This is a genomic window from Stenotrophomonas sp. ESTM1D_MKCIP4_1, assembly GCF_003086895.1.
Lineage (GTDB): Bacteria > Pseudomonadota > Gammaproteobacteria > Xanthomonadales > Xanthomonadaceae > Stenotrophomonas.
The window spans coordinates 837,630-893,361 of record NZ_CP026004.1 but is presented as its reverse complement, the minus strand read 5'-3'; the positions used below and the strand labels follow the sequence as shown (position 1 = coordinate 893,361).

At 64.3% G+C, this 55,732-nt stretch carries 58 protein-coding genes and 5 tRNA genes (2 of these 63 only partly in view); 6 read left to right on the top strand and 57 right to left on the bottom strand.

The window, feature by feature from the left end; translation table 11 throughout:
• Positions 1–1,396, top strand: partial view of a TonB-dependent receptor gene (locus C1924_RS04095; RefSeq protein WP_108764165.1) — the 3' portion only. It extends 737 nt beyond the left edge of the window; only the last 1,396 of its 2,133 coding nucleotides appear in the window; the start codon falls outside the window, past its left edge; its stop codon occupies positions 1,394–1,396.
• A gap of 87 nt (positions 1,397–1,483) precedes the next feature.
• On the opposite strand, the gene C1924_RS04090 is transcribed toward C1924_RS04095, so the two are convergent.
• The 47 genes from C1924_RS04090 to C1924_RS03855 form a co-directional block, all read right to left on the bottom strand.
• On the bottom strand, positions 1,484–1,990 hold the full coding sequence (locus C1924_RS04090; protein WP_108764164.1) for a disulfide bond formation protein B: 507 nt from the start codon (positions 1,988–1,990) through the stop codon (positions 1,484–1,486).
• Positions 1,991–2,197: 207 nt separating this feature from the next.
• A complete protein-coding gene (rplQ, locus tag C1924_RS04085) occupies positions 2,198–2,581 on the bottom strand; it encodes a 50S ribosomal protein L17 (RefSeq protein WP_053519752.1) in 384 nt (127 codons plus the stop codon).
• 195 nt (positions 2,582–2,776) lie between these two features.
• Positions 2,777–3,775, bottom strand: coding sequence for a DNA-directed RNA polymerase subunit alpha (gene rpoA, locus C1924_RS04080; RefSeq protein ID WP_079220762.1), 999 nt, complete (start codon positions 3,773–3,775; stop codon positions 2,777–2,779).
• Between the two features lie 56 nt (positions 3,776–3,831).
• Positions 3,832–4,461, bottom strand: coding sequence for a 30S ribosomal protein S4 (rpsD, locus tag C1924_RS04075; RefSeq protein WP_004145446.1), 630 nt, complete (start codon positions 4,459–4,461; stop codon positions 3,832–3,834).
• A gap of 15 nt (positions 4,462–4,476) precedes the next feature.
• Positions 4,477–4,866 (bottom strand): 30S ribosomal protein S11, encoded by a 390-nt coding sequence (rpsK, locus tag C1924_RS04070; RefSeq protein WP_004145443.1) that lies wholly within the window; start codon positions 4,864–4,866, stop codon positions 4,477–4,479.
• 11 nt (positions 4,867–4,877) lie between these two features.
• On the bottom strand, positions 4,878–5,234 hold the full coding sequence (gene rpsM / locus C1924_RS04065) for a 30S ribosomal protein S13 (RefSeq protein ID WP_004145437.1): 357 nt from the start codon (positions 5,232–5,234) through the stop codon (positions 4,878–4,880).
• 345 nt (positions 5,235–5,579) lie between these two features.
• Entirely contained in the window at positions 5,580–6,947 is a 1,368-nt protein-coding gene (gene secY / locus C1924_RS04060; protein WP_079220761.1) for a preprotein translocase subunit SecY, read from the bottom strand.
• A 7-nt stretch (positions 6,948–6,954) separates the two neighbouring features.
• Positions 6,955–7,398: a 50S ribosomal protein L15 gene (gene rplO, locus C1924_RS04055; RefSeq protein ID WP_004154498.1), complete on the bottom strand. Its 444-nt coding sequence runs from the start codon at positions 7,396–7,398 to the stop codon at positions 6,955–6,957.
• A 6-nt stretch (positions 7,399–7,404) separates the two neighbouring features.
• Entirely contained in the window at positions 7,405–7,596 is a 192-nt protein-coding gene (gene rpmD / locus C1924_RS04050) for a 50S ribosomal protein L30 (protein WP_004154497.1), read from the bottom strand.
• Positions 7,589–8,131, bottom strand: coding sequence for a 30S ribosomal protein S5 (rpsE, locus tag C1924_RS04045; RefSeq protein ID WP_004145411.1), 543 nt, complete (start codon positions 8,129–8,131; stop codon positions 7,589–7,591). Before rpsE ends, rpmD begins: the two co-directional genes overlap by 8 nt.
• A 161-nt stretch (positions 8,132–8,292) precedes the next feature.
• Complete coding sequence (rplR, locus tag C1924_RS04040) at positions 8,293–8,652, bottom strand: 50S ribosomal protein L18 (RefSeq protein WP_174208984.1); 360 nt, start codon at positions 8,650–8,652, stop codon at positions 8,293–8,295.
• Positions 8,653–8,732: 80 nt separating this feature from the next.
• On the bottom strand, positions 8,733–9,257 hold the full coding sequence (rplF, locus tag C1924_RS04035) for a 50S ribosomal protein L6 (RefSeq protein ID WP_108764163.1): 525 nt from the start codon (positions 9,255–9,257) through the stop codon (positions 8,733–8,735).
• Positions 9,258–9,275: 18 nt separating this feature from the next.
• Positions 9,276–9,674, bottom strand: coding sequence for a 30S ribosomal protein S8 (rpsH, locus tag C1924_RS04030; protein WP_005408210.1), 399 nt, complete (start codon positions 9,672–9,674; stop codon positions 9,276–9,278).
• A gap of 257 nt (positions 9,675–9,931) precedes the next feature.
• A complete protein-coding gene (rpsN, locus tag C1924_RS04025; RefSeq protein ID WP_005408209.1) occupies positions 9,932–10,237 on the bottom strand; it encodes a 30S ribosomal protein S14 in 306 nt (101 codons plus the stop codon).
• Between the two features lie 18 nt (positions 10,238–10,255).
• Positions 10,256–10,798, bottom strand: coding sequence for a 50S ribosomal protein L5 (gene rplE, locus C1924_RS04020; protein ID WP_079220757.1), 543 nt, complete (start codon positions 10,796–10,798; stop codon positions 10,256–10,258).
• Positions 10,799–10,809: 11 nt separating this feature from the next.
• On the bottom strand, positions 10,810–11,127 hold the full coding sequence (gene rplX, locus C1924_RS04015; RefSeq protein ID WP_079220756.1) for a 50S ribosomal protein L24: 318 nt from the start codon (positions 11,125–11,127) through the stop codon (positions 10,810–10,812).
• A gap of 16 nt (positions 11,128–11,143) precedes the next feature.
• Positions 11,144–11,512 (bottom strand): 50S ribosomal protein L14, encoded by a 369-nt coding sequence (rplN, locus tag C1924_RS04010; RefSeq protein WP_010483978.1) that lies wholly within the window; start codon positions 11,510–11,512, stop codon positions 11,144–11,146.
• Between the two features lie 12 nt (positions 11,513–11,524).
• Positions 11,525–11,794: a 30S ribosomal protein S17 gene (gene rpsQ, locus C1924_RS04005; RefSeq protein ID WP_053519744.1), complete on the bottom strand. Its 270-nt coding sequence runs from the start codon at positions 11,792–11,794 to the stop codon at positions 11,525–11,527.
• An 11-nt stretch (positions 11,795–11,805) separates the two neighbouring features.
• Complete coding sequence (gene rpmC / locus C1924_RS04000) at positions 11,806–11,991, bottom strand: 50S ribosomal protein L29 (protein ID WP_004145353.1); 186 nt, start codon at positions 11,989–11,991, stop codon at positions 11,806–11,808.
• The gene (gene rplP / locus C1924_RS03995; RefSeq protein ID WP_004154486.1) at positions 11,991–12,404 is read right to left on the bottom strand and encodes a 50S ribosomal protein L16; all 414 of its coding nucleotides are present in this window, start codon (positions 12,402–12,404) and stop codon (positions 11,991–11,993) included. Before rplP ends, rpmC begins: the two co-directional genes overlap by 1 nt.
• A 5-nt stretch (positions 12,405–12,409) precedes the next feature.
• Positions 12,410–13,144, bottom strand: coding sequence for a 30S ribosomal protein S3 (gene rpsC, locus C1924_RS03990; protein WP_004145350.1), 735 nt, complete (start codon positions 13,142–13,144; stop codon positions 12,410–12,412).
• A gap of 18 nt (positions 13,145–13,162) precedes the next feature.
• A complete protein-coding gene (gene rplV / locus C1924_RS03985) occupies positions 13,163–13,498 on the bottom strand; it encodes a 50S ribosomal protein L22 (protein WP_004145348.1) in 336 nt (111 codons plus the stop codon).
• A 12-nt stretch (positions 13,499–13,510) separates the two neighbouring features.
• Complete coding sequence (rpsS, locus tag C1924_RS03980) at positions 13,511–13,780, bottom strand: 30S ribosomal protein S19 (protein WP_004154485.1); 270 nt, start codon at positions 13,778–13,780, stop codon at positions 13,511–13,513.
• 6 nt (positions 13,781–13,786) lie between these two features.
• The gene (gene rplB, locus C1924_RS03975) at positions 13,787–14,614 is read right to left on the bottom strand and encodes a 50S ribosomal protein L2 (RefSeq protein ID WP_004145339.1); all 828 of its coding nucleotides are present in this window, start codon (positions 14,612–14,614) and stop codon (positions 13,787–13,789) included.
• A gap of 10 nt (positions 14,615–14,624) precedes the next feature.
• On the bottom strand, positions 14,625–14,924 hold the full coding sequence (gene rplW / locus C1924_RS03970) for a 50S ribosomal protein L23 (RefSeq protein WP_049470489.1): 300 nt from the start codon (positions 14,922–14,924) through the stop codon (positions 14,625–14,627).
• Positions 14,921–15,526 carry a 50S ribosomal protein L4 gene (gene rplD, locus C1924_RS03965; protein ID WP_102944279.1) on the bottom strand — a complete coding sequence of 202 codons (606 nt, stop codon included), beginning with the start codon at positions 15,524–15,526 and terminating at the stop codon, positions 14,921–14,923. Before rplD ends, rplW begins: the two co-directional genes overlap by 4 nt.
• Positions 15,527–15,538: 12 nt before the next feature.
• On the bottom strand, positions 15,539–16,189 hold the full coding sequence (gene rplC / locus C1924_RS03960) for a 50S ribosomal protein L3 (RefSeq protein ID WP_004145336.1): 651 nt from the start codon (positions 16,187–16,189) through the stop codon (positions 15,539–15,541).
• Positions 16,190–16,200: 11 nt separating this feature from the next.
• Positions 16,201–16,512, bottom strand: coding sequence for a 30S ribosomal protein S10 (gene rpsJ / locus C1924_RS03955; protein ID WP_005408208.1), 312 nt, complete (start codon positions 16,510–16,512; stop codon positions 16,201–16,203).
• Between the two features lie 332 nt (positions 16,513–16,844).
• Positions 16,845–18,035, bottom strand: coding sequence for an elongation factor Tu (tuf, locus tag C1924_RS03950; RefSeq protein ID WP_079220745.1), 1,191 nt, complete (start codon positions 18,033–18,035; stop codon positions 16,845–16,847).
• 51 nt (positions 18,036–18,086) lie between these two features.
• The gene (fusA, locus tag C1924_RS03945; protein ID WP_108764162.1) at positions 18,087–20,228 is read right to left on the bottom strand and encodes an elongation factor G; all 2,142 of its coding nucleotides are present in this window, start codon (positions 20,226–20,228) and stop codon (positions 18,087–18,089) included.
• A gap of 138 nt (positions 20,229–20,366) precedes the next feature.
• The gene (gene rpsG, locus C1924_RS03940; protein ID WP_108764161.1) at positions 20,367–20,834 is read right to left on the bottom strand and encodes a 30S ribosomal protein S7; all 468 of its coding nucleotides are present in this window, start codon (positions 20,832–20,834) and stop codon (positions 20,367–20,369) included.
• Positions 20,835–20,846: 12 nt separating this feature from the next.
• A complete protein-coding gene (rpsL, locus tag C1924_RS03935; protein WP_004145320.1) occupies positions 20,847–21,221 on the bottom strand; it encodes a 30S ribosomal protein S12 in 375 nt (124 codons plus the stop codon).
• Between the two features lie 304 nt (positions 21,222–21,525).
• Complete coding sequence (rpoC, locus tag C1924_RS03930) at positions 21,526–25,749, bottom strand: DNA-directed RNA polymerase subunit beta' (protein ID WP_108764160.1); 4,224 nt, start codon at positions 25,747–25,749, stop codon at positions 21,526–21,528.
• Between the two features lie 87 nt (positions 25,750–25,836).
• Entirely contained in the window at positions 25,837–29,991 is a 4,155-nt protein-coding gene (gene rpoB, locus C1924_RS03925) for a DNA-directed RNA polymerase subunit beta (RefSeq protein ID WP_108764159.1), read from the bottom strand.
• A 356-nt stretch (positions 29,992–30,347) separates the two neighbouring features.
• Positions 30,348–30,716 (bottom strand): 50S ribosomal protein L7/L12, encoded by a 369-nt coding sequence (gene rplL, locus C1924_RS03920; protein WP_108764158.1) that lies wholly within the window; start codon positions 30,714–30,716, stop codon positions 30,348–30,350.
• A gap of 64 nt (positions 30,717–30,780) precedes the next feature.
• On the bottom strand, positions 30,781–31,314 hold the full coding sequence (rplJ, locus tag C1924_RS03915) for a 50S ribosomal protein L10 (RefSeq protein ID WP_108764157.1): 534 nt from the start codon (positions 31,312–31,314) through the stop codon (positions 30,781–30,783).
• A 386-nt stretch (positions 31,315–31,700) separates the two neighbouring features.
• Positions 31,701–32,399, bottom strand: coding sequence for a 50S ribosomal protein L1 (gene rplA / locus C1924_RS03905; RefSeq protein WP_108748650.1), 699 nt, complete (start codon positions 32,397–32,399; stop codon positions 31,701–31,703).
• Between the two features lie 4 nt (positions 32,400–32,403).
• The gene (rplK, locus tag C1924_RS03900) at positions 32,404–32,832 is read right to left on the bottom strand and encodes a 50S ribosomal protein L11 (RefSeq protein WP_004145248.1); all 429 of its coding nucleotides are present in this window, start codon (positions 32,830–32,832) and stop codon (positions 32,404–32,406) included.
• Between the two features lie 284 nt (positions 32,833–33,116).
• Positions 33,117–33,677: a transcription termination/antitermination protein NusG gene (gene nusG / locus C1924_RS03895; protein ID WP_004154362.1), complete on the bottom strand. Its 561-nt coding sequence runs from the start codon at positions 33,675–33,677 to the stop codon at positions 33,117–33,119.
• 10 nt (positions 33,678–33,687) lie between these two features.
• Entirely contained in the window at positions 33,688–34,101 is a 414-nt protein-coding gene (gene secE, locus C1924_RS03890) for a preprotein translocase subunit SecE (protein WP_108764156.1), read from the bottom strand.
• A gap of 48 nt (positions 34,102–34,149) precedes the next feature.
• Positions 34,150–34,225: transfer RNA gene (locus tag C1924_RS03885), tRNA-Trp, on the bottom strand.
• Positions 34,226–34,328: 103 nt separating this feature from the next.
• A complete protein-coding gene (tuf, locus tag C1924_RS03880) occupies positions 34,329–35,519 on the bottom strand; it encodes an elongation factor Tu (protein WP_079220745.1) in 1,191 nt (396 codons plus the stop codon).
• A gap of 39 nt (positions 35,520–35,558) precedes the next feature.
• Positions 35,559–35,634: transfer RNA gene (locus C1924_RS03875), tRNA-Thr, on the bottom strand.
• A 48-nt stretch (positions 35,635–35,682) separates the two neighbouring features.
• Positions 35,683–35,756: transfer RNA gene (locus C1924_RS03870), tRNA-Gly, on the bottom strand.
• 26 nt (positions 35,757–35,782) lie between these two features.
• Positions 35,783–35,868 (bottom strand) — tRNA-Tyr (locus C1924_RS03865).
• 137 nt (positions 35,869–36,005) lie between these two features.
• Positions 36,006–37,022, bottom strand: a complete 1,017-nt coding sequence (locus C1924_RS03860) for an isoaspartyl peptidase/L-asparaginase (protein WP_108766961.1) — start codon at positions 37,020–37,022, stop codon at positions 36,006–36,008.
• 112 nt (positions 37,023–37,134) lie between these two features.
• Positions 37,135–38,160 (bottom strand): cyanophycinase, encoded by a 1,026-nt coding sequence (locus C1924_RS03855; protein ID WP_108764155.1) that lies wholly within the window; start codon positions 38,158–38,160, stop codon positions 37,135–37,137.
• Between the two features lie 171 nt (positions 38,161–38,331).
• Here C1924_RS03855 and C1924_RS03850 point away from each other — a divergent pair, with 171 nt between their 5' ends.
• The gene (locus C1924_RS03850) at positions 38,332–41,070 is read left to right on the top strand and encodes a TonB-dependent receptor (RefSeq protein WP_108764154.1); all 2,739 of its coding nucleotides are present in this window, start codon (positions 38,332–38,334) and stop codon (positions 41,068–41,070) included.
• A gap of 1,083 nt (positions 41,071–42,153) precedes the next feature.
• Here the strand turns inward: C1924_RS03850 and ychF are convergent.
• The 8 genes from ychF to C1924_RS03810 form a co-directional block, all read right to left on the bottom strand.
• Positions 42,154–43,245, bottom strand: coding sequence for a redox-regulated ATPase YchF (gene ychF, locus C1924_RS03845; RefSeq protein ID WP_079220741.1), 1,092 nt, complete (start codon positions 43,243–43,245; stop codon positions 42,154–42,156).
• A gap of 471 nt (positions 43,246–43,716) precedes the next feature.
• Positions 43,717–44,295: an aminoacyl-tRNA hydrolase gene (gene pth / locus C1924_RS03840; protein WP_079220740.1), complete on the bottom strand. Its 579-nt coding sequence runs from the start codon at positions 44,293–44,295 to the stop codon at positions 43,717–43,719.
• Between the two features lie 48 nt (positions 44,296–44,343).
• Positions 44,344–44,961, bottom strand: coding sequence for a 50S ribosomal protein L25/general stress protein Ctc (locus tag C1924_RS03835; protein WP_108746017.1), 618 nt, complete (start codon positions 44,959–44,961; stop codon positions 44,344–44,346).
• Positions 44,962–45,069: 108 nt separating this feature from the next.
• On the bottom strand, positions 45,070–46,029 hold the full coding sequence (locus C1924_RS03830) for a ribose-phosphate diphosphokinase (RefSeq protein ID WP_025879147.1): 960 nt from the start codon (positions 46,027–46,029) through the stop codon (positions 45,070–45,072).
• Positions 46,030–46,166: 137 nt separating this feature from the next.
• Positions 46,167–46,243, bottom strand: a tRNA-Gln gene (locus C1924_RS03825).
• Positions 46,244–46,254: 11 nt separating this feature from the next.
• Positions 46,255–47,124 (bottom strand): 4-(cytidine 5'-diphospho)-2-C-methyl-D-erythritol kinase, encoded by an 870-nt coding sequence (ispE, locus tag C1924_RS03820; protein ID WP_108764153.1) that lies wholly within the window; start codon positions 47,122–47,124, stop codon positions 46,255–46,257.
• Complete coding sequence (gene lolB, locus C1924_RS03815; protein ID WP_108764152.1) at positions 47,121–47,777, bottom strand: lipoprotein insertase outer membrane protein LolB; 657 nt, start codon at positions 47,775–47,777, stop codon at positions 47,121–47,123. The genes ispE and lolB overlap by 4 nt, the downstream gene beginning before the upstream one ends.
• A complete protein-coding gene (locus tag C1924_RS03810; protein WP_174208936.1) occupies positions 47,774–49,459 on the bottom strand; it encodes a tetratricopeptide repeat protein in 1,686 nt (561 codons plus the stop codon). Before C1924_RS03810 ends, lolB begins: the two co-directional genes overlap by 4 nt.
• 63 nt (positions 49,460–49,522) lie before the next feature.
• Between C1924_RS03810 and hemA the strand changes: the two genes are divergently transcribed.
• The 4 genes from hemA (at position 49,523) to ppk2 (ending at position 54,608) form a co-directional block, all read left to right on the top strand.
• Positions 49,523–50,806, top strand: a complete 1,284-nt coding sequence (hemA, locus tag C1924_RS03805) for a glutamyl-tRNA reductase (protein WP_108764150.1) — start codon at positions 49,523–49,525, stop codon at positions 50,804–50,806.
• The gene (gene prfA / locus C1924_RS03800) at positions 50,784–51,866 is read left to right on the top strand and encodes a peptide chain release factor 1 (RefSeq protein WP_108764149.1); all 1,083 of its coding nucleotides are present in this window, start codon (positions 50,784–50,786) and stop codon (positions 51,864–51,866) included. The genes hemA and prfA overlap by 23 nt, the downstream gene beginning before the upstream one ends.
• A gap of 4 nt (positions 51,867–51,870) precedes the next feature.
• Positions 51,871–53,574, top strand: coding sequence for a tetratricopeptide repeat protein (locus C1924_RS03795; RefSeq protein ID WP_108764148.1), 1,704 nt, complete (start codon positions 51,871–51,873; stop codon positions 53,572–53,574).
• Positions 53,575–53,828: 254 nt separating this feature from the next.
• Entirely contained in the window at positions 53,829–54,608 is a 780-nt protein-coding gene (ppk2, locus tag C1924_RS03790) for a polyphosphate kinase 2 (protein WP_108764147.1), read from the top strand.
• Between the two features lie 53 nt (positions 54,609–54,661).
• Here the strand turns inward: ppk2 and C1924_RS03785 are convergent, their stop codons facing one another.
• Together C1924_RS03785 and C1924_RS03780 are read right to left on the bottom strand one after the other, a co-directional pair.
• Positions 54,662–55,243, bottom strand: a complete 582-nt coding sequence (locus C1924_RS03785) for a TlpA disulfide reductase family protein (RefSeq protein WP_108764146.1) — start codon at positions 55,241–55,243, stop codon at positions 54,662–54,664.
• Positions 55,240–55,732: the final stretch of a YihY family inner membrane protein gene (locus C1924_RS03780; RefSeq protein WP_108764145.1), read on the bottom strand. It continues 782 nt past the right edge of the window; only the last 493 of its 1,275 coding nucleotides appear in the window; its start codon lies off the right edge, out of view — the gene reads right to left on this strand; it ends in the stop codon at positions 55,240–55,242. Before C1924_RS03780 ends, C1924_RS03785 begins: the two co-directional genes overlap by 4 nt.

The following is a 55,732-nucleotide window of genomic DNA, read 5'->3' as shown; positions in this document are numbered from 1 at the left end:
CGGTTTCGCCAACAACCGCTTCCAGATTCCGGTGAACCCCGGTCAGACCCCGCAGTTCGGCTATCTGGACAGCACCACCTTCGATTCCAGCCAGTTGGATGAAACCCAGCGCGAGACCACGCGCTTCGGCATGCTGGTGCTGCAGGGCACCCTCGGCGACACCGCCTACCAGCTCTCGGCCGGGCAGCGCTACAGCGACGTTGGCTTCAATCCCGACGTGGCCGGCGACCTGGTGTTCAACGGCGTTGCCTCGCAGGTCCAGCGCAGCAACCGCGCCAACACCCTGCAGGCGGACTTCTCCACCCCGCTGGGCGACAACCACACCCTGCGCTATGGCCTGTATGGCAACCAGGAGCGCGCCCGCGCCAGCAACAACAGCTGGGTGTTCCCGGTTGACGCCGATGGCGCACAAGCCAGCACGACGCCGCTGCAGATTGCCGACAACAGCGCGTTCAAGGCGACCACCATGGCGGTCTATGTACAGGACGAATGGAGGATCGGCGACGACTGGACCGTCAACTATGGCCTGCGCGGCGATCGCTACAAGGCGTTCGGCCAGACTGAAGGCCAGCTCAGCCCGCGCCTGGGCGTGGTCTGGAACGCCAGTGACAGCACCACCGTGCATGCCGGCTACTCACGCTACTTCACCCCGCCCGCCAGCGAGCTGATTGCGACCAGCGACATCAGCCTGTACGACGGCACCACGAATGCGCAGCCCTCCGGTGGCAACAACATCCCGCTGGCAGAGCGCAGCGACTACTACGACATCGGCGTATCCCAGCAGCTGGGCGACCACTTGACCCTGGGCCTGGATGCGTACGACCGCCGCGTTTCGCGCCTGCAGGACGAAGGCCAGTTCGGTGCCGCCTATATCTATTCGACGTTCAACTATCGCCGCGGCCACATCCGCGGGCTGGAGTTCAGCGCCGACTACAACAACGGGGATTTCAGCGCCTACTTCAATGCAGCCCTGAACAAGGCGATCGGCACCGACGTCATCACCAGCCAGTACAACCTCGACCCCGATGCCCTGGCCTACGCAGCAGACCACTGGATCCACCTCGACCACGACCAGAAGCTGACCTCGTCGGGTGGCGTGAGCTATGCGTTCGCCGGCCACAACCGCATCGGCGCGAACTATGTGTTCGGCAGCGGCCTGCGCTCGGATACCGAGACCGTGCCCAACGGTGGGGAACTGCCGTCCTACCTGCAGGTGAACCTCAGTGCCGGCCACGACTTCAACGCCGACAGCGGCCACCCGCTGCACGTGCAGGTGGCGCTGATCAATGCGCTGGACCGCAGCTACCAGCTGCGCGATGGCGGTGGCGTGGGCGTGTTCGCCCCGCAGTGGGGCCCGCGTCGCGGTGCCTACCTCAGCCTGCAGCAGGACTTCTGAGGCAGCGCCGGCCGCTGGCCGGCATTGCCAGGGTTTGCCGGCCAGCGGCCGGAACTACCAGAGCGGCCACGCCATGCGTGGCTGTTTTCAGCGCCGAACCTTGCGCAGCGAAACCAGCAGCGCCCACAGCGCCAGCAGCACGAACCACACACCCGACCACATCGGCATGGTCAGGCCCAGGAAGGTCCAGTCGATGTTGCCGCAGTTGCCGGTACCGGTCAGCACGGTGCGGAACACTTCCAGCGGACCCATCGTCTCGCTGAGGAAGCTCAGCGGGGGACCGCAGGTGGCGCCCATTTCCGGCGGCAGCATCTGCACGTACACGTGGCGGGCGGCAATGCCGAACCCGACTGCTGCGGCGATGAACGCCAGGATGCCGTAGGTGGCACGGCCCGGCCGGTTGGACGGCCCATGCAGCGCACCGATCAGGAACAACAGGCCCAGCGCCGCAAACGCCAGGCGCTGGAAGATGCACAACGGACAGGGCTCCAGGCCCATCTTCAACTGCAGGAAGATGGCGAAGCCCAGCAGGCCCGCGCAGATCAGGAAACCCAGCAGGAACTGGGTGCGGTAGGGCCAGCGCAATGGATTCATCGGGAACGCTCGAACGGATCAGGCGCCAAGCGTAACCGAGAGCGCGCCCCGTCTGAACCGCCACACGGCGCGCCTGTCGGAACGATGTGGGTCGGATTCCTTCGGGAACGGGGTCAGAGCCCTTTCCTGCGGAAAGGGATCCGCCCCCGGAAATGCAAAAGCCCGGCAGATGCCGGGCTTTCGCTGTGCTGCGTTGAAGCGGTCCGATTACTCGGCCACTTCCTCGGCCACGGCCGGACGGTCGACCAGCTCGACGTACGCCATCGGAGCATTGTCGCCGGCGCGGAAGCCGCACTTCAGCAGACGCAGGTAGCCACCCGGACGGTTCGCGTAGCGCGGGCCCAGGATGGTGAACAGGTTGCCCACAGCTTCGTTGTCGCGCAGGCGAGCGAAGGCCAGACGGCGGTTGGCGACGGAGTCGACCTTGGCCAGGGTGATCAGCGGCTCGGCGACGCGGCGCAGTTCCTTGGCCTTCGGCAGGGTGGTCTTGATCAGCTCGTGCTTGAACAGCGACGCGGCCATGTTCTTGAACATGGCTTCGCGGTGGGCGCTGGTGCGGCTGAACTTACGGCCAGACTTCTGGTGACGCATGGTGATATTCCTTGGTTAATGATGAGGCTGTGCGGATCGTTGTCGCCATCCTGGCGTTGCTGCGCGGACTGCGGTTGGTCCTGGCCGCCCGTCCTGGACGACCTGCCCGCGAACCTGGGGTTCGTCGTGGCATGTTTTACGGGTTGAAGGCTCCACCGCGAACGGTGGAGCCTTCAGGTACAGCAGGAGGCTTTATCAGCCCAGCATGCCGTGGCTGGCGACGCCGGCCGGCGGCCAGTTCTCCAGCTTCATGCCAAGCGACAGGCCACGCTGGGCCAGCACTTCCTTGATTTCGGTGAGCGACTTCTTGCCCAGGTTCGGGGTCTTCAGCAGCTCCACTTCGGTCTTCTGGATCAGATCGCCGATGTAGTAGATGCTTTCAGCCTTCAGGCAGTTGGCCGAACGCACGGTCAGCTCCAGATCGTCGATCGGGCGCAGAAGCACCGGATCCACGCCGTTGTTGGCCGGCTTGGCCGCACCGCGGTCGCGGTGGGTGAAGTCACCGAACACCGACAGCTGGTCGCTGAGGATGTCGGCGGCGGTGCGCACGGCTTCCTCGGCGTCGATGGTGCCGTTGGTCTCGATATCGATGACCAGCTTGTCCAGGTCGGTACGCTGTTCGACGCGGGCCGCTTCCACGGCATAGGCGACGCGGCGGACCGGCGAGAACGAGGCATCCAGGACCAGACGGCCGATGGCACGGGTTTCTTCGTCCGGACGACGACGCGCGGCAGCCGGCTGGTAGCCGAAACCACGTTCGATCTTCAGACGCATGTTGATCGCCGTATCCTTGGTCAGGTGGCAGATCACATGATCGCTGTTCAGGATCTCCACATTGTGGTCGACCTTGATGTCAGCAGCCGTGACAACGCCCGGACCCTGCTTGGACAGGGACAGGGTGGCGCTGTCGCCGGAGTGCATACGGATGGCCACGTCCTTCAGGTTCAGCAGGACTTCGAGCACGTCCTCCTGCAGACCTTCGACCGTGGTGTACTCATGCAACACGCCGTCGATTTCGACTTCCGTGATGGCGAAGCCCGGGATGGACGACAGCAGCACGCGACGCAGGGCGTTGCCCAGCGTATGCCCGTACCCCCGCTCCAAAGGTTCGATAACGACCTTTGCACGGGTGTCGGTAAGGCGTTCGATCTGCGGACCGCGAGGACGCAGAACCTGGTTGGCGGTAACCGTCATGTTGCGGGTTCTCCTAGTGAACCCCCGGCCGTCGCCGGGGGCTCTCCAATGATGAATTACTTCGAATACAGCTCGACGATCAGCGCTTCGTTGATGTCCGCAGGCAGGTCCGAACGATCCGGAACAGCCTTGAAGATGCCGGTGAACTTGCCGGAATCCACTTCAACCCACGACGGGCTCAGGTCATGCTGGGCGGCGACGGTCAGGGCTTCCTGGACGCGCAGCTGCTTGGCAGCCTTTTCAGACAGAGCGATGGCGTCGCCAGCCTTGACCTGGTACGAAGCCAGGTTGACCGACTTGCCATTCACGGTGACGCCGCGGTGCGACACCAGCTGACGGGCAGCCGGACGGGTCACGGCGAAGCCCATGCGGTAGACGACGTTGTCCAGGCGGGTTTCCAGCAGCTGCAGCAGGTTCTCGCCGGTGTTGCCCTTCTTGGTCGAGGCCTTCTTGTAGTAGTTGCGGAACTGACGCTCCAGCAGGCCGTAGATACGCTTGACCTTCTGCTTTTCGCGCAGCTGGGTGGCGTAGTCGGACAGCTTGCCCTTGCGGGCAGTGGCGCCGTGCTGGCCGGGCTTCTGCTCCAGCTTGCACTTGGAGTCCAGCGCACGCGCCGGGCTCTTCAGGGACAGGTCGGCGCCTTCGCGACGGGCGAGCTTACAGGTAGGACCGATATAACGAGCCATTTCTTATCGCTCCCTTTAGACGCGACGCTTCTTCGGCGGACGGCACCCGTTGTGCGGGATAGGCGTCACGTCGATGATGTTGGTGATCTTGTAGCCGACGTTGTTCAACGAACGCACGGCCGACTCACGGCCCGGACCCGGGCCCTTGATGCGGACTTCCAGCGACTTCACGCCGTAGTCCAGCGCAGCGCGACCGGCCTTTTCGGCAGCCACCTGGGCAGCGAACGGGGTCGACTTGCGCGAACCGCGGAAGCCAGCGCCACCGGAGGTCGCCCACGACAGAGCGTTGCCCTGGCGGTCGGTGATGGTCACGATGGTGTTGTTGAACGAAGCGTGGACGTGGGCAACGCCGTCGGTGACGACGCGCTTGATCTTCTTCTTGGTCTTAGCAGCGGGCTTAGCCATTTATAGGTCCCTTACTTCCTGATCGCCTTGCGCGGGCCCTTGCGGGTGCGGGCGTTGGTACGGGTGCGCTGGCCACGCAGCGGCAGACCGCGACGGTGACGCAGGCCGCGGTAGCAGCCCAGGTCCATCAGGCGCTTGATCGCAATGCCGATTTCACGGCGCAGATCGCCTTCCACGATGTACTTGCCGACTTCGGCGCGCAGGCGCTCGATTTCCGGCTCCGACAGATCGCGGATCTTGGTGGTCGAAGCAACGCCTGCGACTTCGCAGACCTTCTTCGAACGGGTACGGCCGATGCCGTAAATGCTTTGCAACCCGACCCAGACATGCTTCTGGGCTGGCAGGTTGACGCCTGCAATACGCGCCATGACGCGGTTCTCCAGCTGAGTGATGGCCGACAGCGCGCCTCGGGCACGCCAATCCGGCAGGATGGATCAAAAAAGTGAACTAGTGATACTAACAAGGTTCCGGTTTACATGGAAGCCCGTGAAACACTGAAGTTTCATGGACCCGGCCTGGGGAGTGTGCCCAGGCTCCGGCGCCGGACAAGGTTGGACCTGGGTTTCCCCGGGGCCGCCCGCGCTACTCCAGCGCAGGACCACCTCGTCACACCCCCACCCGGAACCGCTGCGGGGGCCGCCCTTCGTTTGTGTGGCCAGAGTCCGCGAAGCGGAGGACCATCACGTCAGGAAGACGAAAGTATAACAGGCTTATCAGCCGCGGGCAAAACCGCCGCGGTTGCCGCCCTTCAGGTTGGCCTTCTTCAGCAGGCTCTCGTACTGGTGGGACATCAGATGCGCCTGCACCTGGGCGATGAAGTCCATCACCACCACCACGACGATCAGCAGCGAAGTACCACCGAAGTAGAACGAGGCGTTCAGCTGCGTGCGCATCAGTTCCGGCAGCAGGCAGACGATCACCAGGTAGGCCGAACCGGCAGCGGTCAGGCGGGTCAGCACGCCGTCGATGTAATCGGCGGTGGCCTTGCCCGGACGGATGCCCGGAATCAGCGCGCCCGACTTCTTCAGGTTGTCGGCGGTTTCCTGCGAGTTGAACACCAGCGCGGTATAGAAGAACGCGAAGCCGGTGATCAGCGCAGCGAAGACGATCATGTGCAGCGGCTCGCCCGGACCCAGGGCGTTGGCAACCTTCTGCAGGGTCTGGCCGACGGCGCTCTGGTTGGCGGCCTGGCCGGACCACATGGCCAGGGTGGCCGGGAAGGCCAGCAGGCTCGAGGCGAAGATCGCCGGAATGACGCCGGCCATGTTCAGCTTCAGCGGCAGGAACGAGGTCTGGTTCATGTACGCATTGCGACCGCCCTGGCGGCGCGCGTAGTTGACCGTGATCCGGCGCTGGCCACGCTCGACGAACACCACGAAGAAGGTGAAGGCGAGAACGACGATGGCGATCAGCAGCAGCTGGATGAACTGGATGTTGCCGTCGCGATAGGCGTCGAAGGTGTGGATGACCGCACCCGGCAGGCCCGCCACGATACCGGCGAAGATGATCAGCGACACGCCGTTGCCGATGCCGCGCTCGGTGACCTGCTCACCGACCCACATCAGGAACATGGTGCCGGCGGTCAGGGCGACCACGGCGGTGAGCACGAAGCCCATGCCCGGCGCGTACACGACCGGAGCGCCCGACGGTGCCACCTGGTTCTGCAGCGCCAGGGCGATCGAACCGCCCTGCACCACCGCCAGCAGCACGGCGCCGATGCGCGAATACTGGGTGATCTTGCGGCGGCCGGACTCACCTTCCTTCTGCATCGCCTTCAGGGCGGGGAAGATGTGGGTGGCCAGCTGCATCACGATCGATGCCGAGATGTACGGCATCACGTTGAGCGCGAAGATGCTCAAACGGTGCAGGGCGCCGCCCGAGAACATGTTGAACATGTCCACGATGCCGCCGCCCTGCTGTTGCATCATGGCAAGCATGGCATCGGGATTGACGCCCGGCACCGGCACATAACAGCCGATGCGATAGACGATCAAAGCCCCGACGACGAACAGCAAACGTTGGCGAAGTTCAGTGAACTTGCCCATTCCGCCCGCGAGGTTACCGATGCCAGCTTGCGCCATGATTTTCTTACTCCGTCACGCTGCCGCCGGCAGCTTCGATTGCAGCCTTGGCACCCGCCGTGGCAGCAATACCCTTCAGGGTGAACGCCTTGGTCACTTCGCCCTTGACGACGACCTTGGCCTTCTTTGCAGTGCTCGGGACCAGCTTGGCAGCACGCAGGGCGGCGAAGTCGATCTCACCGGCCGGCAGCTTGTCCAGCGCGTACAGCAGCACTTCAGCAGTGTCCTTGGCGATCGGCGAACGGAAGCCGATCTTCGGCAGACGACGCTGCATGGGGGTCTGGCCGCCTTCGAAGCCAGCCTTGATCTTGCCGCCACCCTTACGGGCGAACGAACCCTTGTGGCCGCGGCCGGCAGTCTTGCCCAGGCCCGAGCCGATACCGCGACCGACGCGGGTGCGCTCGGTGCGGGCGCCCGGTGCCGGGCTCAGTTCATTGAGACGCAGAGTCATGATCGATTACTCCTCAACCTTGACGAGGTAGTGAACGGTGTTGATCAGACCGCGAACCTGCGGGCTGTCCTTCAGTTCACGGACATCGTTGAGCTTGTTCAGGCCCAGGGCACGCACCGACAGGCGGTGACGCGACTGGGTACCACGCAGGCCGCGCACCAGGCGCACCTTCACAGTCTTGTTGGACTCATTAGCCATGGTTGAGTTCCTCCACCTTCTTGCCGCGCTTGGCCGCGATGCGAGCCGGCGACTGCGCAGCAGACAGGCCCTTCACGGTGGCACGCACCAGGTTGATCGGGTTGCGCGAACCGGTGGCCTTGGCCAGCACGTTCTTCACGCCAACCGCTTCCAGCACGGCGCGCATGGCACCGCCGGCAATGACGCCGGTACCTTCGGAAGCCGGCTGCATGAACACGCGGGCTGCGCCGTGACCATCCTTGATGGTGTGCCACAGGGTGCCGTTGTTCAGGTCAACGCTGACCAGGTTCTTGCGGGCCTGTTCCATCGACTTCTGGATGGCGACCGGCACTTCGCGGGCCTTGCCATAGCCGAAACCGACCTTGCCTTCGCCGTCGCCGACCACGGTCAGGGCGGTGAAGGTGAACTGGCGGCCACCCTTGACGGTCTTGCTGACGCGGTTGACCGCGACCAGCTTTTCGATCATGCCGTCGTCGACTTTCTCTTCGCGGTTACGGTCGCGGTCGCGACCCCGCTGCTGACGTTCTTCTGCCATCTTGATTCCTTGGTAGTTTGGGTATGTACGGCTCGAGGCCGCTTATGGTTGTGGAGTACCGCGATGGTGCGGTGGGCCGCTGCAGAAGAGCGGCGCCGCCCCGCCTCACTCAGGCGGGCGAGCAGGCGGGCAAGGAACCAGAGGTTCCCTGCCCTTATCCCTTAGAACTGCAGGCCGGCTTCGCGGGCGGCTTCTGCCAGGGCCTTGATGCGGCCGTGGTAGCGGTAGCCCGAACGATCGAAGGCAACCTTCTCGATGCCGGCGGCCTTGGCGCGCTCAGCAACGATACGGCCGACCTTGGCGGCGGCATCGGCGTTCTTGCCGTTCTTCAGGCCTTCCATGACGTCGGTCTGGGTGGTGTTGGCAGCAGCCAGCACCTTGGAACCGTCGGCGGTGAAGACCTGGGCGTACAGGTGCTGGCCGGTGCGCAGCACCGACAGGCGGGCGACGCCGAGCTCACGGATGTGGGCGCGGGTCGACTTGGCGCGACGCAGGCGGGCGATGTTCTTGTTCATTTTGATTATTCCTTGAAAGCTGAAGGATGGGCTTTTCCCTGAGGAGTCCGCACAGGGATGTGCGGGCTCTTGCGAGGGACTCGCACTTACGCCTTCTTGGCTTCCTTACGGATGATGACTTCGTCGGAGTACTTCACGCCCTTGCCCTTGTACGGTTCCGGCTTGCGGAACGCACGGATCTTGGCGGCGACTTCACCGACGACCTGCTTGTCAGCGCCCTGCACCAGAATTTCGGTCTGGGTCGGGGTGGTGATGGTGATGCCTTCCGGCGCCACGAACACGATCGGGTGCGAGTAACCGAGCGACAGGCTCAGGTCCTTGCCCTGCATGGCAGCACGATAACCCACGCCGACCAGCTCCAGCTTGCGCTCGAAGCCTTCGGAAACACCCTTGACCATGTTGGACAGGATGGCGCGGACGGTGCCGGTCAGCGGGACCAGGTCAGCGTTCTCGGTGCTCAGGGTGGCAACGCCGTTGTCGACGTTGATGGCAATGCCAGCCGGCTTCGGCAGCGACAGGGTGCCCTTCGGGCCCTTGACGGTGACCGATTCGGCCTGGACGTTCAGTTCAACCTTACCCAGGGTGACGGGCTTCTTGGCTACGCGGGACATAGTATTACTCCTTTCGCCTTAGGCCACGAAGCACAGGACTTCGCCGCCGACGCCCAGCTGGCGCGCCTGCGCATCAGTCATGATGCCCTTGGAGGTGGAAATGATGGAGATGCCCAGGCCGTTCATGACCTTCGGCAGCTCGCTCTTGCCGCGGTACTGGCGCAGGCCCGAACGCGAGAAGCGCTTCAGGGTCGCGATGACCGGCTTGCCTTCGAAATACTTCAGCACGATTTCCAGCTCGGACTTGTTGTTTTCCAGCTGGGTCACGCGCAGGTCGGTGATGTAACCCTCGTCCTTCAGGACCTGGGCGATCGCAACCTTGATCTTGGACGACGGGGCTTTCACCGTCTGCTTGCCAACCGCGGCCGCATTCTTGATGCGGACCAGCAGGTCGGCGATGGGATCAGTCATGCTCATATGAGTACCTTTGAGTGCACCGATATCCGCTTTCGCGAAAATCTGTTGTCTCCTGGAAACGGGCCAGGCCCCTTGTTGCAGCAGGCCGATGGCCTGCCCTGCTACCCCGTTTGCACAGAGCAAGACGCGGGAGTATACGCCAAAAGAGCCCGGCTTGCGCCGGGCTCTTCGGTTTTTTTGCACAGGGAAGGCTGAACGCCTCCCCTGCCCGGTTCAGGAACCCCCGGAGGGCCCCCTGATCGCAGGGCTGGCTGGGATTACCAGCTGGCCTTGCGCAGACCCGGGACGTCGCCGCGCATGGTGGCTTCACGCAGCTTGTTACGGCCCAGGCCGAACTTGCTGTAGACGCCACGCGGACGACCCGACAGTTCGCAACGGTTGCGCTGACGGCTCGGCGACGAATCGCGCGGCAGCTTGGCCAGCTTGGTTGCGGCGTCGATCTTCTCTTCGTAGGTCGCGTCCACGGAGGACACGATCTTCTTCAGAGCCGCACGCTTTTCAGCGTACTTCTTTGCCAGCTTTTCCCGCTTGATGTCGCGGTTGACCATGGAGGTCTTTGCCATTTCGGATTCCTCGACGGATCAGTTACGGAACGGGAACTTGAACGCTGCCAGCAGCGCCTTCGCTTCCGCATCGGTCTTCGCAGTGGTGGTGATGGCGATATCCATGCCGCGGATCGCGTCGACAGCGTCGAAGTCGATTTCCGGGAAGATGATCTGTTCCTTCACACCCATGTTGAAGTTGCCGCGACCGTCGAAGGAACGACCGGAAACACCACGGAAGTCGCGCACGCGCGGCAGCGAGATGTTGATCAGTCGGTCCAGGAACTCGTACATCTTGTGGCGACGCAGCGTGGTCTTGCAGCCGATCGGCCAACCATCACGGATCTTGAACGACGCAACCGACACACGCGACTTGGTGACAACCGGCTTCTGGCCGGAAATCTTGGTCATGTCGCCGACGGCGTTTTCCAGGATCTTCTTGTTGGTGGCCGCTTCGCCGACACCCATGTTCAGGGTGACCTTGACAAGCTTCGGCACTTCCATCGGATTGGTGTAACCGAACTGCTTCATCAGCGCCGGTACCACTTCTTCCTTGTAGAACTTTTCGAGACGGGAACTCATCTTCTCATTCCTCAGGCGTCGAGCGCCTCACCGCTGGAGCGGAACACACGCAGTTTGCGTCCATCCTCCAGCACCTTGAAGCCAACGCGTTCGCCCTTGCCCGAAGCCGGGTTCAGCACATTCACGTTGGAGATATGGATCGAAGCTTCGCGCTCGACCACGCCGCCGGCAACACCTGCCTGCGGGTTCGGCTTGGTGTGGCGCTTGACGATGTTCACGTTGCCGACGACCACACGGTCGCCGTCGACGCGGACGACTTCGCCCTGCTTGCCCTTGTCCTTGCCAGCGTTGACGACAACCTGGTCGCCCTTCTTGATACGGTTAGCCATGATTATCTCCTGTCGCTCACAGCACTTCGGGAGCGAGCGAGACGATCTTCATGAACTTCTCCGAACGAAGTTCACGAGTCACCGGCCCGAAGATACGGGTGCCGATCGGCTCCTGCTTGTTGTTGAGCAGGACGGCAGCGTTGCCGTCGAAGCGGATCAGCGAACCGTCGGCGCGACGCACACCCTTGCGGGTACGCACCACGACGGCGTCATACACTTCACCCTTCTTGACCTTGCCGCGCGGAATCGCATCCTTCACGGTGACCTTGATGATGTCGCCGATGCCGGCGTAACGGCGCTTGGAACCACCCAGCACCTTGAAGCACATCACCTGCTTGGCACCCGAATTGTCCGCGACGTCAAGGTAGCTCTGCATCTGGATCATGATTCAGACTCCTTATTCAGCCGCACGCGTGATGACTTCCACCACGCGCCAGTTCTTGGTCTTGGACATCGGAGCAATCTCGGTCACGCGGACGACATCGCCTTCCTTGCAGGCGTTGTCGGCATCGTGGGCGTGCAGCTTGGTCGAGCGCTTGATGTACTTGCCGTACAGCGCGTGCTTGACCTGACGCTCAACCAGGACGGTAACCGTCTTGTCCATCTTGTTGCTGACGACACGGCCTTCGACCGTGCGCAGCGTCTTGTTTTCAGTATTGTCGCTCATAGCGGCCATCCTTACTTCGTGCTGCCGAGCAGGGTCTTGACGCGAGCAATCTCGCGACGGACCCGGCGGATGTCGTGGGTCTTCGGCAGCTGGCCGGTGACCTGCTGCATACGGACAGAGAACTGTTCCTTACGCAGGTCGATCAGGTGGGCCTTGAGTTCGTCAGCCGACTTTTCACGGAGAGTTTTGAGTTCCATCAGCGCACCGTCCGGGTCACGAAAGTGGTGGTGACCGAGAGCTTAGCGGCGGCCAGGCGGAACGCCTCGCGTGCCACTTCCTCCGAAACACCCTCGATTTCATAGATCATGCGGCCGGGCTGGATCTGGGCCACCCAGTATTCCACGTTGCCCTTACCCGAACCCATTCGGACTTCGATGGGCTTCTTGGTGATGGGCTTGTCGGGGAACACACGGATCCACATCTTGCCACCGCGCTTGACGTAGCGGCTGATCGAGCGGCGGGCCGCTTCGATCTGACGCGCGGTCAGCTGACCGTGGGCGGTTGCCTTGAGGCCGTACTCGCCGAAGCTGACAGCGTTGGCGCTCCAGCTCAGGCCATCGTTACGGCCCTTGTGCACCTTGCGGTACTTGGTTCGCTTGGGTTGCAACATTGTCGTTACCTCGCTTCACGAGCCGGGCGCTGACGGTCACCGCGGTCACCGCGATCGTGACGATCGTTGCGCGACGGGGTGTCGTCCTGCTTTTCCTGGCCAACCTGGGAGAAATCGAAGACCTCGCCCTTGTAGATCCAGACCTTGATGCCGATGATGCCGTAGGTCGTCTTGGCTTCAGCGAAGCCATAGTCGATGTCGGCACGCAGGGTGTGCAGCGGCACGCGGCCTTCGCGGTACCACTCCGAACGGGCGATTTCTGCACCGTTGAGGCGGCCACCCACGTTGACCTTGATGCCCAGGGCACCCAGGCGCATCGCGTTGCCGACCGAGCGCTTCATGGCGCGGCGGAACATGATGCGACGCTCCAGCTGCTGGGCGATCGACTCGGCAACGAGCTGAGCGTCCAGTTCCGGCTTGCGCACTTCGGTGACGTTGATGTGCGCCGGGACGCCCATCATTTCGCTCACTTCCTTGCGCAGCTTCTCGATGTCCTCACCGCGCTTGCCGATCACCACGCCCGGACGGGCGGTGTGGATCGTCACGCGAGCGGTCTTGGCTGGACGCTCGATCAGGATCTTGCTGATGCCGGCCTGAGCCAGCTTCTTGCGCAGCATTTCGCGCACTTTCAGGTCGGCTGCCAGGTAACCAGCGAACTCGGCCTTGTTGGCGTACCACTTGGAGTTCCAGTCCTTGGAAATGCCGAGGCGGATACCAATCGGATGAACTTTATGACCCATGGTCTTTTCCTTATCCGCTTACTTGGCGGCGCCCACAACCACAGTGATGTGGCTGGTGCGCTTGAGGATGCGGGTACCGCGGCCTTTCGCCCGCGCCATGAAACGCTTCAGGGTCGGACCTTCATCAACCATGATGGTCTGAACCTTCAGCTCGTCGACGTCGGCGCCCTGGTTGTTTTCGGCATTTGCAATAGCCGACTCCACCACCTTCTTGATCAGGTGGGCAGCCTTCTTGTCCGAGAACTTCAGCAGGTTGACCGCACGTTCGGCCGGCAGACCGCGCACCTGGTCAGCGACCAGACGAGCCTTCTGCGGGGAGATGCGCGCAGTGCGCAGGATGGCTTTCGCTTCCATTGTCATCTCTCCTTACTTGCCCGACTTCTTGTCACCACCGTGACCCTTGAAGGTCCGGGTGATGGCAAATTCGCCGAGCTTGTGGCCGACCATGTTCTCGTTGACGAGAACCGGGATGTGGTTCTTGCCGTTATGCACGGCAATGGTGACGCCTACCATGTCAGGCAGGATCATCGAACGGCGCGACCAGGTCTTGATCGGCTTCTTGCTGCCCGCAGCGGCCTCCACCTTCTTGACGAGGTGGTGATCGACGAACGGGCCCTTCTTGAGTGAACGTGCCATGGTCGATTAGCCCCTACGATCGCGGACGATGAACTGCTGAGTGCGCTTGTTATGGCGCGTCTTGTAACCCTTGGTCGGGACACCCCACGGGGTGACCGGATGCGGATTACCCTGGCCGGCCTTGGCCTCACCACCGCCGTGCGGATGGTCAACCGGGTTCATGGCAGCACCACGAACGGTCGGGCGGACACCGCGCCAACGCTTGGCACCGGCCTTGCCCAGCTTTTCCAGGCTGTGCTCGTCGTTGCCGACTTCGCCGATGGTGGCGCAGCACTCGACCGGAACCTTGCGCATTTCACCCGAGCGCAGGCGCAGGGTGGCGTAGATGCCTTCACGGGCCACCAGCTGCACAGCCGCACCAGCGGCGCGGGCGATCTGAGCGCCCTTGCCGGGCTTCAGTTCGATGCAGTGGATGGTGGTACCGACCGGGATGTTACGCAGCGGCAGGGTGTTGCCGGCCTTGATCGGGGCGTCCGAACCAGCGATCACCTGATCACCGGCCTTCAGGCCCTTCGGGGCGATGATGTAGCGACGCTCGCCGTCGACGTAGCACAGCAGGGCGATGTGGGCGGTGCGGTTCGGATCGTATTCGATGCGTTCCACGCGCGCCGGGATGCCCAGCTTGTTGCGCTTGAAGTCGATGATGCGGTAGTGCTGCTTGGCACCACCACCGACGTGACGCACGGTGATGCGGCCATGGTGGTTACGACCACCCGAGCGGCTCTGCGACTCGACCAGCGCGGCGTGCGGAGCACCCTTGTGCAGGTCGGGGGTAACCACGCGCACGGCCGAACGGCGGCCGGGGGAAGTGGGCTTGAATTTCATCAATGGCATGGGATGTACCTCAGGCCTTGGCCGTTACATCGATCGACTGGCCATCGGCCAGGCGAACGTACGCCTTGCGCCAATCGCCGCGGCGGCCAGCACGGTTACGGAAGGACTTGTTCTTGCCCTTGACGTTGACCACGTTGACGGCTTCGACCTTGACGTCGAACAGCTGCTCAACCGCGGCCTTTACATCGGCCTTGGTGGCTTCGTTCGAGATTTCGAAGACATACTGATTGGAGAGTTCCTGCAGGCGCGCGGTCTTTTCGGAGACACGCGGGGCACGCAGCACGCTGAAGATTTTTTCGTTGCTGTTCATGCCAGCCACTCCTCGACCTTCTTGACCGCGTCAGCGGTGATGACGACCGTGTCGGCACCAACCAGGGACACCGGATCCAGGCCCTGCACGTCACGCACTTCCACGTAGGGAACGTTGCGAGCCGACAGGTACAGGTGTTCGGAGGCTTCCTCGGTGACGATCAGCGGGCGCTTGCCCACTTCCAGGCCGGCCAGCTTGGCGATCAGACCCTTCGTGCTGGTCGCTTCGACGTCGAAGGACTCCACGATGGTCAGACGGCCCTGACGGTTCAGCTCGGACAGGATCGCGCACATGGCGGCACGGTACTGCTTACGATTGACCTTCTGCTCGAAGCTGCGCGGCTTGGCCGCGAAGGTGACACCGCCGCCGACGAAGATCGGAGCCGTCAGTGCGCCATGACGCGCGCCGCCGCCCTTCTGCTTCTTCGACTTCTTGGTGGTACCAGCCACTTCGGAGCGAGTCTTCTGTGCCTTGGTGCCGGCGCGACCGGCGTTGCGGTAAGCAACGACGACCTGGTGGACCAGATCTTCGCTGAAATCGCGACCGAACACGGCGTCGGAGACCGAGACCTTGTTGTTGCTACCCGTGATAACGAGTTCCATCGTCATCTCTCCTTATGCCTTGCTCGCCGGACGGACGATCACGTCGCCACCCGCCGCGCCCGGAACGGCGCCGCGAACTGCAATGAGACCGCGCTCGACGTCGACCTTGACCACTTCCAGGTTCTGGGTGCTCTGCTGCACCGCGCCCATATGGCCCGACATCTTCTTGCCCGGGAAAACGCGACCCGGGGTCTGGCGCTGACCCAGCGAACCCGGCGCGCGATGCGACAGCGAGTTACCGTGGGTTGCATCGCCCATACGGAAGTTGTGGCGCTTGATGGTGCCCTGGAAACCCTTACCCTTGGTGACACCCTGGACGTCGACGATCTGGCCGACTTCAAAGATGTCCGCCTTGACTTCGCCGCCAACGGCGAAATCGCCGAGCTGCGCGTCTTCAACGCGGAATTCCCACAGGCCACGACCCGCTTCCACCTTCGCCTTGGCGAAGTGGCCGGCTTCCGGCTTGTTGACCAGGGCAGCGCGACGCGCGCCGACGGTCACCTGCACGGCGCTGTAGCCGTCGGTTTCGACGGTCTTGATCTGCGCGATGCGGTTCGGGGTTGCTTCGATCAGGGTCACCGGGATGGAGCGGCCATCTTCAGTGAACACGCGGCTCATGCCAGCCTTGCGGCCCACGAAGCCCAACGAATACTTCTTCGTCATGGTCGTAGTCCTCAGGTCAGCTTGATCTGAACGTCGACGCCGGCAGCCAGTTCGAGCTTCATCAGCGCGTCCACGGTCTTGTCATTCGGGTCAACGATATCGAGCACGCGCTTGTGCGTGCGGGTCTCGTACTGGTCACGCGCGTCCTTGTCGACGTGCGGGGAAACGAGAACGGTATAACGCTCGATCTTGGTCGGCAGCGGGATCGGGCCACGCACTTGCGCGCCGGTCCGCTTGGCCGTCTCAACGATCTCGCTGGCCGAACGGTCGATCAGACGATGATCGAACGCTTTCAGCCGGATCCGGATCTTTTGGTCCGCCATGGCGGTAGGTTCCTTCGTTAAAAGAGCGACAGACAAAGCCTCTGGGTTGCTTTGCCCCGTGAAATCCCTGAATACGGACGGCCCGCACTCCTGCAGGCCGACAAGGTCAATCCGTGGACCTCAAAAACGTAGGCAGACCCAAGAACCGGTCTGCCCAGACGACGAAGCATAATGGCACGCAAGGCAGCTGTCAACAGTTTCCTGTTGACGCCGCCTGAATGGCATTGACCCTTCCTGGTCCGGGGAACACAAGGCACATCCTGTGCCTGCTTTCCCATTTGATACGCCCCGATGCCCTACCCAGGCAACATCGGGGCGCAGAGTCTAGCAGATTACTCGATGATGGTGGAGACCACACCGGCGCCGACGGTACGGCCACCTTCGCGGATTGCGAAGCGCAGGCCGGCGTCCATTGCGACCGGGTTGATCAGGGTGACAACCATCTTGATGTTGTCGCCCGGCATCACCATCTCGACGCCTTCCGGCAGCTCAACCGCACCGGTGATGTCGGTGGTACGGAAGTAGAACTGCGGACGGTAGCCCTTGAAGAACGGGGTGTGGCGGCCGCCCTCATCCTTCGACAGCACGTACACTTCGGCGTCGAACTTGGTGTGCGGCTTGATCGAACCCGGCTTGGCCAGAACCTGGCCGCGCTCGACGTCGTCACGCTTGGTGCCGCGCAGCAGCAGACCGGCGTTGTCGCCTGCCTGGCCCTGGTCCAGCAGCTTGCGGAACATTTCCACGCCGGTCACGGTGGTCTTCTGCACCGGACGGATGCCGACGATTTCGATTTCTTCGCCGACCTTGATCACGCCGCGCTCGATACGACCGGTCACCACGGTGCCGCGGCCCGAGATCGAGAACACGTCTTCCACCGGCATCAGGAACGGCTTGTCGACGTCACGCTCCGGGGTCGGGATCCAGCTGTCGAGAGCATCGACCAGCTTGATCACGGCCGGCACGCCGATGTCGCTCTGGTCGCCTTCCAGCGCCAGGCGGGCCGAACCCGAGATGATCGGGGTGTCGTCGCCCGGGAAGTCGTACTTGCTCAGCAGCTCGCGGACTTCCATTTCGACCAGTTCCAGCAGCTCGGCATCGTCAACCATGTCGGCCTTGTTCAGGAACACGACGATGTACGGCACGCCGACCTGACGCGACAGCAGGATGTGCTCGCGGGTCTGCGGCATCGGGCCGTCAGCGGCCGAGCACACCAGGATCGCGCCGTCCATCTGGGCGGCACCGGTGATCATGTTCTTCACGTAGTCAGCGTGGCCCGGGCAATCGACGTGGGCGTAGTGACGGGTGGTGGATTCGTATTCGACGTGCGCGGTCGAGATCGTGATACCACGAGCCTTCTCTTCCGGAGCGGCGTCGATTGCCGAGTAGTCCTTGAACTCGCCACCGAAGCGCTCGGCGCCGATCTTGGTCAGTGCGGCGGTCAGCGTGGTCTTGCCATGGTCGACGTGACCGATGGTGCCGACGTTGACGTGCGGCTTGGTGCGCTCGAACTTACCCTTTGCCATTGTTGTATCCCTTGATTGTCGTAAGTGGTTTCAGGAGAGGCTGAGCGAGGCTCAGCCCTTCTTCATGACGGCTTCGGCGATGTTGTTCGGCGCCGGCTCGTAATGGTCGAATTCCATGGTGAAGGTGGCGCGGCCCTGGGTCTGCGAACGCAGCGCAGTGGCGTAACCGAACATTTCACCCAGCGGGATCATCGCGTTGATGATCGAAGCGGAGCCGTCACCGGTGGTGTCGGAACCCTGCAGCACGCCGCGACGACGGCTCACGTCGCCCATCACGTCACCCTGGTAATCCTCCGGGGTCACGATCTCGACCTTCATGATCGGCTCCAGCAGCACCGGCTTGGCCTTGGCGAAGCCCTGCTTGAAGGCCATCGACGAAGCCAGCTTGAACGCCATTTCCGAGGAGTCGACGTCGTGGTACGAACCGAAGACCAGCTTGACCTTCACGTCCACCACCGGGAAGCCGGCCAGCGGGCCGCTGGTGATGGTTTCGCGCAGGCCCTTTTCGACCGACGGGATGAATTCCTTCGGAATGACACCACCGGTGATGTCATTGATGAACAGGAAGTCGTCCTTGATCAGCGGAGCGATCTTGGCGTCGGCACGGTCTTCAGCGGTGATCGGCGACAGCTCGATCACGACGTGACCGTACTGACCCTTACCACCGGACTGCTTGGCGTGCTTGTAGTCCGACTTGACGTCGGCCAGGGTGATGGTTTCGCGGTACGCAACCTGCGGCGCGCCGACGTTGGCTTCAACGTTGAACTCGCGCTTCAGGCGGTCGACGATGATGTCCAGGTGCAGCTCGCCCATGCCCGAGATGATGGTCTGGCCGGATTCTTCGTCGGTCTTGACGCGGAACGACGGATCTTCCTGCGCCAGACGGCCCAGGGCCAGACCCATCTTTTCCTGGTCCGACTTGGTCTTCGGTTCGACGGCCATCGAGATCACCGGCTCCGGGAACGTCATGCGCTCCAGGATGATCGGCTGGTCGATCGAGCACAGGGTGTCACCCGTGGTGGTGTCCTTCAGGCCCACGGCAGCGGCGATGTCACCGGCCAGGACTTCCTTGATTTCCTCGCGGTTGTTCGAGTGCATCTGCAGGATGCGGCCGATGCGCTCCTTCTTGCCCTTCACCGAGTTCAGGACGGTGTCGCCACCGTTCAGGGTGCCCGAGTAGACACGGAAGAAGGTCAGCGCGCCGACGAACGGGTCGGTGATGATCTTGAAGGCCAGCGACGAGAACGGAGCCTTGTCGTCGGACTTGCGGGTCATGGCGACGTTTTCGTCATCCACGTCGGTACCGGTCACGTCCGGCACGTCGACCGGCGACGGCAGCAGCTGGATCACGCCGTCGAGCATGGCCTGCACGCCCTTGTTCTTGAACGCCGAACCGCAGTACATCGGAACGATTTCGGTGGCCAGGGTACGGGTACGCAGCGCGTTGATGATTTCGGACTCGGCCAGCTCTTCGCCGCCCAGGTACTTTTCCATCAGCTCTTCGCTGGCTTCAGCCGCGGCTTCGATCATGAAGGTACGGGCTTCTTCAGCCTTTTCCTGCAGATCAGCCGGGATGTCGCCGTACTCGAACTTCATGCCCTGCGAGGCTTCATCCCAGTGGATGGCCTTCATCTTCAGCAGGTCGACGACGCCCTTGAAGCCGTCCTCGGCACCGATCGGCAGCTGCATCGGCACGGCGACAGCGCCGAGCTTGGCCTTCAGCTGGTCACGGACCTTGTAGAAGTTGGCGCCGGTGCGGTCCATCTTGTTGACGAACGCAATGCGCGGCACCTTGTAACGGTTGGCCTGGCGCCACACGGTTTCCGACTGCGGCTGCACGCCACCGACGGCACACAGCACGAACACCGCACCGTCGAGCACGCGCAGCGAACGCTCGACTTCGATGGTGAAGTCAACGTGCCCGGGGGTATCGATGATGTTGAAGCGGTGCTCCGGCAGGGACTTGTCCATGCCCTTCCAGAACGCGGTGGTGGCAGCGGACTGGATCGTGATGCCACGCTCCTGCTCCTGCTCCATCCAGTCCATGGTGGCGGCGCCGTCGTGCACTTCACCGATCTTGTGGCTCTTGCCGGTGTAGAACAGGATGCGCTCGGACGTGGTGGTCTTGCCGGCATCGATGTGAGCCATGATGCCGAAGTTACGGTAACGCTCGATGGGAGTGGAACGGGCCACGGGGAGCCTCTCAGATTTCTTGGATTTCGGATGGCCGAACGCCGCCTTGCGGCGGCCTTCGGATTGGCGCAGCCCTTCTGGGGCCGCGAGGCAGCACCGATGTGGTGCTGCCCTGCCTGTTTTACAAGGCCGTCAAACTCACCAGCGGTAGTGGGCGAAGGCCTTGTTGGCTTCGGCCATGCGGTGGGTTTCTTCGCGCTTCTTGATGGCGCCGCCACGGTTTTCCGAGGCGTCGATCAGTTCAGCAGCCAGCTTCTTCGGCATGGTGTTCTCACCACGCTTGCGCGCGGAGTCGATCAGCCAGCGCATGGCCAGAGCCATCTTGCGCGATGCACGCACTTCGACCGGCACCTGGTAGGTGGCACCACCGACACGGCGCGACTTCACTTCGACCGACGGAGCGACGTTGTCCAGAGCCTTCTGCACCAGCTCGATCGAGTTGGCGTTCTTCTCGGAGATGACGTCCATGGCGCCGTACACGATCTTTTCAGCGACGGACTTCTTGCCGCTCTGCATGACCATGTTGATGAAACGGGCGATGGTTTCGCTTCCGTGCTTCGGATCCGGCAGGACGGAACGCTGCGGAGTATTACCCTTACGCGACATAGTGGTCTCTCCTTATGCCTTCGGACGCTTGGCGCCGTACTTGGAACGGGCCTGGCGACGCTTGGCAACGCCGGCGGCGTCGAGCGAGCCACGAACGGTGTGGTAACGCACACCCGGCAGATCCTTGACGCGACCGCCACGGATCAGGACCACGGAGTGTTCCTGCAGGTTGTGACCTTCACCGCCGATGTAGGAAATGACTTCTTCCTGGTTGGTCAGGCGGACCTTGGCAACCTTGCGCAGAGCCGAGTTCGGCTTCTTCGGGGTGGTGGTGTAGACGCGGGTGCAGACGCCACGGCGCTGCGGGCACTTGTCGAGCGCCGGCGAGGCACTCTTGTACGTAGTAGCTTGCCGCGGCTTGCGGACCAGCTGGTTGATCGTCGCCATCAGTAGGTTCTTCTGATTGGTGGCCGGAAATCCGGCCAGAGATGCGGAAATGTTAAAGCAGGCCAAAATTCTGGCCTGCTGAGACAGACGATTGTAGCAACCTGCCAGAGAAGCAGTCAAACGCCTCCTGTCAAGCCCGTTCCTGATCCTGGAACGTTACTGGGGGGCCTCCATGTACCCCGTTCAGGTTGGCGGGGTGGATCGAGGATGATCCGCCCTGCCCTTTCCTTTTCCCGCCTGGCGGAGTCGACCAACGGTCGACTCTACCGCCGGGTGGTCCGGCCTTGCGGCCGGACCGGGTGACTCATTCTTCGCCAGACGCCTGTTCAGCTTCGGCTTCAACGGCCGGCGCCTCAGCCGCAACCGGGGTACCGGTCAGGGCCTGCATCTCCGAGTCGGTGAGACCCGAAGCGCCGCGGCGGCGGCTGCTGTGGTACGACAGACCCGTACCGGCCGGGATCAGGCGACCCACGATGACGTTTTCCTTCAGGCCGCGCAGGTTGTCCTTGGTGCCGCGGACGGCAGCTTCGGTCAGCACGCGGGTGGTTTCCTGGAACGAAGCCGCCGAGATGAACGATTCGGTCGCCAGCGATGCCTTGGTGATACCCAGCAGGACCGGATCGAAGTGCGCCGGCAGCTCGTTGCGGGTCGACAGGCGCGCATTCTCCTCGATCACGCGCTGGCGCTCCACCTGTTCGCCGTTCAGGAACTTGCTGCTGCCCTGATCGGTGATCTCGACCTTGCGCAGCATCTGGCGGGTGATGACCTCGATGTGCTTGTCGTTGATCTTCACGCCCTGCAGGCGGTACACGTCCTGGATTTCCTTCACCAGGTAAGCCGCCAGCGGTTCGACACCCAGCAGACGCAGGATGTCCTGCGGGCTCGGCTCGCCGTCCACGATGGTTTCGCCCTTGGTGACGTGCTCGCCTTCAAAGACGATGACCTGGCGGTACTTCGGAATCAGCTCTTCGTGCTCCGAACCGTCGGTGTCCTTGATGATCAGGCGCTGCTTGCCCTTGGTGTCCTTGCCGAAGCTGATGATGCCCGAACGCTCGGCCAGCACCGCCGGATCCTTCGGCTTGCGGGCCTCGAACAGATCGGCCACGCGCGGCAGACCACCGGTGATGTCGCGGGTCTTCGATGCTTCCTGCGGGATCTTGGCGACGACGTCGCCCACGCCGACGGCGGCGCCGTCCTGCAGGTTGACGATCGAACGCGGCGGCAGCAGGTACTGCGCCGGCAGGTCGGTGCCCGGGATCGACAGGTCGTTGCCCTTGGCGTCGACGATGCGCACGATCGGGCGCAGGTCCTTGGCCTGGGTACCACGACGCTTCGGATCGGTGATTTCACGCGAAGCGAGGCCGGTCAGCTCGTCGGTCTTCTCGATGACGGTGATGCCGTCGACGAAGTCGATGAAGCGGATGAAGCCGGCAACTTCCGACACGATCGGGTGGTTATGCGGATCCCAGTTGGCCACGGTCTGGCCAGCCTTGATCGCATCACCGTCCTTGGAGGTGATGGTTGCACCGTACGGCAGCTTGTAACGCTCACGCTCACGGCCGTGGGCATCGAGCACCGAGATTTCGCCCGAGCGCGACACTGCCACCAGCGAGCCGTTGGCGTGCTCGACGGACTTGAGGTTGCTGAACTTGACCGAGCCGGTGGTCTTGACGGTGATGTTGTCGACCGCAGCAGCTCGCGACGCCGCACCACCGATGTGGAACGTACGCATGGTCAGCTGGGTACCCGGCTCACCGATGGACTGGGCGGCGATGACGCCGACCGCTTCACCGATGTTGACCAGGTGGCCACGGGCCAGATCGCGGCCGTAGCAGCGACCGCAGACGCCGAAGGCCGATTCGCACGAGATCGTCGAACGGACCTTGATGCTCTGCACGCCGGCATCTTCCAGCTTGGCAACCCAGGCTTCGTCCAGCAGGGTGTTGCGGGTGACGATCGGATCTTCGTCGTTGCCCGGCAGGAACACGTCCTCGGCAACCACACGACCCAGCACGCGATCCTTCAGCGGCTCGACCACGTCGCCGCCTTCCACGATCGGGGTCATGATCAGGCCTTCGGTGGTACCGCAATCCACCTCGGTGATGACCACGTCCTGCGCGACGTCGACCAGACGACGGGTCAGGTAACCCGAGTTCGCGGTCTTCAGCGCGGTATCGGCCAGACCCTTACGGGCACCGTGGGTGGAGTTGAAGTACTCCTGCACGTTCAGGCCTTCGCGGAAGTTCGCCTTGATGGGCGTCTCGATGATCGAGCCGTCCGGACGCGCCATCAGGCCACGCATACCGGCCAGCTGACGGATCTGCGCCTGCGAACCACGCGCACCGGAGTCGGCCATGATGTACAGCGAGTTCATCGACTTCTGGTCGATGGTCTCACCCTTGGCATTGACGACCTTCTCGGTACCGATGGTGTCCATCATCGCCTTGGCGATGCGCTCATTGGTGCGCGACCAGATGTCGACCACCTTGTTGTAGCGCTCGCCGGCGGTGACCAGACCCGACTGGTACTGCTCCTGGATTTCCAGCACTTCGGCTTCGGCCTCGGTGAGGATGCCCTTCTTCTCGTCCGGGATCAGCATGTCGTCGATGCCGATGGAGACGCCGGCGCGGGTCGCGTAGGCGAAGCCGGTGTACATCAGCTTGTCGGCGAAGACGACCGTGTCCTTCAGGCCCAGCTGGCGGTAGCTGGAGTTGATCAGGCGGCTGATGTTCTTCTTGGTCAGCTCGGTGTTGGCCAGCGCGAACGGCAGGCCTTCCGGCAGGATTTCAGCCAGCAGGGCGCGACCGATCGTGGTGTCCACGATCGAGGTCTTCGGCTGCTTGTTGCCTTCTTCGTCGGTCACCACTTCAGTGATGCGGACCTTGACGCGCGCGTGCAGTTCCACCACGCGGTTGTCGTAGGCGCGCTTGACTTCAGCGATGTTGGCGAAGGCCATGCCCTCGCCCTTCTTGTTTTCCAGCGAGCGGGTCATGTAGTACAGACCCAGCACGACGTCCTGCGACGGCACGATGATCGGCTCGCCGTTGGCCGGCGACAGGATGTTGTTGGTCGACATCATCAGCGCACGCGCTTCCAGCTGGGCTTCCAGCGAGAGCGGCACGTGGACGGCCATCTGGTCACCGTCGAAGTCGGCGTTGAACGCGGTGCAGACCAGCGGGTGCAGCTGGATGGCCTTGCCTTCGATCAGCACCGGCTCGAACGCCTGGATGCCCAGACGGTGCAGGGTCGGCGCACGGTTCAGCATCACCGGGTGTTCGCGGATGACCTCTTCCAGGATGTCCCAGACTTCGGCTTCTTCGCGTTCGACCAGCTTCTTGGCGGCCTTGATGGTGGTGGCCAGGCCACGGCGCTGCAGCTTGGCGAAGACGAACGGCTTGAACAGTTCAAGCGCCATCTTCTTCGGCAGGCCGCACTGGTGCAGGCGCAGGTACGGACCGACCACGATGACCGAACGGCCCGAGTAGTCGACGCGCTTGCCCAGCAGGTTCTGGCGGAAGCGACCCTGCTTGCCCTTGATCATGTCGGCCAGCGACTTCAGCGGGCGCTTGTTGGTGCCGGTGATGGCACGGCCGCGACGGCCGTTGTCCAGCAGCGCATCGACCGATTCCTGCAGCATGCGCTTTTCATTGCGCACGATGATGTCCGGCGCGCTCAGTTCGAGCAGGCGGCGCAGGCGGTTGTTACGGTTGATGACGCGGCGGTACAGGTCGTTCAGGTCGGAGGTCGCGAAGCGGCCACCATCCAGCGGAACCAGCGGACGCAGGTCCGGCGGCAGCACCGGCAGCACGGTCATGACCATCCACTCCGGACGGTTGCCCGATTCCAGGAAGGCTTCGATCAGCTTGATGCGCTTGGTGAGGCGCTTGAGCTTGGTTTCCGAACCGGTAGCGGCGATTTCCTCGCGCAGGCGGGTCATTTCCGACTGCAGGTCGATGGTGCGCAGCAGTTCGTAGACGGCCTCGGCGCCCATGGCGGCGTCGAAGTCATCGCCGTGCTCCTGGCGTGCCTGCAGGTACTGCTCTTCGGTCAGCAGCTGGCGGCGCTCCAGGGCGGTCAGGCCCGGCTCGGTCACCACGTACGCTTCAAAGTACAGCACGCGCTCGATGTCACGCAGGGTCATGTCCAGCATCAGGCCGATGCGCGACGGCAGCGACTTGAGGAACCAGATGTGCGCGACCGGCGAGGCCAGGTCGATGTGGCCCATGCGCTCGCGGCGCACCTTGGCCAGGGTCACTTCAGTGCCGCACTTTTCGCAGACCACGCCGCGGTGCTTCATGCGCTTGTACTTGCCGCACAGGCACTCGTAGTCCTTGACCGGCCCGAAGATGGCGGCGCAGAACAGGCCGTCACGTTCCGGCTTGAAGGTACGGTAGTTGATGGTTTCCGGCTTCTTCACTTCGCCGAAGGACCACGAGCGGATCAGGTCCGGCGAGGCCAGCGCGATCTTGATCGCGTCGAAGTCCAGCGTCTGGCGCTGCTGGTTGAAGAGGTTGAGCAGGTCTTTCATGGTGTTCTCCAGAAGGAGGAATGCTGTGTCGATGGGCTTTCAGGTCACTGCCAGCGGCGCGGCGGCGGACCGCCGCGCCGGCATGGATCAGTTGTCTTCCAGTTCCATGTTGATGGCCAGCGAGCGGATTTCCTTCACAAGGACGTTGAAGGATTCCGGCATGCCCGCGACCATCTCGTGCTCACCGTCGACGATGTTCTTGTACATCTGGTTGCGGCCCTGCACGTCATCGGACTTCACCGTCAGCATTTCCTGCAGGGTGTAGGCCGCGCCGTAGGCTTCCAGCGCCCAGACTTCCATTTCACCGAAGCGCTGGCCGCCGAACTGCGCCTTGCCGCCCAGCGGCTGCTGGGTGACGAGCGAGTACGGACCAGTCGAACGGGCGTGCATCTTGTCGTCGACCAGGTGGTTCAGCTTCAGGTAGTGCATGTAACCGACGGTGGTGTGGCGGTCGAAGGCTTCACCGGTGCGGCCGTCATACAGCTGGGTCTGGCCACTGCTCGGCAGGTCGGCCAGTTCCAGCATGCGCTTGATTTCCGCTTCGGTGGCGCCGTCGAACACCGGGGTGGCCATCGGCACGCCGTCGGTGAGGTTACGGGCCAGGCGCAGCAGTTCCTCGTCGCTGAACTGCGACAGGTCGACACGGTTGGCCACGTTGGTGTCGTCGTGGTTGTAGATGTCGTCCAGGAACTTGCGCAGGTCGGCAACCGCAGCCTGGGCTTCCATCATTGCCTGGATCTTGCGACCCAGACCCTTGGCTGCCCAGCCCAGGTGCACTTCCAGGATCTGGCCGATGTTCATACGCGACGGCACGCCCAGCGGGTTCAGCACGATGTCCACGGTTTCACCCGAGGCCATGTACGGCATGTCCTCGACCGGCACCACGTTGGACACCACACCCTTGTTGCCGTGGCGGCCTGCCATCTTGTCGCCCGGCTGGATGCGGCGCTTCACGGCCAGGAACACCTTGACCATCTTCAGCACGCCCGGGGCGAGGTCGTCGCCAGCGGTGATCTTGCCGCGCTTGTCGGCGAAGCGACGCTCGAATTCCTTCTCGTGCGCCTGGATCTGCTTCTGGGCGCGCTCGATGGCTTCCGAAGCGTCCTCGTCCTTCATGCGCAGCGCGAACCAGTCAGCCTTCTTCAGGCCGTCCAGGTAGGCGTCGGAGATGACGTCGCCCTTCTTCAGACCGGCACCGCCGTTGACCACCTTGCCCACGATCTGCGAACGCAGACGCATGTAGATGGCCGCTTCCAGGATGCGGAACTGGTCGTCGAAGTCCTTCTTGACGCGCTTGATTTCAGACTCTTCGATCTGGCGGGCGCGCTTGTCCTTCTCGATGCCGTCGCGGGTGAAGACCTGCACGTCGATGACGGTGCCGTCCATGCCCGGCGGAACGCGCAGCGAGCTGTCCTTAACGTCCGAAGCCTTCTCGCCGAAGATCGCGCGCAGCAGCTTCTCTTCCGGGGTCAGCTGGCTTTCGCCCTTCGGGGTGACCTTGCCGACCATGATGTCGCCGGCGCGGACTTCCGCACCGATGTACACCACGCCGCTTTCGTCCAGGCGGTTCAGCGCCTGCTCGGAAACGTTCGGGATGTCGGCGGAGATTTCTTCCGGCCCCAGCTTGGTGTCACGCGCGACGCAGGTCAGCTCTTCGATGTGGATCGTGGTGTAGCGATCCTCTTCCACCACGCGCTCGGAGAGCAGGATGGAGTCTTCGAAGTTGTAGCCGTTCCACGGCATGAACGCGATCAGCATGTTCTGGCCCAGGGCCAGTTCGCCGATATCGGTGGACGGACCGTCGGCCAGCACATCGCCGCGGGCGATGATGTCACCCACCTGGACCAGCGGACGCTGGTTGATGCAGGTGTTCTGGTTGGAACGGGTGTACTTGACCAGGTTGTAGATGTCGACGCCGGCGTCGGTGGCACCGACGATCTCTTCCTCGACCACCTTGACCACGATGCGCGCGGCGTCGATCTGCACGATCTCGCCACCACGGCGGGCGTTGACGGTCACACCGGAGTCACGCGCCACGGCGCGCTCGATGCCGGTACCCACCAGCGGCTTCTGCGCACGCAGGGTCGGCACGGCCTGACGCTGCATGTTCGCGCCCATCAGTGCGCGGTTTGCGTCATCGTGCTCCAGGAACGGAACCAGCGCAGCGGCAATGGACACGGTCTGCATCGGCGAGACGTCCATGAAGTGGACTTCCGCCGGCGGCTTCAGCAGCGATTCGCCCTGGAAACGGCAGGGAACGAACTGTTCGGTCAGCACGCTGTTGGCATCGGTCAGGGCGTTGGCCTGGGCGATGACGTACTCGTTTTCTTCGATGGCCGACAGGAACTCGACTTCATCGTGGACCTTGCCGTCCACCACCTTGCGGTACGGGGTCTCGAGGAAACCGTACTTGTTGGTGCGGGCGTACACGGCCAGCGAGTTGATCAGGCCGATGTTCGGGCCTTCCGGGGTTTCGATGGTGCAGACGCGGCCGTAATGGGTCGGGTGCACGTCGCGCACTTCAAAGCCGGCGCGCTCACGGGTCAGACCGCCCGGGCCCAGGGCCGAGACGCGACGCTTGTGGGTCACTTCCGACAGCGGGTTGTTCTGGTCCATGAACTGCGACAGCTGCGAGGAGCCGAAGAACTCCTTGATGGCAGCGGCAACCGGCTTGGCGTTGATCAGCTCCTGCGGGGTCAGGCCTTCCGACTCGGCCATCGACAGGCGTTCCTTGACCGCGCGCTCGACGCGGACCAGGCCGACGCGGAACACGTTCTCGGCCATTTCACCGACCGAACGCACGCGACGGTTGCCCAGGTGATCGATGTCGTCGACCACGCCGCGACCGTTGCGGATCTCGGTCAGGACCTTGATCACGTCCAGGATGTCGGAGCTGTCGCCATGGGCGCCAACCAGACGCTTGGACTCTTCGTCGTTGCGCTCGCCGAAGTACTTGCTGTCGTACAGCACGGCTTCGCCGGTGGTTTCCTTGCGGCCCACGCGACGGTTGAACTTCATGCGGCCGACCGCGGACAGGTCGTAGCGCTCGAAGGTGAAGAACAGGTTGTGGAACAGGTTCTGCGCGGCATCCTTGGTCGGCGGCTCGCCCGGACGCATCATGCGGTAGATTTCGACCAGGGCTTCCAGCTGGGTCTTGGTCGGATCGATGCGCAGGGTGTTGGACAGGTAAGGGCCCCGATCCAGGTCGTTCACCCACAGGGTGCCCACCGCATCGACGCCGGCCTTGCGGAAGTTCTGCAGCTGCTCGTCGCTGATTTCGTCGTTGGCCTGGGCCAGCAGTTCGCCGGTCGAGGCATCAACCACGTCGTGCGACAGGATGCGGCCGACGATGTAGTCGTCCGGCACGGCCAGGGCGGCAATGCCCGAGGCTTCCAGCTGCTTGATGTGGCGCGCGGTGATGCGCTTGCCGGCTTCCACGATGACCTTGTCGCCGTCGGCGAGGTCGAAGCCCAGGGTTTCGCCACGCAGGCGTTCCGGCACCAGCTCCAGCTGGACGCCTTCATCCGGGTTGATGTGGAAGGTGTTGATCTCGAAGAACTCGGCCAGCATCTCTTCGTTGCTGTAGCCGAGCGCGCGCAGCAGGATCGACACCGGCAGCTTGCGGCGACGGTCGATACGGGTGAACAGCGCATCCTTCGGGTCGAACTCGAAGTCCAGCCAGGAACCGCGGTAAGGAATGATGCGGGCGCTGTACAGCAGCTTGCCCGAGCTGTGGGTCTTGCCACGGTCGTGGTCGAAGAACACGCCCGGCGAGCGGTGCAGCTGGGAGACGATGACGCGCTCGGTGCCGTTGACGATGAAGGTGCCGTTTTCGGTCATCAGCGGGATTTCGCCCAGATAGACCTCCTGCTCCTTCACGTACTTGATGGCCTTGGTCGACGACTCGCGGTCGTAGATGACCAGGCGCACGGTGACGCGCAGCGGCGCACCGTAGCTCATGCCACGCTGACGGCACTCACGCTCGTCGAAGACCGGCTCGCCCAGCTTGTAGCCGACGTATTCCAGGGCGGCGTTGCCGCTGTAGCTGGCGATCGGGAAGACCGACTTCAGCGCAGCGTGCAGGCCGTAATCGGCGCGCTTGGCCGGATCGATGTTTTCCTGCAGGAAATCACGGTAGGAATCCACCTGGATGGCCAGCAGGAACGGCACTTCGAGGATCGAGCGCTGCTTGCCGAAATCCTTGCGGATACGCTTTTTTTCGGTGAACGAATAGGACGTCATGAGGTCTTCCACCTTGTTGTGCGGGCCGTGCGCCCACGACCCGAAGGGAACTTGAAATTGTCAGTTGGAAGTCGCTGGTATTGCCGGCACCAGCACGCCTTCTCCCGCTACTTCCAACTGCCAACTCGTCTGCATCTACTGCCCTGCCGCCGCGCTGGGCGCTGGCTGGCGAGGGTATGACCGCAGCCCGTGTTGGGCTTTCTGCTGCTTATTGCATCCACGCATGGCGTGGATCTACCGATTACATCCACGCATGGCGTGGATCTACCACACCGCAACAACGACCAAAGGCCGGGGGCTTACGCCCCCAGCCTTGGCTGCATCGCCGTGAATCGATGACGATGCAAGGGAAGTGCTTACTTGACTTCGACAGTCGCGCCAGCAGCTTCCAGGTCCTTCTTCATCTTCTCGGCTTCTTCCTTCGAAGCGTTGTCCTTCAGGACGCCGCCGGCTTCGGCCAGGTCCTTCGCTTCCTTCAGGCCCAGGCCGGTGATGGCGCGGACGGCCTTGATGACTTCGACCTTCTTGTCGCCAGCGGTCTTCAGGGTGACGACGAATTCGGTCTGCTCTTCAACAGCAGCGGCCGGGCCAGCGGCAGCGGCCACGGCAACCGGAGCAGCGGCGGAGACGCCGAACTTCTCTTCGATGGCCTTGACCAGCTCCATCACTTCCATCAGGGACTTCTCGGCGATGGCGTCGACGATCTGTTCGTTGGTAAGGGACATGATAATTACCTTTGGATGATTTTCTGGATTGAGGTTCCGTCAGGAACCACTAATGAGTCGAAACTCAGGCGGTCTCGGCGGCCGGTTCAGCAGCTTCAGCGGCTTCGCCACCGTTCTGCTTGTCACCGATTGCCTTGATGGCGCGGGCGAACATCGTGACCGGCTCGGTCAGGACGCGTGCCAGCATTGCCAGGGCCTGGTCGCGGGTCGGCAGCGATGCCAGCACGTCGACGTGGCTCGCCGGGAACACTTCACCACCGATGGCGACGACCTTAGCCTTCAGCTTGTCGTTGCCCTTGGCGGCTTCCTTGATCAGGCGACCGGCTGCGCCGGGCTCCTCGAGCGAGAACGCGTACAGCAGCGGACCAACCATCTGGTCCTGTGCGACTGCGAACTCGGTGCCTTCAACAGCACGCGAAGCCAGGGTGTTCTTGACAACCTTCAAGAAAACACCGGTTTCACGAGCCTGCTTGCGCATCGCGGTCATCTGGGCGACCGTGGTGCCAGCGTATTCGGCTGCGATCAAGGAGTGGGCCTTGGCGGCGACGTCTGCCAGCTCGGCGACTACTTCTTGCTTCTGGGACAGATTGAGAGCCATTGCACTCCTCCAATTGAACTCCGCTTACGGCTCCTGCCGTGTGCGGTCCTGTGCGGCATCCGTCCTGGACGCCGGGAACATCGGAATGATGTTCCGGGGGTGGGCCGTTCCAGACCTGGAGTGCAATCGGGGAAGATCCCAGACGTGCGTGAACCAGAAAAACTCCAGAAGGGCACCATCTACGCAGGTTGATTCCGGGGAATCGATTAAGCGGTCATTGCTGCTCCGGCGGCGACTCCCTGCCATTTCGAGCTTCCGTGCCCGTCGCCGGTATTGCCACGACCGCGCCTGCGGTCTTTGACGGCTACCGCCAGCGATGGACTGCCGGCGATGCCTTCAAATGTCACGGTCACGGTGCCCGAGGGTACCGTGACCGCTTGAAACAATTACTTCAGGGTCAGCGACGACTGGTCGACGGTGACGCCCGGGCCCATCGTCGAGCTGACCGAAACCTTCTGCAGGTAGGTGCCCTTCGAGGTGGCCGGCTTGGCCTTGATCAGGTCCAGCAGCAGCGCGGTCAGGTTCGACTTCAGCGCGTCTTCGGCGAAGTCGGCCTTGCCGATGGTGCAGTGGATGATACCGGCCTTGTCGGTGCGGTAACGGACCTGGCCGGACTTGGCGTTCTTCACGGCTTCACCCGGGTTCGGGGAGACGGTGCCGACCTTCGGGTTCGGCATCAGGCCGCGCGGGCCCAGCACGGTGCCCAGCTTACCGACGACGCGCATGGCGTCCGGGGTCGCGATGACGACGTCGTAGTTCAGATCGCCGGCCTGCATCTTCTCGGCCAGATCGTCCATACCGACGGCTTCGGCGCCAGCGGCCAGGGCTTCGTCAGCCTTGGCACCAGCCGGAGCGAAGACAGCGACGCGGACCGACTTGCCGGTACCAGCCGGCAGCACGGTGGAGCCACGGACCTGCTGGTCGGACTTCTTCGCATCGACGCCCAGGCGCACGGCAACGTCGATCGACTCGACGAACTTGGCCTTGGTGGCGGACTTCAGGATGTTGATCGCGTCCTCGAAGGCGTACGACTTGCCCGGGACAACGGCGGCCTTGATGGCCTTCTCACGCTTGGTCTGTGCCATCTTATTAACCCTCCACCACGAGGCCCATGGAACGGGCAGAGCCAGCGATGGTACGCACGGCGGCGTCCAGATCGGCGGCAGTCAGATCCGGTTCCTTCGCCTTGGCGATCTCTTCCAGCTGCTTACGGGTGACCTTGCCGACCTTCTCGGTGTTCGGGCGCTTGGAGCCCGACGAGATGCCAGCGGCCTTCTTCAGCAGGGTGGTGGCCGGGGTGCTCTTGGTGATGAAGGTGAACGTACGGTCCGAGTAGGCCGTGATGATCACCGGAACCGGCAGACCCGGCTCGAGCTTCTGCGTGGCAGCGTTGAACGCCTTGCAGAATTCCATGATGTTCAGGCCGCGCTGACCCAGCGCAGGACCGACCGGCGGCGAGGGGTTGGCCTGACCGGCCTTCACCTGCAGCTTGATGTAACCGACAACTTTCTTTGCCATTTGAGTGCTCTCCGGGTGCTAGCGCCTTTCGACAACAGGCTCCCCATCGGACCGGGAATCACGCGTCCCGGCATCGCGTTTTGAAATCATGCTGAAGGCCACCTTGCGGCGGCCTCATCCTGCTGGCTTCCCAGCGGGGAGCCGCGCACTATATCAGGTTTTTTCTTCACATTCCTGAAGCGGCATATAAACGAAGGAAACCGGGCCAGGCCCGGTTCCTTTTGTAGAGTCGAGCTTGCTCGACTGCACGGTAAAGTCGAGCAAGCTCGACTTTACCCAGCCGGTCAGACGGCCTTTTCGACCTGGCCGAACTCGAGCTCGACCGGGGTGGCACGACCGAAGATCAGCACCGAAACGCGCAGACGGCTCTTCTCGTAGTTGACTTCTTCGACGACGCCGTTGAAATCGTTGAACGGACCGTCGGTGACGCGGACCATCTGGCCCGGCTCGAACAGCACCTTCGGACGCGGCTTCTCGACACCTTCCTGAACGCGGTTCAGGATGGCCTCGGCCTCGGAATCAGCGATCGGCAGCGGACGATCGGCGGTGCCACCGATGAAGCCCATGACGCGCGGCGTTTCCTTGACCAGGTGCCAGCTTTCGTTGTCGATGCGCGGAATGCCGGCTTCTTCGTGGGTCTCGATCTGGACCAGCACGTAACCCGGGAAGAACTTGCGCTCGGAACGGCGCTTCTGGCCGGCGCGCATCTCGACCACTTCTTCGGTCGGGACCAGAACGTCGCCGAAGCGCTCTTCCATGCCGTCACGGACGATGCGATCACGCAGAGCCTGCGCAACCGACTTCTCGAAGCCCGAATAGGCGTGAACGACGTACCAACGCTTCATGCAAATCTCCTTAGCGGGTCAGGAACAGCTGGACCAGCCGCTGAATGACGTAATCGAACCCACCCAGCAGCAGGCTGAGGATGATCACCACAACCATCACGACCCAGGTCATGCGGGTGGCTTCCTGGCGCGTCGGCCAGACCACCTTGCGCAGCTCGAAGCGCGACTCGGAGAGGAATTCGCGGGTATCACGACCCTTGCCGGTCAGCAGGAACACGCCGATACCACCGGCCAGACCCACGACGACGGCCAACGCACGCAGCTGACCCGTCCACGCGCCCAGCTGGGCAGCGCGACCGGAGTCAGCGGAGAACCAGAACCAGACGAACAGACCAGCCAACACCAGCAGCGTGGCAACGGCGTACTTGACGATATCCCCACCGTGGGTGGAGGTGTCCTTGGAGTGTTCGATCTTGCTATTCATCAGGCTATGTCTGCTTTAGCGGCCGAACCGCTGGATAAGGTGGGCAGATGGCACGCCAGGAGGGACTCGAACCCCCAACCTGCGGTTTTGGAGACCGCTGCTCTGCCAATTGAGCTACTGGCGTACAGATTGAAACTTGCCTTCCCTTAGACGGCGAAGGCGGACCGAGGTTCCCGGCCCGCCACTCGCGCGACCGGCAGCGCTATGCAACCGCCGGCTTTGCAGGCTTACTCGATGATGGTGGAGACCACACCGGCGCCGACGGTACGACCACCTTCGCGGATTGCGAAGCGCAGGCCGGCGTCCATTGCGACCGGGTTGATCAGGGTGACAACCATCTTGATGTTGTCGCCCGGCATCACCATCTCGACGCCTTCCGGCAGCTCGACCGCACCGGTGATGTCGGTGGTACGGAAGTAGAACTGCGGACGGTAGCCCTTGAAGAACGGGGTGTGGCGGCCGCCTTCGTCCTTCGACAGCACGTACACTTCGGCGTCGAACTTGGTGTGCGGCTTGATCGAACCCGGCTTGGCCAGAACCTGGCCGCGCTCGACGTCGTCACGCTTGGTGCCGCGCAGCAGCAGACCGGCGTTGTCGCCTGCCTGACCCTGGTCCAGCAGCTTGCGGAACATTTCCACGCCGGTCACGGTGGTCTTCTGCACCGGACGGATGCCGACGATTTCGATTTCTTCGCCGACCTTGATCACGCCGCGCTCGATACGACCGGTCACCACGGTGCCGCGGCCCGAGATCGAGAACACGTCTTCCACCGGCATCAGGAACGGCTTGTCGACGTCACGCTCCGGGGTCGGGATCCAGCTGTCGAGAGCATCGACCAGCTTGATCACGGCCGGCACGCCGATGTCGCTCTGGTCGCCTTCCAGCGCCAGGCGGGCCGAACCCGAGATGATCGGAGTGTCGTCGCCCGGGAAGTCGTACTTGCTCAGCAGCTCGCGGACTTCCATTTCGACCAGTTCCAGCAGCTCGGCATCGTCAACCATGTCGGCCTTGTTCAGGAACACGACGATGTACGGCACGCCGACCTGACGCGACAGCAGGATGTGCTCGCGGGTCTGCGGCATCGGGCCGTCAGCGGCCGAGCACACCAGGATCGCGCCGTCCATCTGGGCGGCACCGGTGATCATGTTCTTGACGTAGTCAGCGTGGCCCGGGCAATCGACGTGGGCGTAGTGACGGGTGGTGGATTCGTATTCGACGTGCGCGGTCGAGATCGTGATACCACGAGCCTTCTCTTCCGGAGCGGCGTCGATTGCCGAGTAGTCCTTGAACTCGCCACCGAAGCGCTCGGCACCGATCTTGGTCAGTGCGGCGGTCAGCGTGGTCTTGCCGTGGTCGACGTGACCGATGGTGCCGACGTTGACGTGCGGCTTGGTGCGCTCGAACTTACCCTTGGCCATGGCTGCTTATCTCGAATTCGTCTGGTGTGGTGCTTAAGATGGTGCTCACAAAAGGAATCGAACCTTCGACCTCTTCCTTACCAAGGAAGTGCTCTACCGACTGAGCTATGTGAGCGAGTTGTGCATTATGGCATGAACTCGATAATATTCAAAGTTCATTCAATGGAGCGGGAGACGGGAATCGAACCCGCACCATCAGCTTGGAAGGCTGAGGTTCTACCATTGAACTACTCCCGCACCGGGAATGTGCCACAACGTGAAACTGGTGGAGGGAGGTGGATTCGAACCACCGAAGGCGTAAGCCAGCAGATTTACAGTCTGCCCCCGTTGGCCGCTTGGGTATCCCTCCTTACCACCCCATCCCGTTGCCGCCGAAGCGCTGCGGTGTGTGGTGGTGAGCCGCTTATTCTGCTGATGGGACGGGGGGCTGTCAACGCTTTTTTCCATTTTTTTCACACGTTGTCGCAAACCCATTGATACGCAAGGTTATTGCCCTGGGAGGGCCAGGGCCTCGCTGGCGAAAATTGCGACATGCGGCACTCCATCGGCGCCGATCCAGCCCCGATACATGCCCTGCGTGTTGAATGGCGTGGCTGCTTTGCCGTCGGCGGACAGCACGATGGCGCCACCGTCGCCGCCCATCTGCGGGATCGCTTCGTTGATGACGCCCTTGCCGGCCTGCTCCGGCGTCTGCCCGAGGTAGCGCATGCGCGCGCAGATCTCGTGTGCGGCCGCAGTGCGGATGTAGTACTCGCCCCAACCGGTGCCCGACACCGCGCAGCGTGCATCGGCCCAGGTGCCGGCGCCGATGATCGGTGAATCACCCACGCGTCCATAGCGCTTGTTGGTCATGCCGCCGGTGGAGGTGCCTGCCGCGAGATGCCCCTGCGCATCCAGCGCGACCGCACCAACCGTGCCGAAGTGCCTGGCCGTCTCCAGATCGGCATGCGCCTGCCCGCCGGCCTCCTCCTTCAGTGCACGCTGCAGCTGCTGCCAACGCTTGTCAGTGCGGAAATAGGAGGGGTCGACCAGGGCGATGCCCTGCTCCACCGCGAATGCCTCGGCACCCTGCCCGACCATCATCACGTGCGGCGATTTCTGCATGACCCGCTGCGCCAGCTGGATGGGATTGCGTACGCGCTGCACGCCCGCCACTGCACCGGCCGCCTGGGTGGCGCCGTCCATCAGCGAAGCATCCAGTTCATTGCGGCCGTCATGGGTGAACACTGCGCCCTTGCCGGCATTGAACGTGGGATCGTCCTCCAGCACGGTGATGGCGGCAGTGACCGCATCCAGCGCAGGGCGTCCGGCGGCCAGCGCGGCATGGCCCTTCAACAGCGCCGCCTGCAGGGCTGCGCGCGCGGCCTTCTCTTCGGGCGGCGACAGGTCCTTGCGTTCGACCCCTGCCCCGCCATGGATGACCAGCAGTGGCGACGTGGACGGCGCCGCCTGCGTGAGCAGAGGCAGGGTCAACAGAGCAGACAGCGCCAGGCGCAGTTTCATCGTGTAGGTCTCCACGGTCGTTCAGGAAATGGGCGGTGCCGGTCGTACCGGCCGCCGGCCGGCAGCATCTTGCCGATGATGCCTCGACGAAATTGTCGGCCAGCGGCCGGCACTACCTGCGGGTGATTTCAATTTCACCGTCGGTGATGTCTGCCATCGCCTGGTAGTCGATGTCGGCCTGGAAATCATCCAGGCGCAGCCGACCACCGCTGGCCACGACGGTAACCGGCACGGCGTGGAACTGCAGGGGCTCGCCTTCCACCAGACGATCGGCGTCGCGACCGGGGCTCACCAGCCAGACTTTGCCTTGACCATCGACGCTGCGGACCTGGGCCTGGCCATCCGGCTCCACGCACAGGGCAGTGTCTTCGTCCACGCCGATACCGACCATGTCCGGGTCGCCGCTTTCCTGCGCGGCGCGGGCGACGAACACGATCAGGCGACCGAGGCGGTCGCGCTTGTCGAAGTGGGTATCGGTAACCACGCGCTGCAGATAGGGCATCTGCAGGAAGCCGCTGTCCAGGGTGACCGCGCTGCCCATGGGGTCGGCCAGCGCGCCCGCCGAGGTGATGCTGCCGCCGTTCAGGGCGCCGTAGGCATAACCACCCAGGATCGCCAGGCCGGCACTGGTGCCGGCGATGGGCTTGCCGGCGCGCACGTGCGCATTGAGCGCGCGGTTGAGTGCAGTGCCCTTCCAGAAGCGGATGTATCGCGCCTGGTCGCCACCGGCAATGAAGATCGCGTCGGCGGCGGCAACCACGCGCAGCACCGCCGGGTCGTCCGCGCCGCGACGGTTGTCGAACACCAGCGTCTGAACCGCCGTCGTGCCACCGATGTCGCGGTACAGGCGCTCCTGCAGCTCATCACCGCCGGAGGCGCGCAGGATCAGTACGCGGCCGTTACCCGCCTGCCGGAGCCACCACTGGAAGGCCTCGGGAACCCATTCACCGCCTCCCATCAACATCATCGCCGGCGCACGTGGGCCGGGCCGGGGTGCATCCAGGTCGCCAATCTCGTAATAATCGAAGCCGGGGGAATGCAGGTCGCGGGGATCCTGCGCGGCGGCCGGTGACGCCACCAGCGCCAGCAGCGTGCCCAGCACGATGATCGACCAGCAGCGGCGGACAAGGGCGCTCATTGTTGATCTCCCTGAACAGAATTGGCCTGCAATCGTTTTCATTCTTTGCCAGATGAAACACCTGTAGTCAAGGACGTAAAAAAGGCGTTAAATGCGCGCGCCCATTCCGGATTGTGAATGGGGGACAGGGCCCCTCCTCTGCGGGCCGGCTTCATTCCCGAGATATTTCTCATGCGTAGACAGGCGATGGCGTGGTCGATCCAGCTAGCGTTGATGGGTGTTGCTGCCTCGGCAGCGGCCCAGAGCCCCGGTTCCTCTTCGGTGCAGCAACTTGATGCGGTACAGGTGACCGGTTCGCGCATTCCGCGCGCGCAGGTGGAGGGTCCCGCGCCGATCACGGTGATCAACGCCGAGGAGATCCGCTCGGCCGGCTTCACCACGGTGCCGGACGTGCTGCGTGCGATGACCCAGAACGGCGGCGAGACGCAGAGCCAGCAATCTGCCAGCGGCGCCGACTTCTCGCCGGGTGCACAGCAGGTCGATCTGCGCGGGCTGGGCCCGAACCACACCCTGGTGCTGGTCAACGGCCGCCGTATCGCCGATTTCCCGATGCCGTTCCAGGGCCGCAGCAATTTCACCGACGTGTCCAACATTCCGCTGGGCATGATCGAGCGCATCGAAGTGCTGACCGGCAGTGCCTCGGCCATCTACGGTTCGGACGCGATCGCCGGTGTGGTCAATTTCATCCTGAAGAAGAAGGCCGACGGCACGACGGTCGACATGCGCATGGGCACCACCAGCGAAGGCGGTGGCGAGTCGTTCGACATGAGCCTGTCCAGTGGCTTCAGCAAGGGCAACTTCAATGCGGTGTACAGCGTGGAGCTGCAGTCGCAGACGCCGCTGTGGGCCTATGAGCGCGACCTGCAGGATTCGACCCAGGACGGACCGACGGAAGGCTCGCGCATCGCACGGCGCGCGTATCTGCGTACCGACTACAACGATGACTACCTGGACCCCGGTGCAGCCACCTGCCAGGCACTGGCCGGACAGAACCAAGGCAGCACCTATTACGCCTTCCGCCCGCGCTACGGCTATTACTGCGGCAGCGACGCGTCCATCGGTTACGGCACCATCCTCAGCGAGCGCCGCGGCGCCAACGGCTATGCCTCGCTGAGCTATGACTTCGACAACGGCCAGCAATGGTTCGCCGACGTGCAGATGGGTTACCACACGCTGGCGCTGATGCGTGATGTCACCTCATGGGGCCGCATGGCCGCCGACGGCGACGAATCGGGCTATTTCAGCAACGCGGCCACCGGCGAGATCGAGTTCTGGCAGCGCCAGTTCTCGCCCGAGGAAATGGGCGGCCTGCGCAATGCCATGGTGCGCAGCACGCAGAAGACCTTCAGCGTGACCACCGGCTTCAAGGGCAACCTGGCCGGCAACTGGGACTACGAGGCGGCACTGAGCCATTCGCAGTACCAGTCGCGCATCAGCTGGCCGCAGATCATCGCTGCCAAGGCCAACGAACTGTTCCTGGGCCCGCAGCTGGGCGAGGACGATGACGGCTTCCCGATCTACAACGCCGACCCGTCGCGCCTGTACCGGCCGCTGACCCGGGCCGAGTACGAGTCGATCGCCGCACGCACCACCTACACGCCGAAATCGCGCACCGAAACCGCCGCCCTCAGCCTGACCAACGGCTCGCTGTTCTCCCTGCCCGGCGGCGACGCCGGCTTCGCGGCGACCGTGGAACTGGGCCAGCAGGCGTACGCGCTGAATCCCGACCCGCTGGCCACCGAGTACTACTACTACAGCTGGAAGGATTCGGACGGCCAGGGTTCGCGCAACCGCTGGGCGACCGCTGCCGAGCTGCGCCTGCCCCTGCACGACACGCTGAACCTGAGCGTGGCCGGCCGCTACGACCAGTACCGCTACTCGGGCCACACCATCGGCAAGGCGACCTGGAGTGGCGGCCTGGAATGGCGCCCGGTGGAGAGCCTGCTGCTGCGCGGCTCCTACGGCACCGCCTTCCGTGCGCCGGACCTGCACTATGTCTATGCCGGCCCCGGCAACGACGAAACCGCCGGCAACGACTACTACGGTTGCCTGTCCGACGGCGCCGATGACTGCAACGACTATGAGGAGAACCTGATCCGCAGCCGCGAGGGCAATCGCAATCTGGACCCGGAGACGAGCACCTCGTGGAGCGCGGGCTTCGTCTGGTCGGTCGGCGGCGGTTTCGACGTCAACGCGGACTGGTTCGACATCGACATGCGCAACCAGGTGCAGGACATGAACGTGGACGCGATTCTGCGCGACGAGGCGGCCTGCCGCCTGGGCGACCTCGTGGTCACGTCGCCGACGTGCGTGGACGCACTGGCACGGGTGACGCGCACCGACGACGGCCGCCTGTATGGAGTGCATGTGAATCCGGTGAACATCGCCCGCGAACGCACCCAGGGCGTGGACGTGGGCCTGCGCTGGCGCGTGCAGACCGGTATCGGCGAGTTCTCCTTCAGTGGCAACCACACGTGGGTGAAGAAGCACGACTTCCAGCAGTTCCCGGGCGACCCGGTGGAAGACCAGTTCGCAGTGAACAGCGGCTTCGACATCCCGCGCACCAAGACCAGCGCCAGCGTGACCTGGGAGAAGGACGCGTGGTCGGCCACCGTGTACGGTTCTCGCCTGGGCAAGCTGCCGACCTCGGACAGCTACGACCAGGTGTTTGACCCGGAAAGCGGAGACAGCCCGTACATCAAGGCTACCTACCGCTACAACGCTTCGGTGCAGTACCGCTTCGACGATCACTCGCGCCTGTCGCTGTCGGTGGTCAACGTGTTCAACAAGATGCCGCCGAAGGACGCCACGTACACGGCATATCCTTACTACGACGTGTCCTGGTTCGACACCGTCGGCCGCACGATCAACCTGCAGTACACCCACAAGTTCGGAGGTAGCGCGCTGTAGGCGCAAGCAGTTCCGATCGATGCAGAAGACGAGGCCCGCCATTGGCGGGCCTTGTTGTTTGGAAAGCTGGTGTTGGTAGCTGCCCACCTTGGTGGGCACTGCTTTGCCACGCGCCCACCAAGGTGGGCGTCTACCAGAGCGGGGTCACCGGAGGCTTTCCACACCGCGCGTGGAAGGCGATGGGAACCTGATATCGGTAGCTGCCCACCTTGGCGGGCACTGCTTAGCCACGCGCCCACCGAGGTGGGCGACTACCAGAGCGGGTCACCGGAGGTTTTCCACATCGCGCGTGGAAAGCTATGGGAACCTGATATCGGTAGCTGCCCACCTTGGCGGGCACTGCTTTGCCACGCGCCCACCGAGGTGGGCGACTACCAGAGCGGGTCACCGGAGGTTTTCCACATCGCGCGTGGAAGGCGATGGGAACCTGATATCGGTAGCTGCCCACCTTGGTGGGCACTGCTTTGCCACGCGCCCACCGAGGTGGGCGACTACCAGAGCGGGTCACCGGAGGTTTTCTACATCGCGCGTGGAAGGCGATGGGAACCTGATATCGGTAGCTGCCCACCTTGGTGGGCACTGCTTTGCCACGCGCCCACCAAGGTGGGCGACTACCAGAGCGGGGGCACCGGAGGTTTTCCACACCGCGCGTGGAAAGCGATGGGAACTTGGTGTGGACAAGTAGGCAAGAGCATTGCACCGCAAGCGTTTCCGAGCGTGGCGATTTTTTGTCCAGGACTGCGATTGTTTTCCACACCGGACGTGGAGAGCGATGGGAACTTGATGTGGACAAGTGGGTGCGAGCGTTGCAGCGCAGTCATTTTCAGGCGTGGTGAAAATTTGTCCACCACTCGACTGCGCCGGTCGGGGTAGGAGCCCTTTCCTTTGGAAAGGGATCCGACCCCTGGTTTTCCACACCGCGCGTGGAAAGCGATGGGGGTTTGGTGTGGACAAGTGCGCGCGAGTATTGCGGCGCAGGCGTTTCGGGGCATGGTCATTTTTTGTCCACGCAGCCGATTCATGCCGGAAACGCGAACGCCCCGCACAGGGCGGGGCGTCCGGGGCCGATCCAGTACCGCAGGATCAGACGTTGAAGCGGAAGTGCAGCACGTCGCCTTCCTGCACGCGGTATTCCTTGCCTTCCAGGCGCAGGCGACCGGCTTCCTTCGCGCCAGCCTCGCCCTTGTACTTGATGAAGTCGTCATACGCGATGGTTTCGGCGCGGATGAAGCCCTTCTCGAAGTCAGTGTGGATGACCGCGGCAGCCTGCGGGGCGGTGGCGCCCTTGCGCACGGTCCACGCACGGACTTCCTTCACACCGGCGGTGAAGTAGGTCTGCAGGCCCAGCAGGCTGTAGGCCGCGTTGATCACGCGGTTCAGGCCCGGCTCGCTCAGGCCGAGGTCGGCCAGGAAGGTGTCGCGGTCCTCGTCGTCGAGCTGGGACAGCTCTTCTTCGATCGCGGCCGACACCGGCACCACCTGCGCGCCTTCGGCGGCGGCGTGGGCACGCACGGCGTCCAAGTGCGGGTTGTTCTCGAAGCCGTCTTCCAGCACGTTGGCGATGTACATCACCGGCTTCAGGGTCAGCAGGAACAGATCACGGACCAGTGCCTTCTCTTCCTCGTCCAGACCCACCGAACGACCGGACTTGCCGTCAGCCAGCGCAGCCTGCAGCTTGGCCAGCACCGGCTTGCGTGCGGCCGCTTCCTTGTCGCCGCCCTTGGCAGCGCGCTCGGCGCGGTTCAGTGCCTTCTCGACGCTGTCCAGGTCGGCCAGGGCCAGTTCGGTATCGATGGTTTCGATGTCCGAGATCGGGTCGACCTTGTTGTTGACGTGGATGACGTCGGCGTTCTCGAAGCAGCGCACCACGTGGGTGATCGCGTCGACTTCGCGGATGTGTGCCAGGAACTTGTTGCCCAGGCCTTCGCCGCTGGCCGCACCGGCCACCAGGCCGGCGATGTCGACGAACTCGACCGCGGTCGGGATGACCTTCTGCGGATTGATGATCGCCGCCAGCTCACCCAGGCGCGGGTCCGGCACCGGCACGATGCCGACGTTCGGTTCGATGGTGCAGAACGGGAAGTTCGCCGCGGCGATGCCCGCCTTGGTCAGCGCGTTGAACAGGGTCGACTTGCCGACGTTGGGCAGGCCGACGATGCCGCATTTGATACCCATGGGTGACAGCTCTCTGGGGTGAAAGTGATTGGGGAAGCAGCGACGTGGGCGCTGCTTTTCCAATCATTCTCCGTACCGACCAACGGTCGGTACCTACCGGGGTGATTCCGTACCGACCAACGGTCGGTACCTACCGGGTGATTCCGTACCGACCAACGGTCGGTACCTACCGGGTGATTCCGTACCGACCAACGGTCGGTACCTACCGGGTGATTCCGTACCGACCAACGGTCGGTACCTACCGGGGTGATTCCGTACCGACCAACGGTCGGTACCTACCGGGTGATTCCGTACCGACCAACGGTCGGTACCTACCGGATGATTCCGTACCGACCAACGGTCGGTACCTACCGGGTGATTCCGTACCGACCGACCGACGGTCGGTACCTACCGGGGTGGTTGCGTACCGACCAACGGTCGGTACCTGCCGGGGTGGTTGCGTACCGACCAACGGTCGGTACCTACGGCGGGTCATTTGGGGGTGTGCAGGCGCTTCATGGCTTCGTTGAAATCGCCTTGCACCGCCAGCGGCAGCACGTCGATGGCATCGTCGATGGCGCGTGCGATCAGCACGTCGTCGTCCTTGGAGGGCCGGCCGAGCACCCAGCCCACCACGCGGTCCTTGTGACCGGGATGGCCGATGCCAACGCGCAGGCGGTGGAACTTGCCGTGGCCGAGCAGGCGCATGGTATCGCGCAGGCCGTTCTGGCCGCCGTGGCCACCGTCGAACTTCAGCCGTACCGCACCGGGCGGCAGGTCCAGCTCGTCGTGGGCCAGCAGGGTTTCCTCGGGCTCGATCTTCCAGAACCGCTGTGCAGCGGTGACCGACTTGCCACTGAGGTTCATGAACGTGGCCGGCTTCAGCAGCCACACGGTCTGCCCGGCAATCTCGACCTTGGCGGTCTCACCGAACAGCTTGCTGTCCACATTCCAGCGCGCACCGGCTTTTTCAGCCAGGGCCTCAACGAAATGAAACCCGGCATTGTGCCGGGTCCGGGCGTGTTCCGATCCGGGATTGCCCAGACCGACGATCAGTCGCAGTCCTGCCATGGTTCCTTCCAGAACGGTGCCTGCCCGAAGGCAGGCACCGCCACTGTATTACTCGGCAGCCGGTGCTTCAGCGTCGGCAGCGTCTTCCTTGCCGTGCTTGGCGGTGACGATGGCGTCGTCGTGGTCCTTGCCCAGCGCCAGGGCCGGGATTTCCACGCCCTTCGGCAGCTTGATGTTGGACAGGTAGACCACGTCGCCAGCGTTCAGGCCGCCCAGGTCGACTTCGATCGACTCCGGCAGGTCCTTCGGCAGGCAGCTGATGGTCACTTCCTTCAGTTCGTGGGTGACCACGACGTCGGCAGCCTTGCCAGCCGGCGAGGTGTCTTCGTTGATGAAGTGCAGCGGGACCGAAGCGGTCAGGGCTTCGTTCTCGTTCACGCGCTGGAAGTCCAGGTGCATGATCAGCTGCTTGTACGGGTGGCGCTGCATGTCACGCAGCAGGACCTTCTGCACCTGGCCGTCCAGGTTCAGGTCCAGGATGGAGGCATAGAACCACTCGTTCTGCTGGGCCAGCCAGATTTCGTTGTGGTCCAGGCTGATGGCGACCGGCTCGGCGTTGCCGCCGTACACGATGGCCGGGATCACACCAGCGTGACGCAGGCGGCGGCTCGCACCCTTACGCTGCAGTTCACGCTTGGTGACCTTGATTTCATGGGTCTTCGACATTTTCGACTACTCAGGTTGTTGCCATGCCTTGCGGCGTGGCGGTTGAAGATGCTTCCGCGACCAGAAGCATCCGGGGTGTGTCCCCACCGTTGCCGGCGGGGACGAAAATCAATCGACGTACAGCGAGCTGACCGACTCGCCGAAGGCGATGCGGCGCATCGTTTCGGCCAGCATTTCCGCCACGCTCAGCTGGCGGATCTTGCTGCACACCCGCGCGGCGTCCTTCAGCGGGATGGTGTCGGTCACCACCAGTTCGTCGAGCTGGGAATTGGTGATGTTGTCCACCGCCGGGCCCGACAGCACCGCGTGGGTGCAGTAGGCGGCGACCTTGAGCGCACCGCGCGCCTTCAGGGCAGCGGCAGCGGCGCACAGGGTGCCGGCGGTATCGACGATGTCATCGACCATGACGCAGGTCTTGCCTTCGACGTCACCGATGATGTTCATCACGGTGGAGACGTTGGCGCGCGGACGGCGCTTGTCGATGATTGCCAGATCGGCGTCATCCAGGCGCTTGGCGACCGCACGGGCGCGGACCACGCCGCCCACGTCCGGCGAGACGACGATGAGGTTCTCGGTGCCGTAGGCGCGCCAGATGTCGGCCAGCAGCAGCGGGGACGCATACACGTTGTCCACCGGGATATCGAAGAAGCCCTGGATCTGGTCGGCGTGCAGGTCGACGGTCAGCACGCGATCAGCGCCAGCGGTGCTGAACATCTTGGCCGCCAGCTTGGCGGTGATCGGCACGCGCGAGGAACGCATGCGGCGATCCTGGCGCGAGTAGCCGAAGTACGGCACCACGGCGGTCACGCTGGCCACCGATGCGCGCTTGAGCGCGTCGATCAGCACCAGCAGTTCCATCAGGTTTTCAGCGCTCGGCGCCGAGGTCGGCTGGATCACGAAGACGTCCTGCTTGCGGACGTTCTCTTCGATCTCGACCTGCACTTCGCCATCGGAGAAGTGCGAGACCAGCGCCTTGCCCGGGCGGACCCCCAGTTCCTTGCAGATGTTCTGCGCCAGACGTTTGTTGGCGTTGCCGGAAAAGACCAGCAGGTTCGGGGACTCTTGCATCATGATTGTCTCGGGCGGGGACGAGTGGCGGGGATCCGGTAGCGGCAAGGACCACCTCGGCCCCTGCTGCTTACAACACCGCGACTGTTTCCACGTCCCGCGCAGTGATGCGCTGGATGGCGCGGACACAGCCGCATTGGCAGGGGCGGGAGGATTCGAACCTCCGAATGCCAGGATCAAAACCTGGTGCCTTGGGCCTCTTGGCGACGCCCCTGCATTGATGAATCAGTGTTGCTCGAGTGCATCCAGCAGTGGCGAACGTGCAACGCCCGCGGCCACCCTTGCCCGCAACTCCTTCGGCAATTCCGCTCGCCCCTGCTCTGCGGCAGCCTGCGAATCGAACTCGACGAAACAACCACTTCCGGACCCGGTCAAACGTGCCTGGCCTATGCTGCTCAACGCGGCAAGCGCCGCCTCTACGGCAGGCTCGCGACGGCGCAGCACCGGCTCGAACACGTTTCCGACCAGAGCGCCGGAAGCGAAGTCGCCTATTTTCGCCTTTGGGCAGTCGCGCGTCAAATCCGGGTCAGCGAACAGGGCCGGGGTGGGTACATGAACGCCGGGCTCGACGATGACGTACCAGGCCGGCGCCAGGGTGACCGGCTGCAGCTGTTCGCCTACCCCCTCGGCCCAGGCGTTGTGGCCGCGCACGAAGACCGGCACATCGGCACCGAGGCGCAGGCCCAGCGCCGCCAGTGCATCCTCGTCCAGGCCGACCTGCCAGAGCCGGTTCAGGACCACCAGCACCGTGGCCGCGTCGGACGAACCGCCACCGAACCCACCACCTGCTGAAACATGCTTTTCAACGACGATATCTGCACCTTGAACGGCATTGGCGACACTTTTGAGAAGCATTGCCGCACGCACGGCGAGGTCGTCGGCCTCTGCGACGCCGGCCAGGCCGTCGCCCTGCCGTCGTACCCGGCCATCGGCGCGCAGGCGCATCCCGATGCGGTCGCCCCAGTCCAGCAGACGGAAGACGGTCTGCAGTTCGTGGTAGCCATCGGCACGACGGCCGGTGATGTGCAGGAACAGGTTCAGCTTGGCCGGGGCCGGCCACCAGGACCAGCCATCGGCGTCAATCTGCGCGGTCATGGCGCGTCGGTGCCCCACTGGTCGACCAGCAGGCGCACCTTGGCGTCCTCGCGGCTGGCCTCGATCCGCCGCGGCAGCGCCGGGCTTCCTTCCTGGGCCGGGTACCAGTCCAGGTACTGGATCAGCCAGCCGGCCTGCTGCATGCGCCGCGGCCGGCCTTCGGCATCGCGCTCCACGCTGTTTTCGCCGGAACCGCGCAGCACCAGGCCACGGGTCCAGTCAGACAGTTCATTGACCGGGATATCCCAGCCGGTGGCATCGAGCAGCAGCTGGCGCGCGTCATCGCCCGCGCGCGGTCCATCGCCCAGCCCGTCCAGGCGCGCCCCGCCCTGCACCGAATCCCCCTGCAGGGTCCAGCTCTGGCGGGTGACCGGCGCACTCAGCTGGATACGGTACTCGCTGCCCTGCTGGACCCAGTCGATGCGGCCGCTGCCACCATTTTTGCCCTTGCTGACCGCGACCCGGCCCTGGAAGCTGTAATCGGGCTGGGCGCGCAGGGCCTGCACGCGGGCTTCTTCAGCGCGCTCTGCGGCCGGCGACACGGTGTAAACCACGTCCGGGGCCGGCGTCTTCTGCATGCCCACGCTGGTACAGGCGCTCACCGCCAGGGTCACGGCCACCAGCAGCAGCGGCCGGATCAGGGAAACACTCATGGATTGAACTTCTCGCGGGCGCGCAGCAGCGCGCGGTTTTCAGGGTCGAGCTTGGCCGCCTCCTCGAAGAAGTGGCGGGCCTCGTCGTGCTTGCCGAGCACCCACAGCACCTCGCCCACGTGGGCGGCGATTTCCGGATCACGCGACAGGGTCCAGGCCCGGCGCAGCTGCACCAGGGCTTCCTCGTTGCGGCCCAGGCGATACAGCACCCAGCCATAGCTGTCGACGATGGCCGGATTGTCCGGCTCGGCCACCCGCGCGCGGTCGATCAGTTCCAGCGCTTCCTGGTAGCGCTTGGTGCGGTCGGCCAGGGTGTAACCCAGCGCGTTCAGCGCGGGCACGTTCTCCGGATCGGTCACCAGTACCTTGCGCAGGTCGGCCTCGGCGCGGGCGATATCGTCGCGTCGTTCCCACGCCAGGGCACGGGCGTACAGCAGGCCATTCTCGTCCGGATAGGCAGCCAGGCCCCGGGCCAGCGCGTCCAGTTCGCCGGGCAGATCGTCGGCGCGCTGGCGCAGCTCGGCTTCCAGCAGGTAGGCATCGCGGCGCACATCGTCATCCACGCTCGCGTCGGACTGGATGGCGTGCACTTCATCCAGCGCCAGCGACTGGCGGCCGGCCAGGCCCTGCGCGTTCGCTGCGCGCAGGCGCGCTTCGTTCAGTTCCTCGCCACCGGGCACGCTGTGGTACCAGTTCACCGCCTCCGGGTAGCGCTTGAGGTATTCGGCGATCTTGCCCAGCAGCAGCCGCTGCGCCGGGTCGGGCTTGGCGGCCTGACGCGAGAGCTCGTTGTAGAGGCCCGACAGCGCTGCGGTGTCCCCCTGCTTGGCCAGCAGCGAAGCACGCATGCCCCAGGTCTGCACATTCTGCGGGCCTACGGCCAGCACCCGCTCGGCGGCGGCCGGCTGGCCCAGGCTGTCATAGGCGATGGCCACGGCGTTGCGCAGCTCCGGGTCCTGCCGGGTCTTCGGCTCAACCCCCCGCAGCAATGCCAGCGCCTGCGTGGTCTGCCCGGCCTGCTGCAGCTGGCTGGCACGCAGCAGGGCCACCCGCGGCTCGTCCGGGAAGCGCTTGACCACTTCGTCGATCATGCGCCGGGCCAGCTCGGGCTTCTCCATGCGCAGGGCGAGGCGGCCGAATTCCTGCCAGGCCTCGATCTTCGGCGGAATGGCGTTGGCGTCGACCAGCTCGCCCAGCACCTGCGCCGGTACGGCCGGGTCGCGGCCACCGCCGATCAGGGCAGCCAGCGCGAACTTCCAGCCCCGGTCGTCAGGGTCGGCCAGCAGGGCCTGCAGCTCGGTCCGTGCGGCCTTCACGTTTCCCTGCCGCATTGCCAGCGCAGCGGCAGCACTGCGCATCGACAGCGAACTGGGCGCACGCTTTTCCCACAGGGCCAGGCCCTTGGCGGCGCTGGCATCATCGTTGGCCAGCATGGAGATGCGAGTGGCCCGTTCAGCCAGCCCCGCATCGCCTGCCGTCTGTTCGGCCGCCTGCAGGTACCAGTGCGCGGCGTCAGCCAGCTTGCCGGCCTGCAGGGCGAATTCCCCCGCCATCACCGGTTCCAGGGCCAGTTCTTCGCTGGCCGGGGCCCTTGCCGGGGCCTTGGTCGGCGCCGCCGCCAGCACCTGGCTGCAGGCCAGGGACAGCAGCAGAACACTGGGGATGCGAATCAATGCGGGCATCGTCGGCATCGGGGCCTTAAAATGTCGTCCAATGGCCAGCAGCTTATCGCAAGCAACTGAACAATGACCCTGTGGGTGCTCGGACTGAATCACCAGACCGCACCGGTAGAGCTGCGCGAGCGCGCGGCCTTCGCCGGTGACGCGTTGCCGCGCGCGCTTGGTTCGCTGCGCGATACGCCGCAGATCGCCGAAGCGGTGCTGCTTTCCACCTGCAACCGCACCGAGCTGTACGCGGTCGCCGATTCCCCGGAGGCGCTTGACCACTGGCTGCACAGCCAGGCCGGCGATCTGCAGGGGTACCTGTACCAGCACGCGGACGCCGATGCGGTGCGCCACCTGTTCCGGGTCGCCACCGGGCTCGATTCGATGGTGCTGGGCGAACCGCAGATCCTGGGCCAGGTGAAGGATGCCTGGTCCACCGCGCGCGACCACGGCCTGCTGGGCCAGCGCCTGGACCGGCTGTTCCAGCAGACCTTCTCGGTGGCCAAGCGCGCCCGTACCGATACCCAGGTGGGCGCCAACCCGGTGTCGGTGGCCTCCGCTGCGGTGCGCCTGGCGCAGAACGCGTTCGCCCGCCTGGATGATTCCACGGTACTGCTGGTCGGCGCCGGGGAGACCATCGAGCTGGCTGCACGGCACCTGAGCGAAGGCAAGGTACGCCGCCTGCTGATCGCCAACCGCACGCTGGCCCATGCGCAGGAACTGGCCACCCGCCATGGCGGGGTGGCGCTGCCGCTGACCGAACTGGAACGCCACCTGGCCGAGGCCGACGTGGTGTTCTCGGCCACCGCCGCGCGCGAACCGGTCATCCACCGCGAGATGGTGGCCAAGGCGCTGCGCGCGCGCCGGCACAAGCCGATGCTGCTGTTCGACCTGGCCGTGCCGCGTGACATCGAGGCCGAGGTCGGCACGCTCAACGATGCCTTCCTGTACACCGTGGATGACCTTGAGCGCGCGGTGGAAGACAACCGCCGCGGCCGCCGCGAGGCCGCCGCCGAGGCCGAGGCGATCATCGACCTGCAGGTGTCGCGCTTCGTCGAAACCCTGCAGGCCAGCGCTCACCAGGCACCGCTGCGGCAGTTGCGCGCCTTCGGCGAGGCCACCCGTGCCGAACTGCTGGAGCGCGCGCGGCAGCAGCTGGCCAACGGCAAACCGGCCGACGAAGTGCTGGAACTGCTTGCCCATGGCCTGACCAACCGCCTGCTGCACCCGCCCACTGCCGCCCTGCGCGCGGCCGCGCTCACGGGCGATGCCGACCTGACCCGCGCCGCCGAGCGCCTGTTCCCGGCCGCGCCGGGCTACCGCCACCCACCCGTGAGACCCGATGACGCCGACCCTGCGCCGTAAGCTGGAAGCGCTGGCCGAGCGCCGCGAAGAACTGGAACGCCTGCTCGCCGAACCTGATGTGGTCGCCGACAACTCTCGTTTCCGCGATCTTTCGCGCGAATTCGCCCAACTTGAACCGGTCGCCACCGCACTGGCCGATGAGGCCCGCGCCAAGGCCGACCTCACCGCCGCCGAGGGCATGCGCGCCGACCCGGACCTGCGCGAGCTGGCCGACGAGGAAATCGCCGTCGCCCAGGCCCGCCTGCTGGAGCTGGAACAGGAACTGGCCCTGCTGCTGGTGCCACGCGACCCGCGTGACGAAGGCAACCTGTTCCTGGAAGTGCGCGCCGGTACCGGCGGCGACGAAGCGGCGATCTTCGCTGGCGATCTGTTCCGCATGTACGCCCGCTATGCCGAGCGCCAGGGCTGGAAAGTGGAGATCGAATCGGACAACCCGGGCGAACACGGCGGCTACAAGGAAGTGGTGGCCCGCGTGGTCGGCCGTGGTGCGTTTTCGCGCCTGAAGTTCGAGTCCGGCACGCACCGCGTGCAGCGCGTGCCGGCCACCGAATCGCAGGGCCGCATCCATACCTCGGCGGCCACCGTGGCGATCATTCCGGAAGCGGATGAGGTCGATGACATCGTCATCAATCCGGCCGACCTGAAGGTCGATACGTTCCGCTCGTCCGGCGCGGGCGGCCAGCACGTCAACAAGACCGAATCGGCCATCCGCATCACCCACGTGCCGACCGGCGTGGTCGTGGAATGCCAGACCGAACGCAGCCAGCACGCGAACCGCGACAAGGCGATGAAGCGCCTGAAGGCGCAGCTGCTGGACGCCGAGCGCCAGCGCCAGGATGCGGCACAGGCCGAGTCGCGGCGCCTGCAGGTGGGCAGCGGCGACCGCAGCCAGCGCATCCGCACCTACAACTTCCCGCAGGGCCGGATCACCGACCACCGGGTGGAAGGGCTGACCCTGTACGACCTGCCCAACATCCTGGCCGGCGACCTCGACCCGCTGCTGCAGCGCCTGAGCCACGAGCACCAGGTGGATGCGCTGGCCCAGCTGTCGGCGGGCTGAGCCGATGTCGGCCTGGCAGCAGCGGCGGCAACTGCAGGAGGCGCTCGCACGCCAGCCGGGTGATTTCATCGCCTGGGTGATGCTGGCCGATCTGGAACTGGAAGCCGGCGACATCGGTGCCGGCGAGCGCGCCGCGCGACGTGCGCTGCAACTGCGGCCCAACCATCCCGAAGCGCTGGCCCGGCTGGGTCGGGTGGCGTGGATGGCGGGCGCCCATGCCGATGCGGCCGCACTGCTCGGCCAGGCCGCCTCGCTGGCACCGGAACACCCCGGCATCGCGCTGTGGCTGGGGCATGCGCTGGAAGATGCCGACGATGCCGAAGGTGCGGCCGCTGCCTACCGCCGCGCGCACACGCTGCTGCCCGGCGAACCGTATATCGCTGCGCAGCGCCTGGCCTGGCAGCGCCGCCTGTGCGACTGGCAGGACCTGGATGTGCTGGCCACGCAGGTGCGTGCCGCGGTCGCCAGCGGCCAGGGCGTGGTCGAGCCCTTCGCCTTCCTCAGCGAGGATGCCGATGCTGCCGGGCAGCTGGCCTGCGCCCGTGCCCGTGCGGCGGCTGTGGCCGCTGCTGTGCGCCCGCTGCCAGCGGTACCGGTGCGGGCGCGTGGGCCGTTGCGTGTCGGCTTCCTTTCCAATGGATTCGGTGCGCACCCGACCGGCCTGCTGACCGTCGCCCTGCTGGAACACCTGCAGGCCGATGCGGCACTGCAGCTCCATCTGTTCGCGTTGAACCGCGACGACGGCAGCCGCATCCGCCAACGCCTGCAGGCGGCCACCCGGTTGCATGAGGTGGCCGGCCAACGCCACGCCGAGACTGCAGCACGGATCCGCGCGCAGGGCATCGACGTGCTGTTCGACCTGCGCGGCTGGGGTGGCGGCGGCGCGCCGGAGGTGCTGGCCATGCGCCCTGCCCCGCTGCAGCTGAACTGGCTGGCCTACCCCGGTACATCCGGCGCGCCGTGGCTGGATGCGGTGGTCGGCGATGCCTTCGCCCTGCCGCCGGCACTGGAACCCCATTACAGCGAACGCGTACTGCGCCTGCCGCGCGCTTTCCAGCCTTCGGACAACACCCGCGTGCTGGAGCCGGCACCGACGCGTGCCGACTGCGGCCTGCCCGAACGCGGCGTGGTGTTCTGCTGTTTCAACAACAGCTACAAACTCAACCCGCGCAGCATGCAGCGCGCCTTCGCGGTGCTGCAGGCGGTTGCGGGCAGCGTGCTGTGGCTGCTGTCCGGCCCTGGCCAGGCCGATGCGCGCCTGCGTGCAGCCGCGCAGGCCGCTGGCATGGATCCGCAGCGCCTGGTGTTCATGGCCAAACTGCCCCACCCGCAGTATCTGGCGCGCTATGCGCTGGCCGACCTGTTCCTGGACACCCATCCGTACAACGCGCACACCACCGCCTCCGATGCGCTGTGGGCGGGTTGCCCGGTGCTGACCTGCCCTGGCGATACCTTTGCCGCGCGCGTGGCCGGCAGCCTCAACCATCACCTGGGCCTGGCACGCATGAATGTGGTCGATGATGCTGCCTTCATCGCCACTGCCAGCGCATTGGGCAACGACCCGGAGGCATTGGCCGCGCTGCGGGCAGAACTGGCGCAGGCACGCGACGGTAGCGGCGTGTTCGACATGGCCGGGTTTGCGGCGGATCTGTCGGCGTTGCTGCAGCAGCTGGCCGGCGAGCACGGCTGGGCAGGCGCGGCCGGGTAGAGTCGACCGTTGGTCGACTGCCCCGGGGGGCGGGCTGCGGAAAACCCCGCGCTACGCGCGATAGTCGACCAACGGTCGACTCTACCCCAGCGTCATAGTCGACCAACGGTCGACTCTACCCCAGCGTCATAGTCGACCAACGGTCGACTCTACCCCAGCGTCATAGTCGACCAGCGGTCGACTCTACCGCGGCGTCAACGCCGCTTGCGCAACCACTGCGCTACGCTCGGGCTTCCTTCCAGCGTGGTACGACGATGGGCAAGCTCAAGCGCAAGGAGTACGACGAACTGCTGCAGCCCCTGCAGCTGGAACTGACCGCGATGGCGCGCTGGGTGCAGCACAGCGGGCAACGCCTGCTGGTGCTGTTCGAGGGCCGCGACACCGCCGGCAAGGGCGGCGCGATCCAGGCCATCAGCCAGCATCTCAACCCGCGCCAGTGCCGGGTGGTCGCGCTGCCCAAGCCGACGGACCGTGAATCCACCCAGTGGTACTTCCAGCGCTATGCCAGCCACCTGCCCGCGGCGGGCGAGATCGTGCTGATGGACCGCAGCTGGTACAACCGCGCCGGTGTTGAACGGGTGATGGGTTACTGCAGCGAGAGCGAGTACCAGCAGTTCCTGCACCAGGCACCGGTGTTCGAGCAGCTGCTGGTGGACGACGGCATCCTGTTGTTCAAGTACTGGCTGTGCGTGGACCAGGAACAGCAGGAGAAGCGCTTCTCCGAACGCCACAGCGATCCGTTGAAGGGCTGGAAGCTGTCGCCGGTGGACCTGAAGTCACGCAGCAAGTACAGCGCGTACACCGAGGCGCGCGAGGCGATGCTGCGGGCAACCCACCGCGATGCCGCGCCGTGGACGCTGGTGGACTTCAACGACCAGCGGCTGGGACGGCTGTCGCTGGTGCGCAATCTGCTGGATCGTTTGCCGGATACGCGCGTAAACGAGCCGGTGCTGGACCTGCCGAAGCTGAAGGGCAAGCTGCATGTGGAGCACTACGACGTGCTCAAGCCGATCGAGGACTTCCCTGTCGAGTAGATCCACACCATGCGGGGATGAATCGGGCCGGGGTCAGTCGAGCGGGCTCTACTCTACTTCGCCGCTGCGATCTGTTGTTCGATGTCGGTGGCGGTGACCGGACCGAGGAACGTGTGGGCGACCTTGCCGTTGGGGTCGATGAGGTGGGTCAGCGGCAGGCCACGGGGGATCGCGAAATCGGCCGGCGGGTCGAACGGATCGACCACCACGATGGGATAGGTCACCGGGTGCTTGGCCAGGAACGACTGCATCTCCGGCGTTTCAATGTCTTCGTAGGCCAGGCCCACCACCTCGATGTTGCTGCGCATGGCATGCAGCGCCGACAGCTCCGGCATCTCCTTGCGGCACGGGGCGCACCAGGTCGCCCAGAAATTCACCACCACCCACTTGCCACGGTGCGCGGCCAGGTCGTACTCGCTGCCGTCGATGGCTTTCATCTTCAGCGTCGGGAAATCGGCCGTGGTGCGCTCGGCCGGGTTCTCATCCGCGGGGGCCGCCTCAGCCGGGGCCGTCGGCGTCGGCGCCTGGGCGGGCGGCGTGCTGCTGGCCGGGGTCGGCGCCTGCGCAGGCTTGCAGGCGGCCAGGGCCAGCAGCAGGGCGAGCGGCAGGGCCTTCAACAGGGGCGAGCGGATCATGGTTTTTCTCCGGAATCAGGATAGATGTCGCTGACACGGCGCTTGAGGCGCTCGCGCAGCGGCAGGCGAAGTTCGTCCAGGGCGGCAAGCGCGGCCTGGCCCAGGCTGTCATCACGGTACGGCAGATGCTGCTCGGACACCGGGATGCGCAACTGGGTGCATTCGTAGAGATCGGACAGGCTGACCTGGTCCAGGTCGCGCGCCAGCAGCCATTCACCGCGCTCGTCGCGGCGCAGCAGACCGATGTCCTGCAGATTGCAGGCCAGGTCCTGCAGCAGCGAATCGGTCAGCATCGGCTCCAGCCGCAGGATCTCGTCATCGCCCAGGCCGCGGCCCTTGCCGCGTGCGTAGTGGAAGCGCCCGAGCAGACGCAGCAGGCCATAGAACTCGAAGCCCTGCGGAAGACGCAGCTCCACCGGCTGGTAGCGGAAGGCCGCCATCGATGAGGCCAGCGAGGCCCCCAGCAGCACCGCCACCCAGCACAGGTAG

Coding starts and splice junctions, on each gene's coding strand:
- C1924_RS03860 (WP_108766961.1), bottom strand. CDS start 37,022: ATGAAACTGCGCCTGGCGCTGTCTGCTCTGTTGACCCTGCCTCTGCTC.
- tuf (WP_079220745.1), bottom strand. CDS start 35,519: ATGGCCAAGGGTAAGTTCGAGCGCACCAAGCCGCACGTCAACGTCGGC.
- rplC (WP_004145336.1), bottom strand. CDS start 16,189: ATGACGAAGAAGTATTCGTTGGGCTTCGTGGGCCGCAAGGCTGGCATG.
- C1924_RS03795 (WP_108764148.1), top strand. CDS start 51,871: ATGTCGGCCTGGCAGCAGCGGCGGCAACTGCAGGAGGCGCTCGCACGC.
- rpsL (WP_004145320.1), bottom strand. CDS start 21,221: ATGGCGACGATCAACCAGCTGGTCCGCAAGCCGCGGCAAGCTACTACG.
- prfA (WP_108764149.1), top strand. CDS start 50,784: ATGACGCCGACCCTGCGCCGTAAGCTGGAAGCGCTGGCCGAGCGCCGC.
- ychF (WP_079220741.1), bottom strand. CDS start 43,245: ATGGGTATCAAATGCGGCATCGTCGGCCTGCCCAACGTCGGCAAGTCG.
- rplE (WP_079220757.1), bottom strand. CDS start 10,798: ATGAGTTCCCGTCTCGAAAAGTTCTACAAGGAAGAAGTGGTACCGGCG.
- C1924_RS03850 (WP_108764154.1), top strand. CDS start 38,332: ATGCGTAGACAGGCGATGGCGTGGTCGATCCAGCTAGCGTTGATGGGT.
- rpsE (WP_004145411.1), bottom strand. CDS start 8,131: ATGGCAGAAGAACGTCAGCAGCGGGGTCGCGACCGCGACCGTAACCGC.
- C1924_RS04090 (WP_108764164.1), bottom strand. CDS start 1,990: ATGAATCCATTGCGCTGGCCCTACCGCACCCAGTTCCTGCTGGGTTTC.
- rpsG (WP_108764161.1), bottom strand. CDS start 20,834: ATGTCGCGTAAGGGTAATACTCCGCAGCGTTCCGTCCTGCCGGATCCG.
- pth (WP_079220740.1), bottom strand. CDS start 44,295: ATGGCAGGACTGCGACTGATCGTCGGTCTGGGCAATCCCGGATCGGAA.
- rplV (WP_004145348.1), bottom strand. CDS start 13,498: ATGGAAGCGAAAGCCATCCTGCGCACTGCGCGCATCTCCCCGCAGAAG.
- rplL (WP_108764158.1), bottom strand. CDS start 30,716: ATGTCCCTTACCAACGAACAGATCGTCGACGCCATCGCCGAGAAGTCC.
- rpsS (WP_004154485.1), bottom strand. CDS start 13,780: ATGGCACGTTCACTCAAGAAGGGCCCGTTCGTCGATCACCACCTCGTC.
- rplD (WP_102944279.1), bottom strand. CDS start 15,526: ATGGAACTCGTTATCACGGGTAGCAACAACAAGGTCTCGGTCTCCGAC.
- rpsN (WP_005408209.1), bottom strand. CDS start 10,237: ATGGCAAAGACCTCCATGGTCAACCGCGACATCAAGCGGGAAAAGCTG.
- C1924_RS03785 (WP_108764146.1), bottom strand. CDS start 55,243: ATGATCCGCTCGCCCCTGTTGAAGGCCCTGCCGCTCGCCCTGCTGCTG.
- rpoA (WP_079220762.1), bottom strand. CDS start 3,775: ATGACGGTTACCGCCAACCAGGTTCTGCGTCCTCGCGGTCCGCAGATC.
- rplB (WP_004145339.1), bottom strand. CDS start 14,614: ATGCCATTGATGAAATTCAAGCCCACTTCCCCCGGCCGCCGTTCGGCC.
- rplO (WP_004154498.1), bottom strand. CDS start 7,398: ATGACTCTGCGTCTCAATGAACTGAGCCCGGCACCGGGCGCCCGCACC.
- rplW (WP_049470489.1), bottom strand. CDS start 14,924: ATGAACAGCAACGAAAAAATCTTCAGCGTGCTGCGTGCCCCGCGTGTC.
- rpoB (WP_108764159.1), bottom strand. CDS start 29,991: ATGACGTCCTATTCGTTCACCGAAAAAAAGCGTATCCGCAAGGATTTC.
- rplX (WP_079220756.1), bottom strand. CDS start 11,127: ATGGCTAACCGTATCAAGAAGGGCGACCAGGTTGTCGTCAACGCTGGC.
- hemA (WP_108764150.1), top strand. CDS start 49,523: ATGACCCTGTGGGTGCTCGGACTGAATCACCAGACCGCACCGGTAGAG.
- rpsJ (WP_005408208.1), bottom strand. CDS start 16,512: ATGGCGGACCAAAAGATCCGGATCCGGCTGAAAGCGTTCGATCATCGT.
- C1924_RS03835 (WP_108746017.1), bottom strand. CDS start 44,961: ATGTCGAAGACCCATGAAATCAAGGTCACCAAGCGTGAACTGCAGCGT.
- rpoC (WP_108764160.1), bottom strand. CDS start 25,749: ATGAAAGACCTGCTCAACCTCTTCAACCAGCAGCGCCAGACGCTGGAC.
- ispE (WP_108764153.1), bottom strand. CDS start 47,124: ATGACCGCGCAGATTGACGCCGATGGCTGGTCCTGGTGGCCGGCCCCG.
- rpsD (WP_004145446.1), bottom strand. CDS start 4,461: ATGGCTCGTTATATCGGTCCTACCTGTAAGCTCGCCCGTCGCGAAGGC.
- rpsH (WP_005408210.1), bottom strand. CDS start 9,674: ATGAGCATGACTGATCCCATCGCCGACCTGCTGGTCCGCATCAAGAAT.
- lolB (WP_108764152.1), bottom strand. CDS start 47,777: ATGAGTGTTTCCCTGATCCGGCCGCTGCTGCTGGTGGCCGTGACCCTG.
- secY (WP_079220761.1), bottom strand. CDS start 6,947: ATGGCGCAAGCTGGCATCGGTAACCTCGCGGGCGGAATGGGCAAGTTC.
- rpsQ (WP_053519744.1), bottom strand. CDS start 11,794: ATGAGCGACAATACTGAAAACAAGACGCTGCGCACGGTCGAAGGCCGT.
- ppk2 (WP_108764147.1), top strand. CDS start 53,829: ATGGGCAAGCTCAAGCGCAAGGAGTACGACGAACTGCTGCAGCCCCTG.
- rpmD (WP_004154497.1), bottom strand. CDS start 7,596: ATGGCTAATGAGTCCAACAAGACTGTGAAGGTGCGCCTGGTGCGCGGC.
- rpmC (WP_004145353.1), bottom strand. CDS start 11,991: ATGGAACTCAAAACTCTCCGTGAAAAGTCGGCTGACGAACTCAAGGCC.
- rplN (WP_010483978.1), bottom strand. CDS start 11,512: ATGATCCAGATGCAGAGCTACCTTGACGTCGCGGACAATTCGGGTGCC.
- tuf (WP_079220745.1), bottom strand. CDS start 18,035: ATGGCAAAGGGTAAGTTCGAGCGCACCAAGCCGCACGTCAACGTCGGC.
- secE (WP_108764156.1), bottom strand. CDS start 34,101: ATGAATAGCAAGATCGAACACTCCAAGGACACCTCCACCCACGGTGGG.
- rplQ (WP_053519752.1), bottom strand. CDS start 2,581: ATGCGTCACCAGAAGTCTGGCCGTAAGTTCAGCCGCACCAGCGCCCAC.
- rplA (WP_108748650.1), bottom strand. CDS start 32,399: ATGGCACAGACCAAGCGTGAGAAGGCCATCAAGGCCGCCGTTGTCCCG.
- rplP (WP_004154486.1), bottom strand. CDS start 12,404: ATGTTGCAACCCAAGCGAACCAAGTACCGCAAGGTGCACAAGGGCCGT.
- rplF (WP_108764163.1), bottom strand. CDS start 9,257: ATGTCCCGCGTAGCCAAGAAGCCCGTCACCCTGGGTAAGGTTGAACTG.
- C1924_RS03810 (WP_174208936.1), bottom strand. CDS start 49,459: ATGCCCGCATTGATTCGCATCCCCAGTGTTCTGCTGCTGTCCCTGGCC.
- rplJ (WP_108764157.1), bottom strand. CDS start 31,314: ATGGCTCTCAATCTGTCCCAGAAGCAAGAAGTAGTCGCCGAGCTGGCA.
- rplK (WP_004145248.1), bottom strand. CDS start 32,832: ATGGCAAAGAAAGTTGTCGGTTACATCAAGCTGCAGGTGAAGGCCGGT.
- rpsM (WP_004145437.1), bottom strand. CDS start 5,234: ATGGCGCGTATTGCAGGCGTCAACCTGCCAGCCCAGAAGCATGTCTGG.
- C1924_RS03855 (WP_108764155.1), bottom strand. CDS start 38,160: ATGAGCGCCCTTGTCCGCCGCTGCTGGTCGATCATCGTGCTGGGCACG.
- rpsK (WP_004145443.1), bottom strand. CDS start 4,866: ATGGCTAAGCCCGCTGCTAAGACCAAGAAGAAGATCAAGCGCGTCGTC.
- rpsC (WP_004145350.1), bottom strand. CDS start 13,144: ATGGGTCATAAAGTTCATCCGATTGGTATCCGCCTCGGCATTTCCAAG.
- nusG (WP_004154362.1), bottom strand. CDS start 33,677: ATGAAGCGTTGGTACGTCGTTCACGCCTATTCGGGCTTCGAGAAGTCG.
- C1924_RS03830 (WP_025879147.1), bottom strand. CDS start 46,029: ATGCAAGAGTCCCCGAACCTGCTGGTCTTTTCCGGCAACGCCAACAAA.